Source organism: Flavobacterium sp. SH_e (assembly GCF_025717045.1).
In the GTDB taxonomy this organism is placed as follows: Bacteria; Bacteroidota; Bacteroidia; order Flavobacteriales; family Flavobacteriaceae; genus Flavobacterium.
Genome location: NZ_JAOVZN010000006.1, coordinates 346,029 through 403,699, shown reverse-complemented (window position 1 = coordinate 403,699; position 57,671 = coordinate 346,029). Strand labels below are relative to the sequence as shown.

Annotated in this window: 51 protein-coding genes and 3 tRNA genes (2 of these 54 cut by a window edge); 12 read left to right on the top strand and 42 right to left on the bottom strand. The window is 34.1% G+C overall.

The features are described from left to right. From OD917_RS22590 to OD917_RS12650, 5 genes are all read right to left on the bottom strand, one after another. On the bottom strand, window positions 1-920 hold the 5' portion of the coding sequence (locus OD917_RS22590) for a hypothetical protein (protein ID WP_318013895.1). Its footprint begins 412 nt before the window's first position; the window shows 920 of its 1,332 coding nt (coding positions 1-920); it begins with the start codon at window positions 918-920; its stop codon lies beyond the left edge, outside the window. Window positions 921-942: 22 nt separating this feature from the next. Further along, entirely contained in the window at window positions 943-2,409 is a 1,467-nt protein-coding gene (locus OD917_RS22585; RefSeq protein ID WP_318013894.1) for a carboxypeptidase-like regulatory domain-containing protein, read from the bottom strand. Window positions 2,410-2,602: 193 nt separating this feature from the next. Further along, a complete protein-coding gene (locus tag OD917_RS12660; RefSeq protein WP_263523860.1) occupies window positions 2,603-3,823 on the bottom strand; it encodes an MFS transporter in 1,221 nt (406 codons plus the stop codon). Window positions 3,824-4,022: 199 nt separating this feature from the next. Further along, window positions 4,023-5,066 (bottom strand): Gfo/Idh/MocA family oxidoreductase, encoded by a 1,044-nt coding sequence (locus tag OD917_RS12655; RefSeq protein ID WP_263523859.1) that lies wholly within the window; start codon window positions 5,064-5,066, stop codon window positions 4,023-4,025. 80 nt (window positions 5,067-5,146) lie between these two features. Further along, the gene (locus OD917_RS12650) at window positions 5,147-6,217 is read right to left on the bottom strand and encodes an NADH:flavin oxidoreductase/NADH oxidase (protein WP_263523858.1); all 1,071 of its coding nucleotides are present in this window, start codon (window positions 6,215-6,217) and stop codon (window positions 5,147-5,149) included. Between the two features lie 201 nt (window positions 6,218-6,418). On the opposite strand from OD917_RS12650, the gene rseP reads away from it, so the two are divergent. The 3 genes from rseP to OD917_RS12635 all read left to right on the top strand — a co-directional run bounded on the left by rseP (window position 6,419) and on the right by OD917_RS12635 (window position 8,032). Continuing rightward, window positions 6,419-7,762 (top strand): RIP metalloprotease RseP, encoded by a 1,344-nt coding sequence (gene rseP, locus OD917_RS12645; RefSeq protein WP_263523857.1) that lies wholly within the window; start codon window positions 6,419-6,421, stop codon window positions 7,760-7,762. A gap of 83 nt (window positions 7,763-7,845) precedes the next feature. Beyond that, window positions 7,846-7,919, top strand: a tRNA-Asn gene (locus OD917_RS12640). Window positions 7,920-7,958: 39 nt separating this feature from the next. Then, window positions 7,959-8,032 (top strand) — tRNA-Asn (locus OD917_RS12635). 196 nt (window positions 8,033-8,228) lie between these two features. Here the strand turns inward: OD917_RS12635 and OD917_RS12630 are convergent. The 3 genes from OD917_RS12630 to OD917_RS12620 all read right to left on the bottom strand — a co-directional run bounded on the left by OD917_RS12630 (window position 8,229) and on the right by OD917_RS12620 (window position 10,251). Next, the gene (locus OD917_RS12630; RefSeq protein WP_263523856.1) at window positions 8,229-8,906 is read right to left on the bottom strand and encodes a hypothetical protein; all 678 of its coding nucleotides are present in this window, start codon (window positions 8,904-8,906) and stop codon (window positions 8,229-8,231) included. Window positions 8,907-9,174: 268 nt separating this feature from the next. Beyond that, window positions 9,175-9,852 carry a hypothetical protein gene (locus OD917_RS12625; RefSeq protein ID WP_263523855.1) on the bottom strand — a complete coding sequence of 226 codons (678 nt, stop codon included), beginning with the start codon at window positions 9,850-9,852 and terminating at the stop codon, window positions 9,175-9,177. A 120-nt stretch (window positions 9,853-9,972) separates the two neighbouring features. Then, window positions 9,973-10,251 carry a hypothetical protein gene (locus tag OD917_RS12620; protein ID WP_263523854.1) on the bottom strand — a complete coding sequence of 93 codons (279 nt, stop codon included), beginning with the start codon at window positions 10,249-10,251 and terminating at the stop codon, window positions 9,973-9,975. 177 nt (window positions 10,252-10,428) lie between these two features. On the opposite strand from OD917_RS12620, the gene OD917_RS12615 reads away from it, so the two are divergent. After that, window positions 10,429-10,824, top strand: coding sequence for a helix-turn-helix domain-containing protein (locus OD917_RS12615; protein WP_263523853.1), 396 nt, complete (start codon window positions 10,429-10,431; stop codon window positions 10,822-10,824). 77 nt (window positions 10,825-10,901) lie between these two features. On the opposite strand, the gene OD917_RS12610 is transcribed toward OD917_RS12615, so the two are convergent. From OD917_RS12610 to OD917_RS12540, 15 genes are all read right to left on the bottom strand, one after another. Continuing rightward, entirely contained in the window at window positions 10,902-12,290 is a 1,389-nt protein-coding gene (locus tag OD917_RS12610; protein ID WP_263523852.1) for a hypothetical protein, read from the bottom strand. A gap of 154 nt (window positions 12,291-12,444) precedes the next feature. Next, a complete protein-coding gene (locus tag OD917_RS12605; RefSeq protein ID WP_263523851.1) occupies window positions 12,445-13,641 on the bottom strand; it encodes an aminopeptidase C in 1,197 nt (398 codons plus the stop codon). A 221-nt stretch (window positions 13,642-13,862) separates the two neighbouring features. Then, on the bottom strand, window positions 13,863-15,023 hold the full coding sequence (locus OD917_RS12600) for a BamA/TamA family outer membrane protein (RefSeq protein ID WP_263523850.1): 1,161 nt from the start codon (window positions 15,021-15,023) through the stop codon (window positions 13,863-13,865). A gap of 77 nt (window positions 15,024-15,100) precedes the next feature. Next, entirely contained in the window at window positions 15,101-16,072 is a 972-nt protein-coding gene (locus tag OD917_RS12595; RefSeq protein ID WP_263523849.1) for a transporter, read from the bottom strand. 73 nt (window positions 16,073-16,145) lie between these two features. Continuing rightward, on the bottom strand, window positions 16,146-17,321 hold the full coding sequence (locus OD917_RS12590) for a helix-turn-helix domain-containing protein (protein ID WP_263523848.1): 1,176 nt from the start codon (window positions 17,319-17,321) through the stop codon (window positions 16,146-16,148). Between the two features lie 128 nt (window positions 17,322-17,449). Next, window positions 17,450-18,028: a DUF4136 domain-containing protein gene (locus tag OD917_RS12585; protein ID WP_263523847.1), complete on the bottom strand. Its 579-nt coding sequence runs from the start codon at window positions 18,026-18,028 to the stop codon at window positions 17,450-17,452. 291 nt (window positions 18,029-18,319) lie between these two features. After that, on the bottom strand, window positions 18,320-19,720 hold the full coding sequence (locus tag OD917_RS12580) for a DUF2252 domain-containing protein (RefSeq protein ID WP_263523846.1): 1,401 nt from the start codon (window positions 19,718-19,720) through the stop codon (window positions 18,320-18,322). Between the two features lie 44 nt (window positions 19,721-19,764). After that, window positions 19,765-20,583, bottom strand: a complete 819-nt coding sequence (locus tag OD917_RS12575) for a hypothetical protein (protein WP_263523845.1) — start codon at window positions 20,581-20,583, stop codon at window positions 19,765-19,767. 98 nt (window positions 20,584-20,681) lie between these two features. Then, complete coding sequence (locus tag OD917_RS12570; protein ID WP_263523844.1) at window positions 20,682-21,695, bottom strand: HAD family hydrolase; 1,014 nt, start codon at window positions 21,693-21,695, stop codon at window positions 20,682-20,684. A gap of 65 nt (window positions 21,696-21,760) precedes the next feature. After that, complete coding sequence (locus OD917_RS12565) at window positions 21,761-23,443, bottom strand: arylsulfatase (RefSeq protein ID WP_263523843.1); 1,683 nt, start codon at window positions 23,441-23,443, stop codon at window positions 21,761-21,763. A gap of 658 nt (window positions 23,444-24,101) precedes the next feature. Further along, window positions 24,102-25,535 (bottom strand): pyruvate kinase, encoded by a 1,434-nt coding sequence (gene pyk, locus OD917_RS12560; protein ID WP_263523842.1) that lies wholly within the window; start codon window positions 25,533-25,535, stop codon window positions 24,102-24,104. Window positions 25,536-25,540: 5 nt separating this feature from the next. Next, complete coding sequence (locus tag OD917_RS12555) at window positions 25,541-26,029, bottom strand: IPExxxVDY family protein (protein ID WP_111286408.1); 489 nt, start codon at window positions 26,027-26,029, stop codon at window positions 25,541-25,543. A gap of 125 nt (window positions 26,030-26,154) precedes the next feature. Next, entirely contained in the window at window positions 26,155-26,895 is a 741-nt protein-coding gene (gene rnc, locus OD917_RS12550) for a ribonuclease III (RefSeq protein ID WP_263523841.1), read from the bottom strand. Window positions 26,896-26,905: 10 nt separating this feature from the next. Continuing rightward, on the bottom strand, window positions 26,906-28,159 hold the full coding sequence (gene fabF, locus OD917_RS12545; RefSeq protein WP_263523840.1) for a beta-ketoacyl-ACP synthase II: 1,254 nt from the start codon (window positions 28,157-28,159) through the stop codon (window positions 26,906-26,908). Window positions 28,160-28,403: 244 nt separating this feature from the next. Beyond that, entirely contained in the window at window positions 28,404-28,640 is a 237-nt protein-coding gene (locus OD917_RS12540; protein WP_007137004.1) for an acyl carrier protein, read from the bottom strand. A gap of 175 nt (window positions 28,641-28,815) precedes the next feature. Between OD917_RS12540 and purN the strand changes: the two genes are divergently transcribed. Both purN and rnhA read left to right on the top strand, forming a co-directional pair. Continuing rightward, window positions 28,816-29,379 carry a phosphoribosylglycinamide formyltransferase gene (gene purN / locus OD917_RS12535; RefSeq protein ID WP_263523839.1) on the top strand — a complete coding sequence of 188 codons (564 nt, stop codon included), beginning with the start codon at window positions 28,816-28,818 and terminating at the stop codon, window positions 29,377-29,379. Window positions 29,380-29,446: 67 nt separating this feature from the next. Continuing rightward, window positions 29,447-29,923, top strand: coding sequence for a ribonuclease HI (gene rnhA, locus OD917_RS12530; protein ID WP_263523838.1), 477 nt, complete (start codon window positions 29,447-29,449; stop codon window positions 29,921-29,923). A gap of 54 nt (window positions 29,924-29,977) precedes the next feature. Here the strand turns inward: rnhA and OD917_RS12525 are convergent, their stop codons facing one another. Further along, window positions 29,978-30,325 carry a DUF6249 domain-containing protein gene (locus tag OD917_RS12525; protein ID WP_263523837.1) on the bottom strand — a complete coding sequence of 116 codons (348 nt, stop codon included), beginning with the start codon at window positions 30,323-30,325 and terminating at the stop codon, window positions 29,978-29,980. Window positions 30,326-30,633: 308 nt separating this feature from the next. On the opposite strand from OD917_RS12525, the gene OD917_RS12520 reads away from it, so the two are divergent. The 5 genes from OD917_RS12520 (at window position 30,634) to OD917_RS12500 (ending at window position 35,692) form a co-directional block, all read left to right on the top strand. Next, window positions 30,634-31,221, top strand: a complete 588-nt coding sequence (locus OD917_RS12520; RefSeq protein ID WP_263523836.1) for an RNA polymerase sigma factor — start codon at window positions 30,634-30,636, stop codon at window positions 31,219-31,221. Then, window positions 31,205-31,609 (top strand): hypothetical protein, encoded by a 405-nt coding sequence (locus OD917_RS12515; protein WP_263523835.1) that lies wholly within the window; start codon window positions 31,205-31,207, stop codon window positions 31,607-31,609. The genes OD917_RS12520 and OD917_RS12515 overlap by 17 nt, the downstream gene beginning before the upstream one ends. 8 nt (window positions 31,610-31,617) lie before the next feature. Next, window positions 31,618-32,490 (top strand): alpha/beta hydrolase family protein, encoded by an 873-nt coding sequence (locus OD917_RS12510; protein WP_263523834.1) that lies wholly within the window; start codon window positions 31,618-31,620, stop codon window positions 32,488-32,490. Between the two features lie 294 nt (window positions 32,491-32,784). After that, window positions 32,785-33,708 (top strand): PfkB family carbohydrate kinase, encoded by a 924-nt coding sequence (locus OD917_RS12505; protein WP_111286424.1) that lies wholly within the window; start codon window positions 32,785-32,787, stop codon window positions 33,706-33,708. 85 nt (window positions 33,709-33,793) lie between these two features. Continuing rightward, window positions 33,794-35,692 (top strand): amidophosphoribosyltransferase, encoded by a 1,899-nt coding sequence (locus OD917_RS12500; protein WP_263523833.1) that lies wholly within the window; start codon window positions 33,794-33,796, stop codon window positions 35,690-35,692. A gap of 889 nt (window positions 35,693-36,581) precedes the next feature. Here the strand turns inward: OD917_RS12500 and OD917_RS12495 are convergent. The 4 genes from OD917_RS12495 to OD917_RS12480 all read right to left on the bottom strand — a co-directional run bounded on the left by OD917_RS12495 (window position 36,582) and on the right by OD917_RS12480 (window position 40,128). Next, window positions 36,582-37,193: a superoxide dismutase gene (locus OD917_RS12495; RefSeq protein ID WP_111286430.1), complete on the bottom strand. Its 612-nt coding sequence runs from the start codon at window positions 37,191-37,193 to the stop codon at window positions 36,582-36,584. Between the two features lie 139 nt (window positions 37,194-37,332). Next, complete coding sequence (gene pth, locus OD917_RS12490) at window positions 37,333-37,962, bottom strand: aminoacyl-tRNA hydrolase (protein WP_263523832.1); 630 nt, start codon at window positions 37,960-37,962, stop codon at window positions 37,333-37,335. A gap of 538 nt (window positions 37,963-38,500) precedes the next feature. Continuing rightward, a complete protein-coding gene (locus OD917_RS12485) occupies window positions 38,501-39,112 on the bottom strand; it encodes a 50S ribosomal protein L25/general stress protein Ctc (protein ID WP_026727205.1) in 612 nt (203 codons plus the stop codon). Between the two features lie 74 nt (window positions 39,113-39,186). Further along, window positions 39,187-40,128: a ribose-phosphate pyrophosphokinase gene (locus tag OD917_RS12480; protein WP_163409204.1), complete on the bottom strand. Its 942-nt coding sequence runs from the start codon at window positions 40,126-40,128 to the stop codon at window positions 39,187-39,189. Between the two features lie 287 nt (window positions 40,129-40,415). Here OD917_RS12480 and OD917_RS12475 point away from each other — a divergent pair. After that, window positions 40,416-40,495: transfer RNA gene (locus tag OD917_RS12475), tRNA-Leu, on the top strand. Between the two features lie 37 nt (window positions 40,496-40,532). On the opposite strand, the gene OD917_RS12470 is transcribed toward OD917_RS12475, so the two are convergent. The 14 genes from OD917_RS12470 to OD917_RS12405 all read right to left on the bottom strand — a co-directional run. After that, the gene (locus tag OD917_RS12470) at window positions 40,533-41,003 is read right to left on the bottom strand and encodes an OsmC family protein (RefSeq protein ID WP_263523831.1); all 471 of its coding nucleotides are present in this window, start codon (window positions 41,001-41,003) and stop codon (window positions 40,533-40,535) included. Between the two features lie 76 nt (window positions 41,004-41,079). After that, window positions 41,080-41,958 carry an alpha/beta fold hydrolase gene (locus tag OD917_RS12465; protein WP_263523830.1) on the bottom strand — a complete coding sequence of 293 codons (879 nt, stop codon included), beginning with the start codon at window positions 41,956-41,958 and terminating at the stop codon, window positions 41,080-41,082. 149 nt (window positions 41,959-42,107) lie between these two features. Next, on the bottom strand, window positions 42,108-42,731 hold the full coding sequence (locus OD917_RS12460) for a hypothetical protein (RefSeq protein ID WP_263523829.1): 624 nt from the start codon (window positions 42,729-42,731) through the stop codon (window positions 42,108-42,110). Between the two features lie 120 nt (window positions 42,732-42,851). Next, window positions 42,852-44,036 carry an aldose epimerase family protein gene (locus tag OD917_RS12455; RefSeq protein WP_263523828.1) on the bottom strand — a complete coding sequence of 395 codons (1,185 nt, stop codon included), beginning with the start codon at window positions 44,034-44,036 and terminating at the stop codon, window positions 42,852-42,854. 141 nt (window positions 44,037-44,177) lie between these two features. Continuing rightward, complete coding sequence (araA, locus tag OD917_RS12450) at window positions 44,178-45,686, bottom strand: L-arabinose isomerase (RefSeq protein WP_263523827.1); 1,509 nt, start codon at window positions 45,684-45,686, stop codon at window positions 44,178-44,180. Between the two features lie 161 nt (window positions 45,687-45,847). Continuing rightward, window positions 45,848-46,549 carry an L-ribulose-5-phosphate 4-epimerase gene (locus tag OD917_RS12445; protein WP_095930674.1) on the bottom strand — a complete coding sequence of 234 codons (702 nt, stop codon included), beginning with the start codon at window positions 46,547-46,549 and terminating at the stop codon, window positions 45,848-45,850. Continuing rightward, the gene (locus OD917_RS12440; protein WP_263523826.1) at window positions 46,533-48,224 is read right to left on the bottom strand and encodes a ribulokinase; all 1,692 of its coding nucleotides are present in this window, start codon (window positions 48,222-48,224) and stop codon (window positions 46,533-46,535) included. The genes OD917_RS12445 and OD917_RS12440 overlap by 17 nt, the downstream gene beginning before the upstream one ends. 224 nt (window positions 48,225-48,448) lie before the next feature. Beyond that, window positions 48,449-49,564 (bottom strand): family 43 glycosylhydrolase, encoded by a 1,116-nt coding sequence (locus OD917_RS12435; RefSeq protein ID WP_263523825.1) that lies wholly within the window; start codon window positions 49,562-49,564, stop codon window positions 48,449-48,451. A gap of 41 nt (window positions 49,565-49,605) precedes the next feature. After that, window positions 49,606-51,585, bottom strand: a complete 1,980-nt coding sequence (locus OD917_RS12430; RefSeq protein ID WP_263523824.1) for a glycoside hydrolase family 127 protein — start codon at window positions 51,583-51,585, stop codon at window positions 49,606-49,608. A gap of 12 nt (window positions 51,586-51,597) precedes the next feature. Next, window positions 51,598-52,578 carry an arabinan endo-1,5-alpha-L-arabinosidase gene (locus OD917_RS12425; RefSeq protein ID WP_263523823.1) on the bottom strand — a complete coding sequence of 327 codons (981 nt, stop codon included), beginning with the start codon at window positions 52,576-52,578 and terminating at the stop codon, window positions 51,598-51,600. Window positions 52,579-52,640: 62 nt separating this feature from the next. Further along, window positions 52,641-53,585, bottom strand: a complete 945-nt coding sequence (locus tag OD917_RS12420) for a glycoside hydrolase family 43 protein (protein ID WP_263523822.1) — start codon at window positions 53,583-53,585, stop codon at window positions 52,641-52,643. A 178-nt stretch (window positions 53,586-53,763) separates the two neighbouring features. Beyond that, the gene (locus tag OD917_RS12415) at window positions 53,764-55,383 is read right to left on the bottom strand and encodes an arabinan endo-1,5-alpha-L-arabinosidase (RefSeq protein ID WP_263523821.1); all 1,620 of its coding nucleotides are present in this window, start codon (window positions 55,381-55,383) and stop codon (window positions 53,764-53,766) included. A gap of 11 nt (window positions 55,384-55,394) precedes the next feature. Then, a complete protein-coding gene (locus OD917_RS12410; protein ID WP_263523820.1) occupies window positions 55,395-56,933 on the bottom strand; it encodes an alpha-N-arabinofuranosidase in 1,539 nt (512 codons plus the stop codon). Window positions 56,934-56,987: 54 nt separating this feature from the next. Then, window positions 56,988-57,671, bottom strand: partial view of an arabinan endo-1,5-alpha-L-arabinosidase gene (locus OD917_RS12405; RefSeq protein WP_263523819.1) — the 3' portion only. The gene runs 321 nt beyond the window's last position; 684 of the gene's 1,005 nt are visible here — the last part of the coding sequence; its start codon lies beyond the right edge, outside the window — the gene reads right to left on this strand; the stop codon is at window positions 56,988-56,990.

Sequence of the window (57,671 nt, the reverse complement as noted above, 5' to 3'; positions counted from 1 at the left end):
TTAGGATCACGATATTCCAGTCCAAATGAATAGGCTTGTTGCGGCATTCCAGGCTGTTTGTAATTCTTGAGATAAGATTCTCCAAAATTAAATGTCGTCTGTGCACCATCTTTCGCCTTATTGGAATCGTTTGTAATCATCACATTTGGGTTGCTACTGTAAATGTAATTTCCAAAAGCTGCAGATAAATTAGTTTTAAATGTTGATGAAATTTGATATTCAAAACTCAATTCTGCCCCAGTATTTTTCTTGTCTAACTTGGTCAAAGTCTGACTTACAAAAGCATCAGTAGCGTCATATCCTGCACCATTATCAAAGATTCCTTCTGCGTAGAAAAAAGAAGTTTTTGATGTATTTTTAATTAAAGTATAATAAGCTGTTAAACGTAATTTGAGTTTAGAAGAACGATAAACATAATTTGCCTCTGCACTAGTAATATTTTCGCTTTCGATTCCGTCAACTATGTTATTATTTAAACGCGAATTAGAAAAAGTGTTTCTTAATGAAGGCGCACGTGTAAGGTGTGTAGCATTAAAAAACAGCAATTGTTTTCCTGAAATTTTATAAGTGAATCCACCTTTAAAACCAAAATTCTCGAAATTTACATTTTCACTTTTTCCTAAAGAAGTAGTAGGATAAAGTCCGTTTTGATACAAACCTTCTCTTCGATAATCTGAAACAGAATAAGACTGTGCCAAAAAGAATTCTGTTTTGTTATACGCAAACCTAAACTGCGTGAAAACATCCAAAGTATTAGCCAGAAAATTAAAATTATATCCATAAGTATCACCTTTTTTAACCTTTCGATTTGGATTTTGCAAATCAGATTGTGAAAGATTTCCTTTGTAAAACGGATCTATGTCCTCGAAGTATTCTCCACCAATAAGATCCAATAAATATTGAAAATTATGAGACTTCAATTTTTTAAAAGTAAAGCCTCCGTCAAAAAAAAATATTAGGAGAAAGCTGTGTGTTCAAATTTGAATTTACCGCAAAAGTTCGATCGTCTGTTCTATCTTCGTAAAGCACATAATGACTTTGAGAAGGTTCAAAACCATTTGGTCCAACTTTCTGATTAGCAAAATACATTTTGTTCCAATCTATCTGCGGATTTGCTAAAAGAGCTGTTCTGTTTTTATCTGCGTTTTCATAATCGGGAGTAAATTCGCCTGAAAATTCACCGTGATCTTTCGCATAAAGAGAACTAAAATAACTTGGCATTTTTTTATAATAAACAGGATCTGGACTTTCAGCATTTTGGTAATCTATATTGCTATTTCCTACCTTTCCAAATTGATACATTATCGCAGAATTTAAATTTGTTTTCTCATCAATTTTAAAATAATGATTCAGCATAAATAAAGGCTCTTCAACATTCTTTACTCTTGCATTTCGTTTTTCTCCATTCTGGAATCCCCAGTACGAATTGTATTTTTCATTCATTAATCCAGTTACTTCATTTGTATTAGCTGAGTTTTTTCCGCGCGAATTTGGAGTATAAAATCCCGTAAAATTGACTGAATGTTTATTGCTTAATTTCTTTTCGACACTAAGAAAAAAAGAATCTGCATTGAAATTTGTTCCTTCAAAATAACCTTCATCTGACCATCGTTTTCCTGCAGAAATTGCATAAGCCCAACCCGAAGCATTCATTCCTGAAGCGTAAGTTCCAATTCCGCGCCAAGTATAAGTTGTGTTGCTTCCTGAAAATGTGAGCGATGTTCCTTTTCGATATAAAGAAGCTCTTGTAAAAATCTGCTGTGTGCCTAAAATTCCACCAAAAGTATAATTGGAAGCAGCAGCTCCAGCTGAGAATTCTTGATTGCGAAGTACATTATTCAAACCTCCCCAATTGCTCCATTGTGGTCTACCGTCGTAAATTTTATTCATGGCCATTCCGTTGAGCATCATCGTTCCGTTCTCGCTGTCTAAACCACGAATACGGAATCGGGCTTGCCCCCAATTGAAAGCAGATGCCAACATAAAAGCATCTTTTGAAGATTGTAAAAGTCCTGAAGTCATTTCAGACGAGCTATTATCATCCGAAAAATCACTATCTGAAAGCGTAATCAATGCAGCCGGAACTTCATCTGAATAGGTATCTTCTAATTGTAAAATCCCGAGATTTATATTTTGTCCTCCATTAGACTGCACTTTTAAAAGGAAATCTTTATATCCTTGACTTCTCAATAAAAGCAATTGTTCTTTTTTGGGAAATATATAAAGTTCGAATTTTCCAGTTTTTGATGTTAGCTGCATTACAGCAGTATTTTGTATCGTTACCACTACATTTTCTAGCGGATTTTGCGTTCGAGCATCAATAACAATTCCTGTTACCGTAATTTCCTTCTGCGAAAAAGCAAAATTAAAAAACCATACAATAAAGAAGACCGCGTACTTTTTTCCCATTAAAAAAATTCAATTTACTTTCAAAATTATTTTGGATCGAAATCCTTCATTCAAAAGATAAAAATTGGCTTTGGAAAAAAAAGAGCGTTTTAAACTCAAGCAATTGCTTGGATTCAAATATAGAAAGAAATATTTAAAAACAAATAAATTCTTACAAATTTGTTTGTTTTTAATCAATATTAATCAAAAAATATTAAGCTGATGTTCTAATTTTAGAAACCATAAAGGCAATTAGAACTCCGAAAATTCCAATAAATGCAAAAGAAAACTGCAATCCGAAACTTTGTGCAATATGCCCAATTACTGGAGGTCCCATTAAGAAACCTAAGAAACTTACACTCGAAACAATTGTTAAAGCTTCGCCCGCAGGAACAGTCGGGTTTTTACCTGCAATGCTGTAAACGGTAGGAACAATCGTTGCAACGCCCAAACCTACAAACATAAAAGCAATGGTACATGGAATAATATAAGGAAGAAAAACAGCTGTAAAAAGTCCAGCCGAAATCATAACTCCGCTAATCTGCATAACGCGTTCGCGTCCAAATTTATTGATTAGTCCATCGCCAAGAAATCTTCCGCTGGCCATCATAATCATAAAAGAAGTGTAGCCTAAAACCACCAATGCTCCTGGCGCTTTTACAATATCTTTAAAATAAACACCGCTCCAGTCGAACATAACACCTTCGCTTGCCATACTGCAAAATCCGATTACACCAAGCCAAAGTAAAGCTGTATCTGGTTTTACAAATAGTTTTTTGCCTTCTTCTTTTGGTTTCTTTTTTTCTTTGGCTCTTACCAAAAATTTAAAATTAAATGCGACCATTAATAAAACTATAATCCCAACAATTATAAAATGATGTAGCGGATTTAGTTTTAAAGCTAGCATTCCTAGACCAACTAACGCGCCTGTAAATCCTGCAAAACTCCACATCCCATGAAATGATGACATGATTGTCTTTTTAAACAAAACTTCTGTATAAACGCCTTGTGTGTTTACAGCGATATTGGCAAGGTTTCCGAATAAACCAAACAAAAATAATCCGAGAGATAATTGTAATGCCGTTGTTGCTAAACCTAAATTGATAAGACAGAAAACGTACATTATTAAAGAAAAAATCAGAATACGGTGGCTTCCAAATTTTGTGACCATTTTTCCTGAAAACGGCATGATAGCCAATTGTCCAACTGGAAGCGCAAAAAGTATAGAACCTAAATCTCCTTCGCTTAAATTTAAAGCCGTTTTAATATCTGGAATTCTGCTCGCCCATGTAGCAAAACTTAAACCCATTCCGAAATAAAACATTCCAACGGCAAAACGAATACGGTTTAAATAAGAGGCTTTTGCTTCTCTAAATACTTTCTTGATTTTTCCTTTGGTCTGAAAAAGCGCTAACGGATTAAAATTTATCAGCATATTAAATTTTTATTGGATATTGTCAAAAATACTAAAAACACTTGTCAAAGTGCATTAAGCTTGATGCTGTAAACAATTTACAACGTTATTGTTTATAAATTGACACGTTTTCAATTGAATTCATCTTATTAAAATTACAACTTTTCGGGATTATTTTTAAAATTGAAACCAAAAAAAAACGCACTATTGTGCGTCTTGATTATTGTACAATTATTACTTTCTGCTGTGCATTACTCGCAATTGCAGCTTCTATAATCTGCATCACTTTTACGCCTTCATCTGCGGTAACAGGCTCTTTTTTATCGTTTGCAATCGAATCGTAAACACCGTCGAAGAAACTGAAATAATTGCCTTGAAGCGTTGGGATTTTTTCTCTCACAATTTTACCATCAATTTCAGTGTGTAAAAGTCCTTGCAAACTTTCTTCTTCTGTTCCCCAAGATTCTAAGTTTGGTTTTTTTCCAACTTTCAAATCGTCTTCCTGAACATCTCCGCGAGGTTTTAAGAAAGATCCTTTTTTTCCGTGAATGGTGTATGCAGGATTGGCTTCTCTCACAAAAAAACCAGCTTTTAAGCGAACTCTGAAATTAGAATAAAACAAAGTCAAATCGATCCAATCATCTACAACTGAGTTTTCTCTTGTTACACGAATGTCTCCAAAAACGGCTTTTGGACAGCCAAACAAACTTACAGCTTGATCAATAATATGCGGACCCAAATCTTTCAAAACTCCAGCTCCGTCATTTGCTGTTTCTTTATGCGCTTTTGGACTCAATAACGGATTATATCTGTCAAAATGAAATTCTGCTTCTACCAAATCTCCTAAAATGCCGTCGTCAATTACTTTTTTTACGGTTTTAAAATCGCTGTCCCATCTTCTGTTCTGGAAAACAGCCAATTTCAAACCTTTTTCTTTTGCAATTTTGGCTAACTCTTTTGCCTCTGCAACTGTTGTTGTAAAAGCTTTTTCTACGACTGCATGTTTTCCTGCTAAAAGAACTTTTTTAGCAAATTCGTAATGCGTTCCAACTGGAGTGTTTACAATTACCAAATCGACATCATCGCTTAATAATTCGTCTAGGGTAGCATAACTTTTTACGTATGGATAATCTTCCTGAATTAATTTTTTGCTTCTTTCCCAAGAACCTAATAATTCAAATCCTTCGTGAATATCTAGAAACGGAGCATGGAAAACTTTCCCCGACATTCCGTATGATAATAATGCTGTCTTTATCTTTTGCATTGGTTTTGTTTTAGTTTATTCGCCACGAATTCACGAATTACAAAAAAATAAATTCGTGAATTTGTGGCGGAAAAAAAATTTTAAAGTTTAGCTCTTTCGTATTGTTTTGGCCATTGAATCTCGTCGTTTAATGCCTTGGCGAAATCTAAAGGAAAATTTGGGTTTCTCAAAGATTCTCTGGCGAATAAAATTAAATCGGCTTGATCCATATTTAGAATTTCTTCTGCTTGTCTGGCTTCTGTAATTAGTCCGACTGCGCCTGTTGCAATGTTGGCTTCTTGTTTTACTTTTTCCGCAAAAGGAACCTGATAACCTGATCCTAATGTTATTTTTTGATGCGATACCAATCCGCCTGACGAAACATCAATTAAATCTACTCCTTTTTCTTTTAATATTTTAGAAAGCTGTACAGATTCTTCTGGATTCCAACCATTTTCTGCCCAGTCTGTTGCCGAAATTCGAACAAACAAAGGCAAATCTAAAGGCCATTCTGACTGAACCGCTTCTACAACTTCTAAAGTAAAACGGATTCTGTTTTCGAAACTTCCGCCATATTCATCTGTTCTTACATTCGTTAAAGGAGACAAAAACTGGTGCAGTAAATAACCATGAGCCGCATGAACTTCTAAAACCTGATATCCTGCTTCCACCACTCTTTTCGTTGCTGTTTTAAAATCAGAAATCACTTTTTTAATTCCGTTTTTATCTAAAGCTTCTGGAAGAAATGGTTCGTCATCGTGATACGGAATAGCACTTGGCGCAACAGTCTGCCATCCGCCTTGAGCGAAATCTAATTTTTTATTTCCAAGCCAAGGAGCCGAAACACTTGCTTTTCTTCCCGCATGTGCTAACTGGATTCCCGGAATTGAATTTTGAGAAACAATAAATGCATTGATTTGTTTTAATTTTTCGATATGTTCATCTTTCCAGATTCCAAGATCTGAAGGAGAAATTCTGGCTTCTGGAGAAACTGCTGTTGCTTCCTGAATAATAAGACCAGCTCCGCCAGTTGCACGGCTTCCTAAATGAACGAGATGCCAATCATTTGCAAATCCATCAATTGCAGAATATTGGCACATTGGCGAGATTGTAATTCTATTTTTTAAAATAATTTTTTTTATAGTGAGCGGAGAAAATAATTTCGTTGCCATAGACTTGTAACTTTTAATGATTTTTTACTACCAATTGAGTAAGGCAGTGTTCAAAAAGTAAAGTTACAGTATCTTGTTAAAACGAGAAATCGAAATGTTTATTAATTAACAAACATTTAAAATCTTAAACACTATCTTGCACACTTATATTAAAATAGAAAACGCTACTTTTGTGCGTTAAATACGAATTAAAAATAAAAAATGGATATAGTTATCAAACTCTCTCAATTTCTATTGAGTTTATCTTTACTTATTATTCTTCATGAATTAGGGCATTTTATCCCTGCTAAATTGTTTAAAACCAGAGTCGAAAAATTTTATTTGTTTTTTGATGTTAAATATTCACTTTTCAAAAAGAAAATAGGAGAAACAGAATACGGTATCGGATGGCTGCCGCTGGGTGGTTATGTGAAAATTTCTGGAATGATTGATGAAAGTATGGACAAAGAGCAAATGGCTCTGCCTCCACAGCCTTGGGAATTTCGCACTAAACCAGCTTGGCAACGTTTAATTATTATGCTTGGTGGTGTAACGGTAAACTTCATCTTGGCTTTTATTATATATATAGGTATGGCATTTGCCTACGGAGATACTTATATTGCAAATGCTGATTTGAAAGATGGTGTTGCAATTGAAAATCCTGCTATGCTTAAAGCTGGTTTTAAAACCGGTGATAAAATTATTTCTATTGATGGTAAAGCTGTAGAAAATTTTGACAGTGACATGAACATGAATGTAATCATGGCAAAACACGTTTTGATTGAAAGAAACGGACAACAGCAAACGATTACTATGCCAACAGATTTTGTTGATCAGCTTTCTAAAACAGAAAAGGGCTTATTAGTTGGCATTAGAATGCCATTTGTTGTGGGCAAAATTTCTGAAGAATCTGAGAATACTGCTTTAAAACCAAAAGATTTAGTGGTAAGTCTGAACGGACAGAAAATTAAATATTTTGATGAAGCTAAAGCTATTTTAGAAAGCAATAAAGGAAAATCTATTCCTGCTGTTGTTTTACGTGATTTAAAAGAAACTCCTATTACAGTAAAAGTATCTAATGCAGGAAAACTTGGAGTTGCTGTTGGCGGTTTAGGAATGGACTCTTTAGAAAAATTAGGTTATTATAAAGTAAGTAAAAAAGAATACGGTTTCTTCGAATCTATTCCAGTTGGTCTTCAAAAAGGAAAAGATCAATTAGTAGGTTACGGAAAACAATTAAAGATGATTTTTAATCCAGAAACTAAAGCTTACAAACAAGTGGGTGGTTTTGCTGCGATTTACAACATTTTCCCTAGTTCTTGGAGCTGGGAAGTTTTCTGGTCAATCACGGCTTTATTGTCAATTATGCTTGGAGTTATGAATTTATTGCCAATTCCGGCTCTTGATGGTGGACACGTGATGTTTTTATTGTATGAAATAATTAGCGGCAAAAAACCAAGCGATAAATTCCTAGAGAATGCGCAAATGGTTGGTTTTGTTTTACTTATTTCACTACTACTATTTGCTAATGGTAACGACATTTACAAGGCAATTGTAGGCAAGTAAAAAAAAGTCAAAAAAAGAGTGAAAATGTTTTTGAGAAACTAAAAATAGTTTTATATTTGCACTCGCTAAAAAGAGCAACAACTTCCTCCTTAGCTCAGTTGGTTAGAGCATCTGACTGTTAATCAGAGGGTCCTTGGTTCGAGCCCAAGAGGGGGAGCAACTTTTTTTAGCAAACATATTAACCTTTTAAGGTGATTCCTCCTTAGCTCAGTTGGTTAGAGCATCTGACTGTTAATCAGAGGGTCCTTGGTTCGAGCCCAAGAGGGGGAGCTTAAAAAAAAGACGATCAAATTTGATCGTCTTTTTTTTTGTCCAAATTCCAATAATTAGGATTGTTTATTTAACCGCAAAGAGCTCAAGGTTTTTACGCAAAGGTCGCAAAGCTTAAATTGTTTAAAGCTTTTCGACCTTTGCACCTTCTTAGCGCCTTTGCGGTTAAAAAAACTTCGCAGTTAAAGAAAAAAAACTACTTCACAACCAAAGTTTCACTTTTAAACCTTTTCATCAAAGCATTTGCTTTTTCTAATTGATTGATTGCTTTTAAGGATTGAGCATATCTGTAGTAGTAAATAACATCGGGGTCTTTGACCAAATTAAGCAACTGTTCGTAATAACTCGCTGCGGTATTAAAATTGCCTTCAAAATAAAGTCGGTCGGCTACTTTTTGGAGCATTTCTGGAGTTCGATAGCCTTTCTCTAGTACTTTTGCGTATGTACCTGTAACATCTACGCTGGTGTATTTGGTTTCTTTGGCAGGAGCCGAAATAGCAACCTCAACTGGTTTGAGTGAAGTTAACAAATGCTCTTCTTTGACTTTTGGAGATTCAATTGGAGCGATTGCTTTGTCTTTTCTTTTTACATATCTCGGAATCACCGTTCTGGTGTTATTCGGACCTAAATCGTAAGTGTCAACCATTTCAAGTTTGGAAACTTCGTAGGTTATAATTCTTCCACCAAAAAGTTTATTGATTCTTTCTTCGACGTAATAGGATTTTATAACCAAATTTTCATCTGACTGTTTGTCTGTCAATAATATCGTCTGCCCTTTTGCTATAGAAACTGTTGCGTTTTCTTTTTGCTGAGCGAAACAATTGAGGTAAATTATTAATAAAAATGCGCTGAAAAACACTCTGGACTTTTTCATAAACAGTTCAATAAAATTAATGGTCTGGCTAAAAATTTTATTAAATATATATGATTCAGCGTGTTACATTTTAACAATCTCTGTAACTAACTTGAAAAAACGTTAAAATACCTTTTTTCGACGAAGCCTTCCTGATTACGGAAAAAGCTTCCTTATGTTGTTATTTTTTAACCGCAAAGGCGCTAAGAAAGCGCAAAGTTCGCAAAGTTTACAATAATTAAACTTTGCGAACTTTGCGTAAAACCTTGCGTCTTTGCGGTAAAAAAAACTATTTAACAGCCAGCGTTTCGCTTTTGAATCTTTTCATTAAAGCATCAGCTTTTTCTGTTTCGTTAATGGCTTTTAGAGATTGAGCATATCTGTAAAAATATATTACTTCTAAATCTGAAGTTAGCTCAAATAACTGCGTATAATAACCAGCCGCTTCGGTTAGATTTCCATCAAAATAAAGTCGGTCAGCAACTTTTCTTAGCATTTCGACTGTTTTATAACCTTTGTCGATTACTTTTCCATAAGTATTTATTACATCAATATTAATAGATTTTGATTTTGGAACAGAAGCTGTAAGTGCCGTTTGAGCGGGTGCTAATGTTACTTTTACATTTTCTAAAGGAGCTTTTGCCGGTATAGCATTAGGAACTATGAGATGTTTTGGCTTTGCATATATCGGGATTACAGTTCTGGTGTTGTTTGGACCTAAATCGTAAGTGTCGACCATATCCAGTTTTGAAACTTCATAGGTTATAATTCTTCCCCCAAAAAGCTTATTAATTCTTTCTTCTACATAATAGGATTTTATTACAAGATCACTACCTGCAAGATTATCCGTCAATAATATCGTGTTTCCTTTTGCTGATGAAGCGGAGGCAGTGTTGGTGCGCTGGGCAGGACAGTGAAGAGAAAATACGAATGCAAGTGTACTTAAAACTGCTCCATACTTTTTCATGATTAATCATTAAAATTAAATGCCAGGACTTAAAACATACATAAAGTTACGCAATATCTCTTCTCGATGTCCTAATCGCCTTTTAAAAGCCCTAAAAAACGTTTAAATGCCTATTTCTTCTTAATAGTTCCTATTTTCCGTACAAGCTTTTTGGATTTGTTCGTCTGTAAATGGTTCTAAGGCTTTTACGAGCATCTTACTCATTCTAATGCAACTCAACATTTTAATTCGTAAAGGAAGGCTGTTTCCTGGCTCTGTTTCAAGAAGGTGTTCGAAAATTTCGTTTAAGTATTCAGGATGATTTCTAAAATCTCCATCAAAACAAATATCTGATACGAATTTGGACAAAGATGCTATTACCTTATTCTCGCTTGCATTGTTTTCGTTTTCTCTCGTCATGGCGTTTATATTTACTCTTTTGGTTTTGAATAATTATTGTACGAAAAATTGTATTTTTGTTTCAGCGAATTAAACAATAGAAAACAATCTAACAAAACATTAGGTTTGGTAATTCACCAAAAAAGATAGTGTTTTACTATTATCTTAATTTTTAAGGATTTTTAATATCTTTGAAGTATGAGCACAGCAACAAAACCAAAACATATCGGGAGAAACATAAGCCGCATTCGTGAGCTTAGAGGAATGAAACAAGAAGCACTTGCCATTGCTATTGGCATGAGCCAACAGACGATTTCTAATATTGAAGGAAGCGAAACCGTTGATGATGAAAAACTAAACGTTATTGCAGAAGCTTTGGGTGTTTCGGCTGATGCTATTAAAAATTATAGCGATGAAGTTGTGTTAAACAATATTCAAAACAACCACGAAGGATCTGTTATTCATAGCGGACCAACTGTAAATCATAACTGTACTTTCAATCCTCTTGATAAAATTGTAGAGCTTTATGAGCGTTTGGTTCAGGCTGAAAAGGATAAAGTGGAGTATTTGGAGAAGTTGATGAAGGGGAAGTAGGGATTTTTATTTTCTAAAATATATTACAAAAAGAGGCTTTGCTGAAAGCCTCTTTTTGTTTTAAGTGATAAAGAATATCAGCTTTTTCCATACTTTCTAAATGCAGAAATTGTTTGATAAATCCCATATCCAATAAAAATTTTAGCTGCAATAAATATCAAATATAAAAAACCATTGCTCTGTATTTCTTTATTATCAAATCCAAGAGAGAAAATAAACTTTAAAAACTCCGTAAGTATTTGAGAGTATGAAGCAATTTCTCCTTTAAAATTAAGGGAAAGTGGATATTTAGAAATCACGAAATTATTTACAATCAAAAGCAATAAAAAAAACTGAACTCCTCTTTTAATTGTGAACTTTATTCCAAGAATCCAATTGTTTCCAAAATCATTTGATTGTTTATTTAAGTTAAGTAATATTCTGTCATTTATATTTAATTTTGAACTTCTCAAAAGATTATTATGCTCAATTGCACTGTATTTTAAATAATCGATTTTATTTTCAACTTTAAGCAAGTGATTTTTTATCAATCTAATTGTTTTTAAATCGCAATTATCTGGATTTCTGATATGCAAATCGTTAAAAAAGGCAACTTTATCAAAATGAGTTCTGTTAAGTTTTATTTTATCACAATTTAAGTTTTGAAATGAAACAATTTCTTTAAAAAAAACTGTATCAAAACTTATTTCATAAATATCAGATTTATCAAAATATATATATTTATCAAAATTACATTTAGAAAACTTAAACAAAGTTCTTCTATTTTGTATTCTTTCAAAATTACAATTTCCTAAAAATTTTGTGTCATTAAAATTCATTGATTGCCCATAATTAGAATGATCACCTTTTAGTTCATTAAATGAGCAATTTTTAATAAAAGATTCTGAAATTAATTGATTCCTCCAAAAATTAAAACTTTCCTCAAAAATAGAACCCGAAATGTTAATTTTATCAATTATGTTAGCATTAATAGTAACCTCTCTAAAGATGCAATTATTAATAAAAATCATCCCCTCAAATTCATTTAATCTTATATCTATAGATGTTTTTTTAAACGATAAACCATTCAATGTTAAGCAAAATATTTTATTATACCTTCCTGGACTTCCTACAATACTTATTCTACTTATATCAGATGAAGATATAGAAAAGTTATTTGAAAGAATATGCACATTTTTAAATTCAAGACTATACAGACAACAATTTTTAATGTATAAATCATTTCCAAAAATACAATCAACAAATGACAAACTACAAAATTGATCTTTAATATCATCATTCCTAACAAAATCATAGAAATCGATTCTACCTCCCTTAAAAAAACAATTATTAAATTCAATTGAATCAATATTCAAATTAATATCTAAATGATCTTCAATATCAATTTCAAAATCATTTACTTTAATCCGATTTTCAGTTGCATTATTCATTAATTGCAATAAATCCTTTGAATTTAAAATTTTCATTTATTAATTTTTTAGAATTTCAATTTAGAGATATTTTTTAATATTCGAGAATATTAAAAAGAAAAATCTTGGTAAAATTTTTATTTATAGAAATAAAAAAGCGCCACAATTTTCATTGTAGCGCTTTTCTATTTTCTTTAAAACTCTAGGTTAATTAAACCCCTAATTTCTTAGCAATTTCAGCAGGAATTCCTCCTTTGTTTACTAGAAGTGCAGTAGTTTTATATTTTACGAAGTTCTTAGTTACAAACAAGAAACCTTTGTAGTCATTTGTTTCTCCCCAAGAATTTTTTACGATATAGTATTCTTTTCCAGTTTGATCTTTTGCAAGACCAATAATGTGCATTCCGTGGTCGTCTGTTGTTGTGTAGTTATCAAACGCAGCCTGACGCATTTCTGGAGTAATTTCTGGTTCTGCTTTTGGCCCGTTAAACATGTCTGCTTTTTCTTCAGCCGTCATGTCGTCGAATTTTTTAGACGCTACATAAGCTACACCGTTTTTCCAGCTAAAGCTTTTCTCGCTAACATCTGTTGCCCAAGCTACAGTATATCCTTTTTTAAGTGCGTTGTCGATAACATCTGTCATATCGTTCAATTTTACGTTGTAAACTTGATCCAATGACCAGTTGTCTGGCACCATCATAGTTGTTTTTTGGTAGTATGGAGCATTTGTAAAAGATGACATTTCTACATACTCATCTGGGTTAATTCCTACTACTTCTTTAGCAAAAGATTGCGGAGTATAGTTTTTCCCTTTGTAGTTAAAGTTATCTGGCACTTTTCCTAAGTAAGAATCAATAACTGCTGCGTACGCTTTTTGCCAGTTTGGAGTTAATTCTCCGTTCGGGTTTTTAACCACCGCTGTAAGAACACCTTCGATAAGAGCGCCCATTTCAGCAAATTTGTTTTTGTCTGTTCCGTAGTTTAATCCTGTATAGACTTCTCTTGGCACAGTTCCGTATTTTTTATACATATTAATTACATCGTGAAGAGCTCCACCGTCTCCAAGAGTAATTGCTCCGTGCATACGAACATAGTTTACGCCTTTTTCAACATACACGTTTCTTGCAGAATAAATTTGAGATAACTCAACTGGCTGTTTTCCTAAACGAATCATTTCTGACTCTAAGAATGAGTTTGTTGAGTAGCTCCAGCAAGTTCCAGATGATCCTTGAGATTTTACTGATGTTGTTCCTAGATTAATTACTTCTGTAAATTTGAAGTTCTCTTTACTTTTGTCGCTCGCGTTTAGTTTAAGTGAATTCACTAATACGTCTTGCGCAAAACAGCCTGCTGTTCCAGCTAAAAATACTGAAGCTGCAAACACTGATTTGAATGAAAATGTATTCATAATTTATGTTTAAGATTTAACAAAATTAGTCTCCAATGTTTCTAATTTGTTACAAAACAATTAAATATTATACAATTTGTGTGATGTTTAATTGTTAATATTTTCTTAACGGATAGAATTATTAAGGTATTTAATACAAAAAACCTCAATAATGGCTTATTAAGGTTTTTTGGAGTTATTATTTTATAAATTAACTTCTTACAAGTTTTTTGCATCTTTATTTATCGCATCCAATTGCTTCCAAAAACGATATAATATGCCCATTCTTCTGGTCCTTTTGCAACATCTATTCCCATGCGAAGTTTAAATTTTCTGGCTAAGAGGTATCTAAAACCGCTTCCGTAACTGTAAACAACGGGTTTTGCAAAAGCTTTGTCCCAATCGTCAAACGCACTGGCGAGACCTCCAAACCCCATAACGCTCCATCGTTTGTAAACATCCCATCGTAACTCGCCTTCGGTAACAATACTGGTGTTTCCCATATATCGCGCGGCGGGAATTCCTCGTAAATTGATTCCTGGTTTTAAATAAAAAGGCGGACTTCCCAACGCCTGCTCCCCTTCAATCCTTAGTCCGCCAATTAGTTTTTTAGCCAATGGATAATAGCCTATCGTAGATAAATTAATACGCCACGATTGGTAATCGCTTCCAATTGCTTTGTCCGACCAGAAAAAATCGGCCTGAACCCTTATTCCTTTATCTGGTGTAAATATATTGTCGCGTCCGTCAAACTGCACTGCGCCTCCAAGCTGACTTATGGTACTTTTAATATCTTTTGGATCTACAAATGGCGGCGGAAGATTAAAATCGGGCAGGTTTATTTTTGAGTTTAAAAACAGATATTGTGGGCCTGCGCTCCATTTTGCGTTCTTAAATTGTTTGAGCCATTGTGTATAAAAAATGGTCGATTTAAAATTGAGTTTAAATTCCTGATCTGCCTGATTGGGCAAATTATTGGCATAAAATGATAAATTCATGTCGCCATAAGCCGCAAAAACTCGATATAATATTTTAGGTTTTACAAGTGTTGCAGAGCGAAAAGCTCCTCCCAACCAGCTTTTATTTGCCGTGTACATTCCAATTCCTCCTGTAATGTCTGGATTTACAAAACGTTTTGTTCCGTCTTCTTCAATAACAGGAGCTCTCTTTTTAAGGAAAATTGGCGCGACCGCACCTCCAAAACCTCCAACAGCTGGTTCTGTAATAATGGTTGGAACTACTATAAATCCGTTGGCATAGATAAGAAAATCACTCAAATCGAAAGCACCATCTAGAGAATCTTTAAAAACTACTTGGTGTTTTTGTGCGCTTAAAGAACTAAATAAAAATAACATACAAAGCGAAAAGAGTATTATTTTTGATGTTGGCTTTTTGTTTTTCATATAAGAATTTTATCGTTTTATATTTAAAAATTTACCCCATCGCAAAAACCTGAAATCTCTTAGAATAAACTCAGAAATTATTTTTTATCGAAATTGAAAACATGTGCCAGTGTTATAAAAAAAGTATTTCCTTGAAATCTATTTACGGCGCTCACTTCTCCAATCCATCTAATACCTGCTGACGTCATACAGCCAATGTGCAAATAATTCACTTCAACTCCAAGTCCGCCAATTCTATCTTTGTCTGGTTCGAGCACAATTGCGCTTCCAACAGGAATTTTATCGTCTGATACTTTATATTGCAAGTAATAAATCAAACCCGCATTAAGTATTCCTTTTGGTGCAGTTTTTTCAGCATTCATACAATAAAATGTTTTTCCTAAACCTCCTTCTATGCTTAATATATCGCCTGTTTTTATATCGGTGCCTTTCTTTTTACTATTGATTTCATACGCAGCCAATACTGAAAAATGAAATGTTTTTTTCTCATTAAAAAACAAGGTCGTTCCTGCAGAAAACTCATTCATAAACATTCCTAGACCGCTATTATTACTGCCACCAAGCTCATATTTCCCTGTTGGGAGATACATTTGGTAACTGAATACAAAATCTGCTCTTTTATTGTGCCAGCCTAACTGAACAGGCTGTAAAAGCATATCTGTAAAAGCAAAATCGCTTTTTGAATCTACATAGCTTCCTTGTATTGTGTTGGATGCAAATGCGACTAAAATTGTTGCCCCGTAATTGGCACCCAAAATCTTAAAATCGCTTACATAATTGGCTCCAACTCCAGTTAAAAACATATTTAAATCAGGGTTTGAAAGTGTTTTATTTCCGTCTGAATCTCTTAAAGTACTAGCTCCATAAAAATATCCTGGCACATATAAACTTAATTTATTGGCAGGAGCCTGTGTGCCTGCCTGCAATCCAGAAGAACCAAGAATATGCCCTCCTTTTAACTGGGCATTGCTATAAAATGAAATCAACATAAACATTGCTACCCAAAGTAGCCGTACTGTTTTTTTCGAATTAATCTTTTTTTCTTTCATGCCGAAATGTTTTAAAGTGAATTAAGACTTTTACAACCGCTGCTGAGAACTTGCTTTTTTGAAAGATATAATTTTACTTAAAGTAATATGCGCTTGTGCGATCAGGATTTATTCTAATGGTTTTAAAGTATTCCGAAGGAGATTTTCCAGTATGTTTTATAAAGGCTCTAAAACAGGTTGTGCGAGATTTAAAACCAGAACCCCACGCCATTCCTTCCAGCGATAGATCTTTCCATTCTGGATCATTTATTTTTTCTTTAAAATATTCAATCCTTTTCAAATTAACATAATCCTGAAAATGAAGTCCGAATTCAGAATTAATTAAATTGGACAAATGGTGCACAGATATTCCCGTTTCATCAGATAGATCTCTGATTACGAAATCTTTCTTTAGAAAAAGATTTTTCGAGTTTAAAACATAGTCTAATTTAAGGAGGTATTCTTCTCTTTTTTCAAGCGTTAATTCATTCGCAATCGGAATTACCGTTTTGGTTTCTTTTGTTTTTACCAATACTGTATTATCTACAACAAAGTCGAATGTTTCCTCTTCGTCATGAAAAATCTGTGGTTTGAAATACAGCCATCCAACAGTAAAAAATAAAACAGAAGAAATGAGTACATAACAAGAAAGATCTGTAGCTTCAACTTTTATCAATAAAAAATGATGAACAAAAAGCGCCGAAAATAAAAACAAAATCATAAGATTATAAACTCTAATCCAGTTAATCACTTTAATTCGATGAAATTGATTTCCTTTAAATTTTTTCAGATCATAGTTTAAAATCAACATGGTTTGAAAAAACACATAGAAAAGCCAAATCGTCAATGTTAAAACAGAAAATGGATTTTTGATTAATTGTGAAATATAATCAACAGCTTTTATATCAGTGTAACTTCCAACATAAACAACCAGCGTTAAAACGAAATAAATTATAAAAGGCACAAAATGCAGCCAATCGTATTTTCTAAAACTTTTATTAAGTGATAAAATATTTCTAACATATAAAAAAGAACATGGCGCGGTTAAAAATATAAACGCTTTTGTAATGGTAAATAGATCTGGAAAATTTTTAAATAAGTTGGCCGAGAGATAAAAATTGTAGATACTTACTACCGCCAAACTCAATAAAAACATTCCCAAAAAGAAACTTTTAGAATAGTTTTTTCTGGAAAAAAGAACCATAATTGATGTAGCTAGACCCGCAATTGTGGCTATGAAAAAGAAAAGTGAAAGTAATATATCGATCATTTTTTTAAGTTTAACTGAGTAAATATTTTTCTTAAAATCTTAAAAATAGAGTGCGAGAAGGGGCGTATAACCATATAGAATTGTACTTGCCGAAGACTGGCAAGTACAACTTTCCTTTATATCTTAAATTATTTTTTATCTGCTCCCGGAGGGAAACCTGTAAGTATTTTTTTGATTGCACCGTTAATAAATTCTTCCGGATTATCTGGTTTACTGTCAATTTCGGCATTTCCAATTCCTTGCCAAACTAACTTATCCGTTTTTGTAGACACAATATCAATTACTAATGAACCATCAACATAGTCATAAGTATCAAATGTCGTATTGGCGCCACCCATCATAGCACCACCGCCCCAATATCCATAAGGGCGATACATTCCGCCATATCCATAAAAGTTAGTGTTGGCACTAACAGAAGTTTTATTTTTTAAGATAGAAACGGCATTAACTTTTAAATCTGGATTAGAAGATTCTGTAAATCCTTTAGCAAGCATTTCGTTTCGGATAGCTTTTGCTACACGATCAACATTTAACTGATTTACCTGACCTTCCTGCGCTCTTAGATCATAAACAGCAAATGTTTTGTATTCGCTAAAATTAACAGCATGATCATAATCGGTCGTAACTTTTACAGTTGGGGAGCAGCTGTAAATTAAACCCAAAAATAAAATTGGGATAAGGCGAAGATTTGTTCTTTTAATATTCATGTTTGGTATTTATTAAATTAATAATTAAATCAGTTTAACTCGAATGTATTAAAATCATAAAAATCTTGAACGAGGGGGCAAAGCGTGCATTAATAATCGCCTATTCGATACAACAATCTACTAAACAATTACTTAGCTCACTCTCAAAGATAAATCATTTTATTTAATTAACAGTATTAAATAAATAAAATCTTACTTTGTTATTTTATAGTATATTTCGTTCCATTTTTTAAAGTTAAATTTACTTTGCACAACTACATACTGGTTCTATTTTCTTTTGATTACAGAGAATTAGATTTCATCTGAAATAGGCAATTTTCCATGTTTTATTGCCTCCAGCATTTTATTATAATCCGATTCATTTTGATTGGCGTATAAAACCGAAAATTCTGTAATGGCATCAGCAAATTCATCTGTGTCTCCAATATAACCTGAAATCATCGAAGGATCTCCGGAGCGAGCATGAGCTCTTGCGAGCGCCCATCCACAGGCTTTGGCGTATTCTGCCATATTTTTAGCTTTCATCACTTCAAGAACTGGTTTTATTTTGGCATCTCTAAGCTGGCGAATGTAGAAAAACCTGTTTTTACTGTCGTCTGTCCAACCCAGAAACATATCAGAAGCAGACTGCATTAGTTTTTGTCCCATTACAATTCTTTCTCCCTGATGGTTGTATTTCCCTTTTGTTTTTACATTTCCTTCCAAAACACTTTTTCGAGCTTCTTTAAACTGTAAAAAAATAGGTTCTCCAGTTGCCGACATCAGCAGACTAATGCCGCATAATGTTCCAACGCTGCCTACACCCACTACTTTTATAACAATATCTTGAAGCATGTATCGGCTTAATAAAATCTGCTTTTCTTCTGAAAGCGATTCTAAATATCTATTATGGATAATTTCTCCCTCTTTAGCTACTTGTTTTTCAAGTTCTCCACTCGGATGGAATATCAATGGCGGATCATCTTTTATGCGAGCTCTGGCGCCATCAAAATAAGTCATCTTTGCAAATTCTTTTTCATGAGCCGTATACTCTGATGCTTTTTTAATTCTTTTCTGGTCAAATTCTTTAAATTCTTTATCTCGACCTAATTCGATCAATTCTGCCAGATCAATATCAGCATACCATATTTGAAGTGCTGATAATTTACTGTAATCCAGCATATGCCTTTTATAACTATCTGCAACATTCCAAGCAAATTCTTTACAATTTTTATTGGAAAATTTTCTCCATCGTCCAGCAATCACAAAACTGGCTGCGAGTCTTTTTATATCCCATTCCCAAGGTCCTGGAAAAGTTTCATCAAAATCATTAATATCAAAAACCAATTTACGTTCTGGAGTTGCAAATCCGCCAAAATTCATCAAGTGGCAATCACCGCAAAGCTGTAGATTTATTCCACTTACCGGAGTATGAGCCAAATCGTTAGCCATAATAGCAGCGGCACCTCTATAAAATGCAAAAGGAGATTCCATCATTCTTCTGTACCGAATGGGCAACAGACTTTCAACTCTTCCTTCGCTGGTCTGAATTAAAATATCTACTGGATCTTTGCGGTTTTTTAAAGAATTCCATTCCTGATGTTTTGCCAAAGGTATCTTCTTTCTAACCGAAGCTCCTTTTTCATAACGTTCTGCCTTTGATGCTATCGGATTAAATGGCGTTTCGGCTGTATGTTTTGAATCTTCTTCCATAATTCCAATAAATAAAAGTCAAGAGACACATTAAAATTCATTTATTATTGTGGGAATATAAACGCTACCACCGCTCTTAATCCCCAATCCGGTCTTATGTTTGAATGACCTACAACCGGAATTAAAGGCATAACAGCAAATTGCATGGTCTGACCTCCCAATTTTGTAATTGCCCCTACATTTGGACTCACGGTAATTAGGGTTGTATTTCCTTGCCAGTTTTGAGTAATTTCTGAAGTGATCCCTAAACTTGCACCGCTTTTATAACTATGCGTTAAAAATATCTGTGTGTAAAACTGATTGAAATCTGTTCTATCTGCATTTCCTGCAACAGACCAGATTTGATTGGCTAAAAAACCTATCGAAAGTCCCTTTCCCTGATGCATTACTAAAACGCTCGGTCCAATTCCAAATTTTTCTGTTCCTAACAATTTTTCTGTAGCCGTTGGCACTAAAAAAGCAGGGCCGACACCTAAAATAATTCCTTTTGTTTTAGGGGCAAAAAATGCCGTTACCGTTGCATCACTTAAACCAAACTCATGTGTATTTTCTCCTGTAACATCCTGCTGATCTACAACTGGAAGAATATAACGTGTAATTAAGTTTAAATTTTCACTCAGCTTAAAAGGAACAACAGGCTGTATATTGATCTGATATTTTATCCCGTTATAAGGACCAATTCCATAAGTAAGATTATTTTGCAGAGGCACACTAATTAAACTTGCTACAGGATTTGCCATTTTATCAGCGAGCTCCTGTGCACTGTTTCCTGCTTTCTGCTCTTCTTCCTGAGCATAAGAATTAAAATTTAAGATCAAACAGAATGCAAATAAAAGTGATCTGATAACTTTATGAGACCTCATAGTTTTTTCCATTTTAAAATTTATAAATGCTCTTTTTAAAATCAAAATGAAACAACTAAACAATAAAGTTGTTTCACTTTAATTCTAACTAACTCAATCTAATTATCGGAAAAAACTTTTTTCCAGTCTTTTTGCATATCAACAACATGCCATTTGTTTTTAGCAGCAGCATTTAGAGAAGCATTATCCTTTTCTTGATATTTATACTCTCTTATTGAATCATTATGATTTACCAGTAATTGAAACGATGGATACTTATTACCTTGAGAATATTGCAACATTGGGATATCTCCAGCTCCGCCCTCGTTACCGCAGGCAAAAACAGGTCGCTGCCCAATATGTAATTGAATGCCAACAGGTTTTCCTTCTTTATCATTAAAATGATCTAGAGCCGCTTCACGTTGTACAACATTTTTAGTCCCATCATATTTATATTTGAAAGAAGTGCCCACAACCTGATCTTTCGGAATTCCATAAAACTCTTGAGATATTCCCCTTACAACTTCTATTGTTCCTCCAGTTACGATATAGGTTTTAAATCCGTTGGCACGGAGATAATTCAGCAGTTCTAATTGTGGCTGATAGCGTATTTGCTTTACCGGAACATTTTTACCCGGATACTGTGCACTTTTAAAAAAATCATTAACTGAAGTTTCAAATTCATCTTCGTTCATTCCGGTATGGGTTGCAGCAACAAGTTCTATAAGGGCTTTGTCGCCTCCTTTTTCAAAGAATGTTTTATCTTTTTCAATTACTGCCTTAAAAGGCTGTTTTTGTGCTAATTCTGGTTTAGCTTCTACCATTTTTTTTACTCTATAAAAAGCAAAAAGTTCTTGAACATATGGTTTTTCTGCCCATAAAGTTCCGTCATTGTCAAAAGTGGCAATTCTATATTCTTCTGGAATAAAATCTGGGCTTCCTTTTTTTGTTACTTTTTCAACATAGGCAATAATATCACTTTTTAGAGCCCCATCATTCCAGCTTGGCAATGGATCACTAGTTGCAGCGGTTGCTGCACCTTCTTTTGATTTAGCATCTGTGCTTTCTTCTGATTTTTTACACGAAACAAATAAAAGAAGAAGCATCGGAATTAGTATTATCTTTTTATGCATAACAAATACTATTAAGTGAAAGAAACAGGACGTAAAAAGTCCTGTTTCCTGTAATTATCCATGATTTATTTTTTCTTTTTTGAAGCTGCCTCTTCGTCTTCTTTTAATTTAGGAAGAACGTTTTTCTCTATATATTTTTGCGCCTTAATATCTCTCATTGCTTCTTCCATAATTGTATAAGCAGAGAAGCTTGGCGGAATTGATCTTGGCGGATATTCTTTAAATGTTTCTGCAAATACTCCGACATCATAAAGAGCTCCATAAACTGCCGGTACGTGATTCATTACCCAATCCCAATAAGTATTTGATGTAAAATCGGCTCTTTCGAAAGGATCTTGATAAAGATTAAAGATTTTTTGTAAACGCAGTTTGGTAAACGGTTCTGCCCAAACTCCCATTGTACCAGCAAGACGTTGTTCTGCAAAAACATATTTATAATCTCCTTCTCTCAAACCAACTAAAAGTCCGTCGTCATCTGTATAAAAGAATTTATCTCTGGCACTTTTTGGTGTTTTACCTTCTAAAAATTTGCTTTGGTCATAACCATCCAAATGCACTTTATAAGTTTTACCATTTGCATTGTAGCCTTTTAACAGTTTATTTACAATATCTGGTTCTCCTGCAATAGAGGCCAAAGTTGGAATCCAGTCATTATGACTCATTAATTCAGTAGTTACAGTTCCTGGTTTAATATGTCCTGGCCAACGAACAATACAAGGTACGCGGAAAGCTCCCTCCCAATTTGTATTTTTCTCAGAACGGAATGGAGTCATTGCTCCATCTGGCCATGTGTTCATGTGAGGACCATTATCTGTCGAATAAATAACAATCGTATTGTCAGCAATTCCTAAGTCGTCTAATGCTTTTAAGATGCTTCCAATAGTTTCATCGTGTTCGATCATACCGTCAATGTATTCGCTGTCTCCATGAGTATATCTTCCTCTATGTTCTGCTCTTACATGTGTTCGCAAGTGCATACGAGTAGCATTGAACCAGCAGAAAAATGGTTTTCCAGCAGCATTTTGTCTTTTGATATAATCAATAGCTGCCGCAGAAGTTTCATCGTCGATAGTTTCCATTCTTTTTTTAGTAAGTGCTCCAGTATCTTCGATTTTTTGTTTTCCGACTTTTCCAAAACGAGGATCTGTAGTAGCATCATCCACATTTGTTGCGGTACATTTTAAAACTCCTCTAGGGCCAAATCTTTTTATATATTCAGGATCTTTTGGATAATCTGGCAATTCTGGCTCTTCTTCTGCATTTAAGTGATACAGGTTTCCAAAAAACTCATCAAATCCATTCACCGTTGGCAAGTTTTCATTACGATCTCCAACGTGGTTTTTACCAAACTGGCCCGTTGCATAACCAAGACTTTTCATAATTCCTCCAATTGAAGGGTCTAACTGACTCATTCCCATTGGTGCCCCAGGATAACCCACTTTTGTAAGACCTGTACGAAGACCATGTTGTCCTGTTAAAAAAGCGGCACGCCCTGCAGTACAGCTTTGTTCACCATAATAATGTAAAAATCTTAACCCTTCATTAGCTAAACGATCAATATTGGGTGTAGTATATCCCATAAGTCCATCGCTGTAGGCACTTATATTAGTTGTTCCAATATCATCACCCCAAAGGACCAAAATGTTTGGTTTTTTGTTTTGAGCTGTAACAGAAACTCCAGAAAAAAACAGTAACGCTAATACCCTAAAGGTATTTGTAACTCCGCATTTTAATTTGATTTGTTTCATGATAAAAAAATTCGTTAGTAAATTCTCGCTATTTATATGAGTTTGAAAATCCAAAAAAATAAATGGAAACATTGCAAGCTTTCAAAAAACTCTTAAGTGGAGGTTGCATCTTTTTGATGTGTTTCAAATTCATTTTATTTTAAAATCTGAAACAAAATATTTTTAACTTTTTCTTAAGTCTCTCAAAATTAACTAATAAAAGAGCGAACAATTGTATTTATAAGGCAAGAGCTTGTTTCATTTTATAAAATGAAACAACAAAATTTGAGAATTTGCACCAAAATGTTTCATTTTATAAAATGAAACACATGAAAACATCAGAAAATTAAGCAGTTACAATTTTATATTAAGAAGGAAGAAAAAAGAGGAAATAATGGCTGAAAAGATTTTTTGGGGTAACTATTTTTGAAAAAATTAGTCAAATGAAACAAAAATATCATCTTTTTCAATCAAAATTTTACCATATTATCAGAAAATTAACTAGCGAAATATCCTCTACAAGACGAAATGTCAAATTAAGGGAGAATAAATTTAGATTTTAAAAAAAAACGTCTCGTCTTAAAAATAAGTCGATTTAGTCTCAACTTATTTTAGGACGGGATAAAACAAAAAAAAGCCACTTAAAAAGTGGCTTTATGTATTTAGATAAAGAAGATTGCTAGTCGATTTGAGAAACTCTCATCGTGTTAACCATTCCTTTTTCTTTAATTGGCATTGCAGCAAGATTAATCAAATAATCTCCTGTTTGTGCATATCCTTTTTCAACAGCAATTTTATTTACATCTGTTACAGTATCATCTGTACTTTCTTCATTATCATAATAGAAAGATTTAACTCCCCATAATAAATTCAATTGTGTTAAAATTCTTTTGTTTGAAGTAAATACTAAAATATGAGAAGTTGAAGGTCTCCAAGCTGAAATTTGGAAAGCTGTATAACCACTGTTTGTTAAAGTACAAATAGCTTTAGCTTCGATTTCATTAGCTAATAAAGCTGCTTGGTGGCAAACTGTTTTAGTTACAAAACGGTTTGTTTTAATTTGTGGAGTGTTTTGAGGAACTTGGATAAGTGGTGAATCCTCTACAGCCTCACAAATTTGAGCCATTCTTTGGATTACTTGCACTGGATAATTTCCTGTAGCAGTTTCTCCAGACAACATTACAGCATCTGCACCATCCATTACTGAGTTAGCAACGTCGTTTACCTCTGCTCTTGTTGGAGTTAAACTTGTAATCATTGTTTCCATCATTTGTGTAGCAACGATAACAGGAATTCTAGCAGTTTTAGCTCTACGGATCAAATCTTTTTGAACTAATGGAACTTCGTGAGCTGGAAGCTCAACACCAAGGTCTCCACGAGCAACCATTAAACCATCACAATATGCAACAATTTTGTCCATATTCTCAAGAGCTTCTGGCATTTCAATTTTAGCAATGATAGGAATTTTGTATTCTGAATGCTTAGCGATTAATTCTTGTAAATCTTGTAAATCGCGTGGCGTTTTCACGAATGAAAGTGCGATCCAGTCTACTTTTTGCTCGATTGCAAAAATCGCATCAGCAATATCTTTTTCTGTTAAAGCTGGTAAAGAAATTTTTGTGTTTGGAAGATTAACTCCTTTTTTAGATTTTAATTCTCCACCTTGAATAACTTTAGCAACAACCTCTGTTTTTTTATCTGTAGAAACAATTTCAAAAATAAGTTTACCATCATCAAGCAAGATACGCTCTCCTGGGTTAACATCATTAGGGAAATTTTGATATTTCATGAACACTCTTTTAGATGTTCCAAGAATATCTTCAGCAGTTGTAAAAGTGATTTCATCTCCGTCGTTTACAACAGTTCCTTCTTCCATTACACCAACTCTAAGTTTAGGTCCTTGCAAATCTCCTAAGATTGCTGTAGTGTAACCAAACTCTTCATTTAGGCCTCTAATAATGTTAATTTTTTCCTTTACTCCTTCGTAATCTGCATGCGAAAAATTGATTCTAAACACATTAACCCCTGCATCGATCATATCTTTAATGATCTCTCTTGTACTACAAGCGGGCCCAAGTGTAGCAACAATTTTGGTTTTCTTGTTTGTTAGCATTTTTTTTAAAAAATTAGATTGTTTTTTGATTTTATCTTATCTGTATCCACAGCATAAATAGCCGCAATACTTTCTATTGTGTTTAGTTTTTGTTGAATTTCTGAAAAATTAAGCGCCTCTTCGCTATTATCAATTTTCAGGAAAAAATCGACTTTTTTAAATTCAGGAAGTAAATGAATTGTTGTCGAAACCTCACTTGTTTCATTAGAAAACAAATTCTGAAAATCATTTGTACTCACAGAAATGATTTCATTTTTATTCTGAATTAAATTCCAGGAAACAGCTTTTTCTTCATCATAGTAATAGAATCTAGAAAAATTTGCTTCACCTTCCTTAGTTTGAGCATGGATCTCGTTTTTGCTCTTACTTAAGTTTATCGGAAGGGTTTTATTAATAAAATAGGCCAGTCTATAATCTTCTAATGAAGTATGAATTGCCATTAAATAATAATCAACTTCGTCAAATTCGTCTAAATCCAATCTATGAATAGCCATCCCTTGAAAAATCAAGTTGTAAATATACTATTTCTAAACGGAGCGTCAACAGTTATGACATGGTTGTTTTGTTAAATTATAAACGAAAACGTTATAGCATTGTGATAGTTACAACATTTTTGCAGCTATTTCTTGTCAATTTTTTCTTGAAAAGCAAAATAAGCTCTCTGCGATGCTTTTTCTTCTGCTTTCTTTTTTGAAGTTGCTCTCGCTCTCGCAACGACTTTATCATCAATACTAAGCTTGACACCAAATAAACGCTGACCGTCTATTCCATTATCTTCGAAAATGTCATAATGAAAAACTCTTTTTTCTTTCTGACACCATTCGATCACAAGGCTTTTATAACTTATAACTTTTCCTTCTAATCGAGCAATGTCGACATAAGGAGTAACTACTCGTTTTTGAATAAATCTTTCGCAAAAAGAATAGCCTTTATCTAAATAAATAGCACCTATTAAAGATTCAAAAATATTACCATGAATGTTTTCTCCAAAGTGCTGAATTGGCACTTTACTTTCTACAAACTGTACTAAATTTAAATCTTTACCTAATTCGTTCAAATGTTCACGACTCACAATTTTTGAACGCATTTTAGTCAAGTAACCTTCGTCACCATTTGGAGCTTTATTAAATAAATGTGCCGCAATAACAGCACTTAACATGGCATCTCCTAAAAATTCTAAACGCTCATAATTAATAGGATGTCCATTCTGATCTAATTTATTTGAAGAGCGATGTGTGAATGCTCTCCTATAAAAATCAACATTTGTAGGCGGAAAACCAAGAATTTTCTGAATAGTGTCAAAAAAAATCCCGTCTTCTAGAGAACGGGATTTAGAAAATATTTTTTTGATAATATTCATATACAGAAAATTAATCAGCTAGTTTTTTAAACAATACACAAGCATTGTGTCCACCAAAACCAAATGTATTACTCATTGCAACATTTACCTCTCTTTTTTGAGGTTTGTTTAAAGTAAGGTTCAAAGATGGATCAATATTTTCGTCAACAACTGTATGGTTAATCGTTGGAGGAACAATTCCGTGTTGCATTGCCAAGATCGAAGCAATTGCTTCAATAGCTCCAGCCGCACCCAATAAGTGTCCTGTCATTGATTTTGTAGAGTTGATATTGATGTTTTTAGCATGATCTCCAAAAACTTTGCTAATTGCTTTTAATTCAGCAACGTCTCCTAATGGAGTAGAAGTTCCGTGAGTATTGATATGATCAACTTGATCAGGCGTCATTCCAGCATCTCTCAATGTATTTTCCATTACAGCAATAACTCCAATTCCTTCAGGATGTGGTGCTGTTAAATGATAAGCGTCAGAAGACATACCTCCACCACCAACTTCGCAGTAGATTTTTGCTCCTCTAGCTTTCGCATGTTCGTAATCTTCAAGAACTAAAGCTCCCGCTCCTTCCCCTAAAACGAAACCATCTCTAGTCGCGTCGAAAGGTCTTGATGCTGTTTCTGGGCTTTCATTTCTTGTAGATAATGCGTGCATTGAACTAAATCCTCCCATACCAGCAATTGTTACAGCAGCCTCAGAACCACCAGAAACAATAACATCACACATTCCTAAACGAATGTAGTTGAAAGCATCGATTAATGCATTTGCAGAAGATGCACAAGCAGAAACCGTAGTATAATTTGGTCCCATATAGCCATTACGCATAGAAATATGCGCAGGAGCGATATCAGCAATCATTTTAGGAATAAAGAAAGGATTGAACTTTGGAGTTCCGTCTCCTTTTGCATAATACAATACTTCTTCTTGGAAAGTCTCTAAACCTCCAATTCCTGCTCCCCAGATAACACCAACTCTTTGTTTGTTTACGTTATCATTTGTAATTCCAGCATCTTTAATAGCTTCATCACTGGCAGCAACTGCATATTGTGCAAACTTATCTAATCTACGAGATTCCTTGCGATCCATGTAATCTTCAATATTGAAGTTTTTTACTTCGCAGGCAAATTTCGTTTTGTGCTTTTCGGTATCATAATATGTGATCGGAGCGGCTCCGCTAACCCCATTCACAAGTGCATTCCAATATTCCTGAATATTGTTTCCAATAGGAGTAAGTGCACCTAATCCTGTTACAACAACTCGCCTTAATGCCATAAATATGTGTTTTGTACTTTAAACAAATAAAACCCACGCTTTCTTAACTTATTGTTACTTAAGAGCCATGGGAATTACAATATAAATATATCTTTATTGATTGAAAATCAATCGAAATTTAAATTTCAAAAAAATAATAACACCCGACTTTTAAAAATTTTCAAATTTCCAAAAAAACAAATTCCAAAATCTTGGAGTTTGGAATTTTTAAAATTGGGATTTTTAAAAATCGGGTGTGGTATTATTATTTTTTAGCTTCCTCGATATAAGAAATAGCTTGACCAACAGTAGCAATGTTTTCTGCTTGATCGTCTGGAATTTGAATATCAAATTCTTTTTCGAATTCCATAATAAGCTCAACAGTGTCTAATGAGTCAGCTCCTAAATCATTAGTGAAGCTTGCTTCTGTTACAACTTCGTTTTCGTCAACACCTAATTTGTCTACGATAATCGCTTTTACTCTTGATGCAATGTCTGACATAATCTTTAATTTTAGAATTTAATTTGTTGGCAAAAATAAAAAACTTTATTTTAAAACAACTATTTAGTTTATAAATGTGACACTAATTTATAAAATTAATTTCAAGAAAGGTCTTTTAAAGCTATTTATTTTCGATTTTTATTCCGTTTTTTGCAGTCTAAAAAATAATTTCATTATGAAAAAAATTATTGTTTTTGCCTCAGGATCAGGTACTAACGCAGAAAACATTATAAAATATTTCGAAAAAACTGAAATTGCAAAGGTCGTTTCGGTCTTTACAAATAATGCTTCGGCAAAAGTGATTGAAAGAGCAAAAAATCATCAAATTCCCGTCGAAATCTTCTCAAAAACCGAACTTTTAGAAAGAAACGTACTACAAAAAGTACAAGAAATCGACCCGGATTTGATAGTTTTGGCTGGCTTTTTATTGAAGTTTCCCGAAAGCATCATCGAACAATATCCAAACAAAATAATAAACATACATCCGGCTCTTTTACCTAATTATGGCGGAAAAGGAATGTACGGAATGCATATACACAGAGCGATAGTGAATAATAAGGAAAAAGAAACTGGAATCTCAATTCATTATGTTAATGAACATTATGATGAAGGCGGAATTATTTTCCAAGCAAATGTTGCGCTTACAGATGAAGACACACCAGAAACGGTTGCTGAGAAGATTCATGAATTGGAACAAAAACATTTTCCAGAGATTATTCATAGATTATTAGGAGAATAAATTCAAAAATCAATTACAATTACAAAATCAATTTTAGATCAATCTAAAATCTAAAATCTAAAATTAAATGAATCACGAAGTACATATATATACAGATGGCGCGGCAAAAGGAAATCCCGGCAATGGCGGTTACGGCGTGGTAATGGAATTGGTTGGAACTCCACATAAAAAAGAATTCTACGAAGGCTTTCGTCTTACTACTAATAATAGGATGGAACTTTTGGCTGTTATTGTTGGTCTTGAAAAACTAAAAAAAGAAAACATGAAAGTTCTGGTGATTTCAGATTCTAAATACGTCGTAGATTCTGTTGAAAAAAAATGGATTTTAGGCTGGGAAAAAAAGAAGTTTGTTGGAAGAAAAAATCCGGATTTATGGAAACGTTTTTTAATTGCTTACCGAAAACATCAAGTCGATTTTAAATGGATAAAAGGACATAACAATCATCCGCAAAATGAACGTTGCGATCAATTGGCCGTGATGGCATCTATGCAACCCAAACTTTCGGTTGACGAATATTACGAAAAAATCGGCTCTAAAGAATAAAAAAACGCATCAATTACTTGATGCGTTTTTTGTACTAACTTAAATTCTTACTGATTATTCTTTGTCTAGATCTTTCGCTGTTTTAAATCCAGTCAAAAGTCCGATTCCTGCCATGATGAAAATAATTGAAGGATAAACTGCTCCGTCATTCAACGAAGTATAAGTTGTAATTAATAAAGCAACAAATATACCTACACCGCTTCCTATTAATAAGAATGCTAGATTTACTACAAAGACTTTCCAAGCGGGAACTCCGTTTCCTTTTCCTTGAATAAAAATACTTGCATCTACTCCTTTTTCTATAAGAGCCAGACGCTCTCTGTTTCTTGTTGAATAAATAAGGTAAACAATTCCGAAGATCATTAAGAAAAAGCTAATTGGGATTAAAATTTTGTCGTCCATGATAATTTACGTTTTTAATTGATTGATATATCCCATATGACGAGGTTTTTTAAAATGAGGTTACAACATTTTCGAAAATTTTTCAAAAAACAAATCAAAAACCCAAAAACTGTCTGATAATCAACTAATTTTAACTTTAAAAAACTTTATAAAAGTTGAAACTTTGACAAAACTTATACTATTATATAATATGTATAATTTGAATTTTAACTCTGATAGTTAATTGGATTGGAATTTGGGATTTGTTTCTTGGAATATATTTTCAATTTTTTTGTAACCTAAATTAGTAATCTGTCGTCCTATATAATATGAGTACATTAAATGATCAATATTATATCGATAAAATAATGCAAGGCGAAGCAAATGCTTTTGCTGTTCTTGTTGATCGTTATAAAGACATGATCTTTACTTTGGCTCTAAAAATGGTTAAGAACCGGGAAGAAGCTGAAGAAGTTGCACAAGACACTTTTATAAAGATTTATAATTCGCTGACCAAATTTAAAGGAGAATCTAAATTTTCGACATGGATTTATAAAATCGCCTACAATACTTGTCTGGATCGTTTAAAGAAAAATAAAAAAGACGATTTGAATATTTCTATTGATGATTTTTCTTCTCATTTAATCAAAACCATGGACAATGCTTTGAGCGCTTTAGAAGAAAAAGAACGAAAGCAAACCATTCAAAAATGTTTAAATTTATTACCTAGTGATGAAAACTTCCTTTTAACCTTATTTTATTTTGACGATCAGAATTTGGAAGAAATTGGAAAAATCATGAATATTTCGGCCAATAATGCGAAAGTAAAATTATTTAGAAGCCGACAGAAATTAGCCGTAATTTTGAGACAGCAGTTAGAACCAGAAATAATAGAATGTTATGAGAGAGAGCGATAAAAATATAGAACAACTTATTGAGAAAATGATGGCTGAAGAAAAACTGCAGTCACCATCAATAGATTTTACTTCTAAAATTATGGCGAATGTTCAAATTTTAGAAGAGAAAAAACTGAAAGCTTACAAGCCTTTAATTTCTAAGCCAATCTGGATTTCAATTGGAATCGCTTTGGCTTTATTGGTGATTTATGTTTCGCTTTTTTCAGTTTCTGAAAGCAATATTGAAATCGAACAAGTTGGAAAATTATATTCTGATAAAATCTCAAAATCATTTTCAGGAATTCATTTTTCTAAAAATATATTCTATGCGATTTTGATTTTGCCAATTATGATTTTGGTTCAGGTTGGCGTTTTGAAGAATTATTTTGACAAGAAGTATCAATTATAAATTTTAAAATGAAAAATAAAACGGCCTTATATTCGCTCTTAGTGTTATTGTTGTTTGTTACTAATTATGCATCAGCAATTCCATCAAATTTTACTACTAAAGAAATAAAATTTGTTAGCGAAGGAATTTCTCTCGCCGGAACTGTTTTTACGCCTAGTAACATTCAAGCTGCTGTTGTGATTGTTCATGGATCTGGACAAGAAAAAAGAATGATAGACTTTGCTACAACTCTAGCCAACAATGGAATTGCAGTTTTAACTTATGACAAACGAGGAGTCGGAGAATCAGGCGGCGTGTATGCAGGACCTGAAGTAGGAACGAACAATGTTGATTTCGCCAACCTAAATCTTTTGTCTTTAGATGCGAGTGCCGCCGTAAATACTTTATCTAAATATTTATCAAATAATAAAATACCAATCGGTTTAATAGGTGGTAGCCAAGCTGGATGGATAATTCCATTGGCTGCAGAGAAAAATAAGAAAGTTAAATTTATGACAATATTTAGCGGAGCTCTTATCACGGTTAAAGAACAATTGAGATTCCAGTTTTATACAAATGGAAATCAACAATTCTGGGATACACACTCCGAAGAAGAGGCTAGAAAACATGTATTCAATGATCCAGACAAATATGAATTCATCGATACAAACCCTAACGATATTCTTTCTAAATTGTCAATCCCAGGATTCTGGATTTTTGGAGGTAAGGATATTCAAGTTCCTGCGAAACTGTCCATCGAATATCTAGACAAATTAAAATCTACAGGAAAACATTATGAATATAAATTGTTTCCAAATTTGGGTCATAATACAGCATTTTCAAAATCTGACGAACCTATGAAAGATGCTATCAATTGGATTAAAAATGTAAAGGCAAATTAAAGAATCATGCATAAAGAATTCTTCATGTTTTTAATCCGAAAAGAAAATCATCTTCATTTAAAAAACTTAATAAAAGTATTAGCTGTAAATTATTCGCAATTATTTTCAAAAAAGTTGCATCTTAAATTCAAAAAACCTATTATAAACACTGCAAAAAATCAATTTTAACCCATTCATTTACAGGATTTTTACTCCGAAATCGTTGCCTTTTTTTTAAGAAAATTTTGAGACTCTAAACCGTTGCAAGATTGTAACTTATGAAGTATCTTTGCACCCTAATTCGAAATTCATAAAATGAATAAACTATTGATTGTTGGAACAGTTGCTTTCGACGCGATTGAAACTCCTTTCGGAAAAACAGATAAAATACTAGGTGGTGCTGCAACCTACATCGGATTATCAGCTTCATTTTTTAACTTGCAATCGGCCATTGTTTCTGTAGTTGGCGACGATTTTCCTCAAGAACATTTAGATTTATTGACTTCAAAAAATATTGATATCTCTGGTATCGAAATTGTAAAAGGCGGAAAAACCTTTTTCTGGAGCGGTTTATACCACAACGACCTAAATTCTAGAGACACTTTAGTTACTGAATTGAACGTTTTAGCTGATTTTCAGCCAAAAGTTCCTCAAAACTTCAAAGATGCTGATGTTGTAATGTTAGGAAACTTACATCCATTAGTACAAAGCAGTGTTTTAGACCAAATGGAGAAAAAACCAAAATTAGTAGTTTTAGACACTATGAACTTTTGGATGGACTGTGCTCTTCCTGAATTATTAGACGTTATTAAACGTGTAGATGTTATTACAATCAATGACGAAGAAGCAAGACAATTATCAGGTGAATATTCATTAGTAAAAGCTGCTGCTAAAATCCAAGAATTGGGACCAAAATATGTGGTGATCAAAAAAGGAGAACACGGAGCACTTTTATTCCATAATAGAGAAGTATTCTTTGCACCAGCTTTACCATTAGAAGATGTTTTCGATCCAACAGGAGCTGGAGACACTTTTGCAGGTGGTTTCTCTGGATTTATTGCGCAAAGCGAAAACATTTCGTTTGGAAATATGAAGAATGCAATTATTTACGGTTCAAATTTAGCTTCGTTCTGCGTAGAGAAATTTGGAACTGAAAGGATGGAAACATTAAGCAAAGCAGAAGTAGCGATTCGATTACAGCAATTTAAGTCGTTAACTCAGTTTGACATAGAAATATAATGCCTAAGAGCCTCGGATAAAACGGGGCTTTTTTTTATTACGTTAATACACACAACTTACAACAACACACAAATAACAAAAAACAATGAGCGACGCTTTAAAACACGAATGTGGTATAGCCTTAGTTAGACTACTAAAACCGCTTGAATATTATAAAGAAAAATACGGAACTGCTTTTTACGGAATTCAGAAAATGTATTTAATGATGGAAAAACAGCACAACCGCGGTCAAGACGGAGCTGGTTTTGCAAGCATTAAATTGGATGTTGATCCTGGACAACGCTACATCAGCAGAGTTCGTTCGAACCACGCACAACCAATACAAGATGTTTTCAAACAAATCAACGAACGTATCAGCGAGGAGTTAAAAGCACATCCTGAATTGGGAGACAACATGAAAGAACTAAAAGCAAATATTCCTTATGTAGGCGAATTGTTTTTAGGTCACGTTCGTTACGGAACTTTTGGAAAAAACAGCATCGAAAGTGTTCACCCATTTTTACGTCAAAGTAACTGGATGCACCGTAACTTGATTTTGGCAGGAAACTTTAATATGACGAATGTTAAAGAGCTTTTCGAAAATCTAGTTGAACTTGGTCAGCATCCAAAAGAAATGGCAGATACCGTTACTGTGATGGAAAAAATTGGCCACTTCTTAGATAAGGAAGTAATGCAATTGTACCAAGACTGTAAAGCTGAAGGTTATTCTAAAAGAGAAGCTTCTCCAGTGATTGCAGAACGTTTGGATATTGCTAAAATATTAGCTCGTTCGGCTAAAAACTTAGACGGAGGTTATGCTATGGCAGGTTTATTAGGTCATGGTGATGCATTTGTTTTTAGAGATCCAGCAGGAATTCGTCCAGCTTACTTTTACCAAGATGACGAAGTAGTAGTTGTAGCTTCTGAAAGACCAGTTATCCAAACTGTATTTAATGTTCCTTTTGAAAGTGTTCAAGAAATTGATCCAGGAAATGCTTTGATTATCAAAAAGAACGGAAATGTTTCGATGAAACAAATCTTGGAACCAACAATCAAAAAAGCTTGTTCGTTTGAAAGAATTTATTTCTCAAGAGGAAGTGACGCCGAAATTTACCAAGAACGTAAAGATTTAGGAAAATTAATTTTACCTGCCGTTCTTAAAGCAATTGACAGCGATACAGACAATACTGTTTTCTCTTATATTCCTAATACTGCTGAAACTTCATTCTATGGTTTAGTAGAAGCAGCTCAAGATTTCTTAAATCAGAGAAAAAACAATTATATTTTAGAAAACCGAAATACATTAACTGCTGAAACGCTTCAGGAACTTTTAGCTGTAAAAATACGCACAGAAAAAGTTGCCATTAAAGATGCTAAACTTAGAACCTTTATTACTGAAGACAGCAGTCGTGATGATTTGGTAGCTCACGTTTACGATGTTACTTATGGTGTAATTAAACCTGAAGATAACTTGGTAATTATTGACGACAGTATTGTTCGTGGTACTACATTAAAAATGAGCATCATTAAAATGATGGATCGTTTAAAACCAAAACGCATTGTAATCGTTTCATCTGCACCTCAAATTCGTTACCCAGATTGTTACGGAATTGATATGGCAAAGCTAGAAGGTTTAGTTGCTTTTAGAGCAGCACTTGCTTTATTAAAAGAAAGAAACCTTTACCATATTGTAGATGAAGTATATGCAAAATGTAAAGCACAAGAGAATTTCGAAGATAAAGATGTGATCAATTATGTTACAGCAATATATGATCAATTTACTAACGAAGAAATCTCAGATAAGATTGCAGAAATGTTAAGCTCACCAGAAATAAATGCCGAAGTAAAAATCATCTTCCAAACTGTAGACGATTTACATAAAGCATGTCCTAAAAATCTAGGCGACTGGTACTTTACAGGAGACTATCCTACCCCAGGTGGAAATCGAGTTGTAAATCGTGCTTTTATGAATTTTTACGAAGGAAAAGACGCCAGAGCGTATTAATAAAATACTAACAAAAGGTTAAATTGTGCATTTCATCGGTTTTTTTTGCCGTTCATCCTATTTCTTTGGTGAAATTGAAAAGCTATGATACTTTTGAGATACCATAACATTAGTAGGTTAAGTTTATGGTAGATTTGGGGCAAAAAGGGTGGTAGAAATACCACCTTTTTTATTTAGGAATATTCTCAAACATTTCTAAGACAAGCAATTATATTTCTCTTAATCGGATATACTTACCTTTCATCTGAATTTTTTTCTTTAAATAAATATCTATTATACATTTACTGCTCCATAACATTAGTAGGTAAATTTATGGTAGATTTGGGGCAAAAAAGGTAGAAGAGATTCTACCTTTTTTATTTTGTCCCTTTCAGAGAATAGGATAAGAAAACAAATACATGATTATTTTCTAAATAAATGAACCACAATCCTTTAATCGGATATACTTGCTTTTCGTCTGATAAGTTTCTTTCTAAAAAATATCTGTAATATCTTTACTAGACCATAACATTAGTAGGTTAAGTTTATGGTAGATTTGGGGCAAAAAAGGCGGAAGAGATTCCGCCTTTTTTATTTCTCTTTTTTTAGAAAATAAAAGGAAGAGAATTTTCGCTAAAGCAATGATTATAAGTCTTTAATCGGATATACTTGCTTTTAATCTGATAAGTTTCTTTTTAAAATACATCTGCCATACCTTTACTGAACCATAACATTAGTAGGTTAAGTTTATGGTAGATTTGGGGCAAAAAAGGTGGAAGAGATTCCACCTTTTTTATTTTCTTTTTTTAGAGAAAAGATAATAGATTATAGAAGATAGATGAAGTAAATATATAAAAAAAGACGAGCATCTTTAGGCTCGTCTTTTTTCTTTATTCTTTACTCTATTCTCTTACTTGTCTAAAGCAAATCTTCTAGCAACTTCTGTCCAGTTAATTACACTGAAGAAAGCCTCAATATAATCAGGTCTTCTGTTTTGGTAGTTTAAGTAGTAAGCGTGCTCCCAAACATCCATTCCTAAGATTGGAGTTCCACCATGACCAGCAACTTCTGGCATTAATGGATTGTCTTGATTTGGAGTTCCTACAACTTCTAATTTTCCGCCTTTTTGAACAACTAACCAAGCCCATCCTGAACCGAATTGTGTAGCTCCAGCTTTAGCAAATTTTGCTTTAAATTCTTCGAAAGTTCCGAAAGAAGCCTCAATTGCAGCCAATAAATCACCTGTCGGCAATCCTCCACCGTTTGGAGACATTACAGTCCAGAATAAATTGTGGTTGTAAAAACCTCCACCATTGTTACGAACTGCTGCGTTTGATTTATCTAAATTGATTAAGATATTTTCGATTGTTTTTCCTTCTAAATCTGTTCCTGCAATTGCTGCATTAAGATTTGTAGTATATGCATTGTGATGCTTAGTATGGTGAATTTCCATTGTACGTGCATCAATATGTGGTTCTAATGCATCGTATGCATAAGGTAATTGTGGTAATTCAAAAGCCATGGTAAAATGATTTTTATGGTTTATAATAATTTATTCCAAATTTAGACATTTAACTTTGGAATTGAAAATACTATTTCGTTATAATTGAATTTAATTAACTGATAATTTACATTTTTATCACATAAACATCTGAAAATCTTTATTTTCCATTAAAAGTGGTCATTGTATTTTCTAAACCTGCTGTTCCAAAAGTTTTGATAATTTCTGAAGAAACCTCTAAACGTTCTTGAAGTTTTGCTTCTTCTTCGGCATTCCATTCACCTAAAACATAATCTACCTGCTGCCCTTTTTTAAATTGATCGCTGATACCAAATCTGTAACGGGTATAATTTTGAGTATTTAGAACTAGATTTATGTTTTTAAGTCCGTTGTGACCTCCATCGCTTCCTTTTGGTTTGATTCTAATGGTTCCGAATGACAGGTTTAAATCGTCTGTAATGACCAAAATATTCTCTAATGGAATGTTTTCCTTATCCATCCAATACTTTACCGCTTTACCGCTTAAATTCATGTAAGTGTTTGGCTTTAAAAGAAAAAAGGTTCTTCCTTTAAATTTGTATTCAGCCATCGAACCTAATTTTACAGTTTCGAACGAAAGCCCTTCTTTTTTGACTAAAAAATCTAATACTTTAAATCCGATATTGTGTCGTGTGTTTACGTATTCAGCGCCGATGTTTCCTAATCCTACGATTAAATATTTCTTCATATTGTCTTCTATGTTCTCTTCTTTTGGTATTGATGAAAACAGTTTTGTTATCCATTTTATCATGATTACAAAAGTAAGATTAATTAGAGAATGTGGCAATTGGATAATTAGATAATTACTTATTGGTCGAAATTTAACCGCAAAGTTCACGAAGGTTTTGCGCAAAGGTCGCTAAGAAAATTGAAGCATCCCCTATTAACTGAAGCTTTAAAAGAGTTCGAAAAGGCACCATTGAAAGAAGACTTGTTAAAATCTTATGAAAAAGATATTTTCTCGCTAGCCCTGACAGAAGCGACATCCTTTTTCTGGCTTCTTTAGCCAGGAAAAGATATAGCGGATGGCAGGAATGTCACGTCTTATGAAAAGGACAGTTACTGCTTCTAAAAAAATAATTAGAAAATTTGAGAATGTGACAATTAGATGATTTCTTAAAAGAGCTTCGACTTAGCTCAGCTAGACACGCTTCATTTGTCAGACTGAGCTAAGTCGAAGTCCTTTCAAAATAAAAAACCTTGGCATCTCAACAACTTAGTAACTTAGAAGCTAAAAAAAAGCCCCAATCGTAAGATTGAGGCTTTTTGTATAGAGTTTTGAAAAAAAATTATTTTTTCTTTCCTTTTGCAGGAGCTTTTGCAGCTTTTGCAGCCTCTTGAGCAGCTTTCATAGCAGCACGAGAGATTCTCACTTGACAAACAACTGTGTTGTCTGGGTGCATAATTTTGTACTCTGGTTTTCCAACTTTAGTAACATATAATTTGTTACCCATTTCAAGTGGAGTGATGTCAGCTTCAACGAAATCTGGAAGATTTGCTGGTAAAGCTTTAACTTTTAATTTACGTTGGTTAAGACGTAAAACACCTCCCGCAAGAACACCTTTAGATGTACCAACGATTTTCACAGGAACTTCCATTGTGATTTCTTTATCATCAAATAATTGGAAGAAGTCAATGTGTAAAATTTTGTCAGTTACTGGGTGAACTTGGATATCTTGCAAAATTGCATTGAATGATTTTCCTTTTCCAAGCTCAATCACAACTGTGTGTGCATTTGGAGTGTAAACCAAGTTTTTGAACGCTGCAGCGTCTGCTGAGAAGTGTACTGCTTGATTTCCTCCGTATAACACGCAAGGAACCGCTCCAGCATTACGTAAGGCTTTAGTTGACACTTTGCCCACGCTTTCTCTTTCTGATCCTTTAATTGTAATCGATTTCATTTTAAAAAAATATAGTTATTAATATAAATATTCTAATTCTTAGTGTAGTGAGATTGCTTCGTTCCTCGCAATGACTACATTATAAATTTTCCACTGATGGAATTGTTGTGGTGAACCATCTGCATAACCTCTGCAAATAAAGGCGCACAGCTTACCACTTTTATTTTATTTGATTCTCTCTTTAACGGAATTGAATCTGTTACGATTAATTCTGTTAGTTTTGAGTTTTCAATTTTCTCATACGCACCGCCAGATAAAATAGCGTGTGTACAAATTGCTCTTACACTTAGCGCTCCTTTTTCGATCATTAGGTCTGCCGCTTTCGCTAAAGTTCCTCCTGTATCGATCATGTCGTCTACTAAGATTACGTTACGTCCTTTTACTTCACCAATTAGTTCCATAGTGTCGATAACGTTGGCTGCTTTCCTTTGTTTGTAACAGATTACTACATCTGATTCTAAAAACTTAGAGTAAGCATATGCTCTTTTTGAACCTCCCATATCTGGAGATGCAATTGTTAGATTTTCTAAATTTAAACTTTCTACGTATGGTAAAAAGATTGTAGATGCAAATAAATGGTCTACTGGTTTTTCGAAGAATCCTTGAATTTGATCTGCATGAAGATCCATTGTCATGATTCTTGTTGCTCCTGCAGCTGTTAATAGGTTTGCCACTAACTTAGCTCCAATTGGAACTCTTGGTTTGTCTTTTCTATCTTGTCTTGCCCAACCAAAATAAGGCATAACAGCTGTAATATGTCTTGCTGATGCGCGTTTTGCTGCATCAATCATTAACAACAATTCCATCAGATTATCTGCACTTGGAAAAGTTGAACATACGATAAATACTCGTAAACCTCTTATTGATTCTTCGTAAGATGGCTGAAATTCTCCATCACTATACGTTGACATCGTTACTTTTCCTAACGGAATCCCGTAGTCTTTTGCAATTTTTTCTGCAAGATAAACACTTTGTGAACAAGCAAAAATTTTAGCTTCTGGTTCTAGGTGCGACATTGTAATTTGTTGTTTTATTCCGTTACTTTTAAAAAATCTTGCATTATCTTTTGAATAAAGCAGAAGCATATAAATGTCTCGGATGTAGTTAGTTGTGTGTGCTTCGTTTTAACGAGCTGCAAATTTATAAAATTTATTGAACACTGAAAGCAAATATTTAAGTATTTTTATTAGAATTTTTAATTTTATTTTTTACATTTGCACCGTGTTAAAGGAATGACATCATTTATGACTTCATTCTATTGCGTTAAAATAACTGGTTTATCATTTATTTTTTCGTCTGCTACGCCCGGATGGCGGAATTGGTAGACGCGCTGGTCTCAAACACCTGTGGGAAACCGTGCCGGTTCGACTCCGGCTCCGGGTACGAAAAACCTCTTCTTAACGGAAGAGGTTTTTTCTTTTTATATCACTTCACAACTCGCCTCATGCACAACACTAAAATTGCAAGAATTAGCAATAAAACACAATTGATTTGCTTTTTGATGCAGCTCTAATGCTAATTCAATTTGATCTGAATTTGAAATTTTCACTTTCGGATATAATCTTGCCTCAACAAAACGACCGCTTCCATCTTGATTTACTTCTAAAGTTGCTTCTGCGTTGTCCGAATATTCGAGAACTTCTATTCCGTTTTGAGAACAAACATACAAATAAGACATCATGTGGCAGGAAACTAAACTGCTCAACAGTAAATCTTCGGGGTTATATAATGATGGATCGCCTTTAAAAGCTTTTGCTGCTGAAACGTCTAAAACTGGTTTTCCTTCAATTTGAATTTTATGGCTTTTGCTGTAGAATCTTTTAGAAGGATTTGCCGGAGTTTGCTTTGAAGTCCAATTTGCTTCTGCTTTAAATAAATGTTTGAAAATCATTTTTATGTTTTTTTATCCACGAATTAAATGAAGTTGAAATTCATGGCTAAAATAACACAATTCTGTCGATTCAATTTTATTTACCCCATTTAGTCCAATCTGAATCCGGTCTTTTAAAAGATTCTGATAAAAACTTATTCGCTAATGCATTAAACAATTCTGGATTTGAAGCTGGTGTAAAATGGGTCTCTCCGGGCATAATGCATAATTGCGCTTTAGGTATATTTTCGAAAATCTCAACCGAATGTTCGTTTTTAATAATGTCTTTATCTCCAGCTATTACAAGCACTTTCGCTTTAATTTTCGATAAATCTTTCGCTGCAATATTAGGCTGATCTACTAAAAGTCCGGCAAGTTGTTTTTGCAGATTCCAATTCTCGCTCGTGTCTTTTTCTTTAATTTTAGAAATAATCATTTTTCTCATGTTCTGAACATCTTTTGTCGCCCAAGAGTTAACAGCTGTAGAATCAGGTCTTAAATTGGCGCCCATTGCTACAATCTTTTTTATTTTTGACTTTCCTGAAATTCCCATTTGCAACGCGACAATTCCTCCGTCACTCCATCCAATAATATTTAACGAATCTAATCTCAAGTGCTTAACTAATTCTTCTATATCTTTTGTGATTTGAACATAAGTCAGAGAGTCCGTTTTCAACTCTGATTTTCCTTGTCCTCTATTATCAGAAACAATAACTCTGTACTTACTTTTAAAATAATCAATTTGATTTCCCATTGATTCAATACTTCCTCCGTTTCCGTGAATCAACAACAAAGGTTCTCCTTTTCCGTATTCTTCATAATAAATTTTAGCCCCATTGAGTTCAACAAACTTTCCAACAGCAGAGTTTTTACCATAAGGTGTGTCGAATTTAAAATTCATCGGAACCTGAGCGTTTGCTATTACACATACAGAATAGGTCAATACCAAGATTAGTAGTTTAATCGGTTTCTTCATAAGTAAGTTTTTTTAGGATAGTTGTTTTTCAAATGTAAGAAAGATTTGAATAAATCAATAAAGTACTTATTGAAAGAAATGCGTTTTGATATTTACAAACAAAAAAACCTCGAAAGTAATGCTTTCGAGGTTTTTTTAAAATTACTAAATTAATTAACAGATTCTATTTTATCAATAAACCATTTTCGATCTATATTCTTCAAAGAATATTTATAGTTGATTCCGCATATTGGAAGATAAAACTTAACTTCAGAATTAAAGCTATCTTTTTGATTAACAACATATTTTATCTTTTCAATATTAGGTAAATCTTCTTCAAAAGTTTCTTGGGTAAAAAAGAAACGGTCATAATCAAATCCATAAGGCGGGCCGTCATTCTCTGGATTTTCTTTAAAATATTTGTCTCCGTCTATAAATGTTTGCTTTTCATTTTTAAGAAAGTTCTCTGTTAAAAAACCACTTTGTTTTAATGCAACAATATATTTTTCAACCTCACTGAAATTTACAAAATAATTTTTCGGTTCTTCATTTTCGGCTACACTTTCTCCTCCTCCAATAGTTTTAAACTTATACAATTTATCTAGATTTTCAATATACCATTTCATAAAATTTTTAACTAATTCTATCTGCGCTTTAGAATCAATATTAACTCCCTCTTTGTTTATGGAATCGCTTTTAATAACAGAACTGTTTTTTAATTGGTTATTATCTTTATTCTGACAGCTTTGAATAGACAAAACTAAAATAGGGATATAAATAATTATTCTTTTCACGATCACGTTTTTTATATTATGATTCAAATGTAAAGCAGAATCATTGAAATAAAAAAACCTCGAAAGCGATGGCCTTTCGAGGTTTTAGAGAATTACTAAACTAATTAACAGATTCTAAAACTATTTTTTTACCGAGAATTTAAAAGTAGTTTTAGTTTTATAATTTTCTCCTGGGTTTAAAACCGTTGTTGGAAAATTTTTCTGGTTTGGAGAATCTGGATAATGTTCTGTTTCTAAACATAATCCTGTTCTATGTGCAAAAGTTCCTCCGTTTGGCATTGGCAACGTTCCGTCAAGGAAATTTCCAGAGTAAAACTGAATTCCAGGCTCATCTGTTGTCATTTCCATAACTCTTCCGCTTGCTGCGTGATATACTTTTGCAATGATTGTTTTTCCTTTTTCAGGATTGTTCAAAACCCAGCAGTGGTCGTAGCCTTTTCCTTTTTCTAACTGGTCATTTTTAGCATTGATGTCTTTTCCAATTAATTTTGGTGTTCTAAAATCGAAAGGAGTTCCAGCAACATCATCTAATTTTCCTGTTGGAATTAAATCCGCATCAACTGGAACCAATTTATCTGCATTTAAAGTCAATTCATGATCTAAGATAGTTTTGGTAAAATCTCCAGATAAATTGAAATATGAATGCTGCGTTAAGTTAACAACCGTTTTTTTGTCTGTTGTTGCTTCATAAAGCACTTCTAACTGATTGTCATTTGTCAATGTATATGTTACTGCAACCTTTAAGTTTCCTGGGTAACCTTCTTCCATATCTTTACTTAAGTAAGACAATTTTAATGAAGCTGTTTCACCAGATTTAACCTCATCAGCTTTCCAAACTACATTAAAAAATCCTTGCGGACCTCCGTGTAAAGCATTTGGCGCATTGTTAATCGCTAATTGATAATCTTTTCCATCTAATGAAAATTTACCTTTTGCAATTCGGTTTCCGTATCTTCCGATCAAAGCTCCAAAAAATGGATTCTCTTTTTCGTATTGCGCTAAAGAACTGAATCCGATTACTACATTTTCAGAAACACCTGCTTTATTAGGCACTTTCAAATCTGTAATTCTTCCTCCAAAAGTGATGATGTCTACTTCCATCCCATTTTGGTTTTTCAATTTATAGCTCTCTACTTTTTCGCCTTTGGCAGTAGTTCCGTATTCTGATTTATCGATTGTAACTAATGCTTTTTCATCAGTGGCAACTTTTTCTGTATCAGCTTTTTTATCGCCTTTACACTGAACTGAAACTGCAGCCAAACTTAAAAGGCTTAGACCGAAAACACAACGTTTTAATACATTCATAAATGGTTATTTTTTTGATTTGTAAAAAGTTAAATGTTAGATGTAAAATGTTAGACGTGAAATTTAATCATTTTAAAAATGTAAAAATTACCTTTTTAAGTTTTTTCACATTTTACATCTTACAAATTACATTTTACTGCCTTACAGGCCGTGTTGAAACAAATGGAAATATGCTTCATTAGCATTGATTTTATCTTTAAACTCTCTTACAGTCGTCTTTTCATCAATTACCAATAATTCGATTCCAGCAATGTCTGCGAAATCTTCCATATATTCTGTTGTGATTGACTGGCTGTAAACTGTATGATGCGCTCCACCAGCTAAAATCCAAGCTGTTGCTGCAACTTCAAGATTTGGTTTACAATCCCAAAGAACACGTGCTACAGGAAGTTTTGGTAATTCTGCCATTGGTTTGACAGCCTCCACTTCGTTCACAATTAAACGAAAACGAGTTCCCATATCAACCAATGAAACGTTGATTGCATCTCCAGCTGGTGAATTAAATACCAAACGAGCTGGATCTTCTTTTCCTCCAATTCCTAATGGATGCACTTCGCAAGAAGGTTTTCCGTCAGCGATAGATGGGCAGATTTCCAACATGTGAGAACCTAAAACATATGATTTTTGAGGCGTGAAGTGGTACGTGTAATCTTCCATGAAAGAAGTTCCTCCTTCAAGACCAACACACATTACTTTTAATGCTCTAACCATTGCAGCCGTTTTCCAGTCTCCTTCTCCACCAAAACCATAACCATCGGCCATTAATCTTTGTGTTGCGATTCCTGGCAATTGTTTCCAAACTCCAAGGTTTTCAAATGTATCTGTGAAAGCTCCAAATCCCCCCTCTTCAAGGAAAGCTCTTAAACCTAATTCTATTTTTGCTGCTTCAACTAATGAGCTTCTTTGTGCTCCGCCTTCTTTTAAAGAATCTGTTAAGTTATAAGAAGACTCATAAACCGCTAATAAATCAGCTAATTGTTTGTCTGTTACTTTCTCGATATGTTTTGTAACGTCTGAAGAATCGTATCCATTTACAGACATTCCGAAACGAATTTGAGCTTCAACTTTATCACCTTCTGTAACGGCAACTTCACGCATATTATCTCCAATACGAGCTACTTTTAGGTTTTGAAGTTCATCCCATCCAAGAACTACTCTTGACCAGATTCCTAACTGTTTTTGAACTCTTTGATCTTCCCAATGTCCAACTACTACTTTACGTTTTTTACGTAATCTTGACATAATAAAACCGAATTCACGATCTCCGTGAGCCGATTGGTTCAAGTTCATGAAATCCATGTCGATAGATCCCCACGGAATTTCAGCATTATATTGTGTATGCAAGTGGCATAATGGCTTTTTCAAAATGTTCAAACCGCCAATCCACATTTTTGCTGGAGAGAAAGTATGCATCCACGCAATAATTCCGATACAGTTTTTAGCAGAGTTTGCTGCTAAACAAACATCTAAAATCTGCGAAGGTGATTTCACCACATCTTTATAAACCACTTTTACTGGAATTGAAGCCGAAGCATCTAATCCTTTTGCGATAATCTGTGAATGTTCTGCTACTTTTCTTAGTGTTTCTTCACCGTATAATTCTTGGCTTCCTACTACAAACCATACTTCTTTTTGAGAAATGTCAATCATTTTGTTGTTTATTTTGTTTCAAGTTTCAGGTTTCAGGTTACTGGAATCTAAAAAACTCGAATTGTTATTGTTATTTATTGTTTTATATCTGTTTGTTTAAAGGTTTAAGTTTCACGTTCCAACAACTTGAAACTTGAAACAAAGAAAACCTGAAACAAAAACTATTGTCCGTAATACGAATCTTTTCCGTGTTTACGGTTGTAATGTTTCTTTATTAATGAATCTTTTAATCTTGGTGCGTTTGGGTTTATTTGTAAAGTCAGGTAGGCCATTTCTGCCACAACTTCAAGAACTTTACTGTTGTAAACCGCTTTTGCAGCGTTTTTTCCCCATGCAAATGGGCCGTGATTTCCTATCAAAATCATTTCTACTTCTTCATAAGAAAGATTTTTTTCTTTGAAGCAATCCAAAATCTGAATTCCGGTATTGTGTTCGTAGTTTCCTTCAATTAAATGATCTGCCATCGGGGGCGCACACGGAATATCAGCTGTTAAGTGATCAGCATGTGTTGTTCCGAAAATTGGAATATCTTGCTGAGATTGTGCCCAAGCCACAGAATACGTTGCGTGTGTATGCGCAACACCTCCAATATTTGGCCAATGTTTGTACAAATAAGCATGCGTTTTTGTGTCAGATGACGGACGCATTGTGCCTTCAATTACGTTATTATCAAAATCGACAATTACGATATCTTCAGGTTTTAAATCTTCGTAAGGAACGCCACTTGGTTTAATAGCAAAAACACCATTTTTTCTATCCACAGCGCTTACATTACCGAAAGTATAAACCACCAAATTCAATGCATTTAATTGCATATTGGCTTCGTAACATTCTTGTTTTAAATCTTTATACTGAGAACTCATTTTGAGAAATTTTAATAGTTGGATCTGCAAAAACACTTAATTGTTCGTAAGCAATAAGTAGTTTATTGTAAGCTGCTACTTTATCTAATTGAGGGAAATATTCTCCATCAAAATCGCTTCCGATTTTTTGGCTTGCTTCGATTACATTTGGATAAATCCCTGCTGCAACGGCTGCATAAATTGCTGCACCTAAAGCTGGAGTTTGGTCTGAAGCTGCAACTTTAATTGGTTTGTTTAAAACGTTAGCCAAAGTCTGCATAATGAAAGGAGATTTTCTAGCCACACCACCAATGCCGATAACGCTGTCAATTTTTACACCTTCTTCTTCAAAACGATCTACAATTTTCTTCGCTCCAAAACAAATTGCGTTTACTAAAGCTTTAAAAATATGCGGAGCTTTTGTTCCTAAAGAAAGGTTTGAAATGACACTTTTTACTTCCTGATTTGCATCTGGAGTTCTACGTCCGTTAATCCAATCTAAAGCAATTGGAAGACTTTCTGAAACTGGAATTTTCTCTGCTTCTTTTGTTAATTCAACAATTAATTTATCACTGAATTCTTCTCTTAATTGTTCTTTTTGAGCATCATTTAAAGTTGATGAAGAAGCTAATAAATGTTCTGTCGGCCACATTAATAATTCTTTGTACCAAGCTAATAAATCTCCAAAAGCAGATTGCCCTGCTTCCAAACCGATAAATCCTGGAATAACTGAACCATCAACTTGTCCGCAGATGCCACGAACGGTTTTTGTTCCTACTTCATCATAAGAACCAACCAGAATATCGCAAGTTGAAGTTCCCATTACACGAACTAAAGTATTTTCACCAATCTTAGCTCCTACAGCTCCAGAATGCGCATCGAAAGTTCCAACAGCAACAACTGTTTCTGTAGAAAGTCCTAAACGATCTGCCCATTCTTTACTTAAATTTCCGGCAACTAAATCGGATGTATAAGTTTCATCGTATAAGTTTCCGCGAAGTTGCGCCAAATACGGATGTAATTTTTCCAAGAATTCAACTGGTGGCAATCCGTTCCAGTCTGTGTGCCACATTGCTTTGTGACCTGCAGCGCAACGGCTTCTTTTGAAGGTTTTTAAATCTTTATCTTCGATTAATAAATACGTCATTAAATCGCAGTGCTCCATCCAAGTATGCGCTGCATTTCGAACCGCTTCATCTTGTCTTGCAATGTGAAGGATTTTTGCCCAAAACCATTCCGAAGAATAAATTCCTCCAACGTATTTTGTAACATCTTCTCCACCCCAGCTTACTGCCAGTTCGTTGATTTCGTTTGCTTCATTAATAGAAGTATGATCTTTCCATAAAACCATCATTGCATTTGGGTTTTCTTCAAAACCTTTTGTTAATGCTAATGGCGTTCCATCTTTTGTAACTGGAACTGGAGAAGATCCTGTTGTATCAATACAGATTCCGCGAACCAATGCCGGATCTACTTTACTTTCTTTTACAACGTTTTGAATCGTAGTTTCCAATCCTTCAATATGATCCAAAGGATGCTGACGAAATTGGTTTATAGAGGCGTCACAATATTGTTTGTTTTTCCATCTTTTGTAATGAGAAACATTCGATGCCAGCTCCTGCCCATTTTCTGTATCAATTAGCACCGCGCGAACAGAATCTGTTCCGTAGTCCAATCCTATTACATAATTTTTCATTCGTATTTATTTTAAAATATTGACAAATATAATTATAAATAATTCATAAGTGTATAAAAAACACTTAATAAAATTTTGTTCCTTAATTTTTACAAAAAATGCATCAAAACAAAGATTTAAGCTCAAAACAAAAAATAAATGTCAATGTTACATTTATAATGTTGCGATTATTTCATCTTAATCTTTAAAACCGTTAAAGAGTAAGCTGGAAAATCTTAATCAACTTAGTTAAATTCGAATATTGGTGTACCGTTTTTATCAAATTTTAATTTCATCATTCTCGCATGACGATTAGGATCATATAACGGATCTGCAATAATATCCTTCAACGGTCTTTTATCTGTAGCAGGCACCACTTTTGGATCACCAACAGCTTTTTCATAATCCCTTGCATGATAAATTACCAATGGTTCTCCGTTTTCATCTACTGTAAATGAGTTATGCCCTGGCCCGTAAATATGTTTTGCTTCATTGGTTTTTAATACTGGATATCTGGATTTTTTCCAAGAATTTCTATCTAATAAATCAGCATTTTCATCTGCTTCCATCATTCCCATACTATAACAAGAACCCGTAGCACTTGCTGAAAAGGTAATGTAAATTTTCCCATTGTGTTTAAGAAATGCAGGACCTTCATTTACCCAAAAACCTACACGTTCCCAATCATAATCTGGAGTTGTTAGCATGAATTGAACTGTTTTTAGTTTTATGGGTGATTCCATTTCGGCCAAATACAAATTAGAAGATGCGAATTGTCCGCCTGTTTTTTCTGCCCAACAGAAATAGCGCTTATTTTTATGCTCAAATACAGTCCCGTCCAGAGAAAAATCGGTAAAGCTTTTTGGATCGGCGTCAGCTGCCTGCATTTGCCCCAATTCAATCCACTTATCATGTAAAGGATCCTGACCTGTACACTCCAAAACATAAGGTCTTAATTTCCAAATATCGTCTTCTTCGCTTGCTGCAAAATACACGTACCATTTTCCATCTAAATAATGAATTTCAGGAGCCCAAACATGACGGCTCATTGGTCCGTTTTTATGTTTTTCCCATACTCTAAAGGTTTCAGCATTTTGAAGTTCATCAATAGACTTTGCACGCCTCAACTCTATTGCGTCATAGGTTGGTATCGATCCTGTAAAATAGTAATACCCATCTGTATGCTTGTAGATAAAAGGATCTGCTCTTTGCAACACAATAGGTTTATTTGTTAAGGTTGTTTTTGTGGTAGTCACTTCTTCTTTCGTCAACCCTTTTTCTGCTTTTTTATCTGTACAAGAAGAAACACTTACAAAAACAACGGCTGAAAGTGCCAATTTTTTTAATAGGTTAGTTTGCATGTTATAATGGTTTGTTTGCATTTAATTTATTTATGAGGAATTCAGTCTTTAAAATCAATCCAAACTTTCATTTTTCCAACTCCTCGATTTGACCAAGAATAATATGGAATGGCTGTGAATTTTGAATTTTCGATCACATTTACACCTTGCAATAAGTTCGCTTCTTTTCTTACTTTGAAAGTATCTGAAGCTGAAACATCGATCTTATCAAAATTGTTTTTATTGTCGATTTCTTCAACCGCATATACTAAAGGACCATATTCTAAAGAGACTTTGTTTTTATTGGTTTCTACTTTAGAATTGGTTTCTACTTCCTGAACTTCCATTGGGAAATTAAGAGCTATTTTATCTCCTTTTTTCCAATTTCTAGTCACGTTGAAATAACCATTTTCAGGCTGAATTGCTAATGTTTCTCCGTTTACAGTAATAGTTGATTTTTGAGTTGAAGCTTTCTTATAGGTATATAAATCTCCTGGTAAAACTTCATTTCTTGCCCAACCTGGAACTCTAAGTTTAATTGTGAATTTGCTCTCTTTTTTAGGATTTACAGAAATGCCTACTTTTCCGTTCCAAGGATAAGAAGTCTGTTGCGAAATCTCTAAATCTGTTTTTCCTAATGTGAACGAAGCATTGTTTGAAGCATATAAATTCACATATAAATCATCGTTCGTTTTAGAATAAATCAATCCTGGAATTGACGGAATAAAACGAATTAAATTAGTCGGACAGCAAGAGCAGTCAAACCAAGCCTGACGCGTGCAAGAACCTCTGTTTGATTTGTAAACACCATCTGCTTCTAAGGCATTTGGATAGAAAAATTGTTTTCCGTCAAGCGAAATACCCGAAATTAATCCGTTGTACATCGTTCTTTCGATAACATCAAAATATTGTGATTTTCCATATAAACTATGCAATCTATGATTCCAATATACATCTCCAATTGCAGCACATGTTTCATTGTAAGCAGTTAGATTTGGCAATTCGTAGTTTGTTCCAAAAGCTTCTCCATCATGTCTTGAGCCAATTCCTCCCGTGATGTACATTTTTTTGTTTACCATATTATCCCATAAATTATTTACGGCATTTTCATATGATTTGTCTTTAGTCATGGCAGCAATATCCGTCATTCCTGCATACATATAAACGGCACGAACAGCATGTCCGACAGCTTCATTTTGCTGAATTACTGGAATATGATCCTGAGCATATTCGCCATATAATTTATGATTGTTTGGATTTCCGCGATTGTCTAAAAAGTATTTAGCCAATTTCAAGTAATCTTCTTTTCCTGTAATTTGATACAATTTAATCAAACCCGTTTCTATAATCTGATGTCCCGGAACTCCTTTTACTTGACCTGGACCATCGCCAAAAGTTTTCACAAACAAATCGGCATTTTTGATTGCTATGTCAAGGAAATTTCTTTTTCCTGTCGCCTCATAATGCACAACTGCAGCTTCAATTAAATGCCCGGCGTTGTAGCATTCATGACTGATTTGCAATGATTCCCAACGTTTTCCTTCAATAACTGGAACCCAAGTAGCAGGCGGTTTTGCCGGATTTATGGTTCTCCATGTTGTCAAATAACCATCTTCTTCCTGACCAATTTTTACAATCGCAATCAAAGAATCTAAAACTCTTTCTAGTTTTGGATTTGGAGCAGAAATTAAGGTATTTGATGCGCCTTCAATGATTTTGTAAACATCAGTATCATCAAAAGGCATTTCACCTCTAACCGTTCCTGTTTTTTGTTTTCCTGCGATTAAAAAGTTCTCAAAACGGCCTTCTTCATCACATTTTTTAATCGCATATTCTATCGTTACTTCCTGCACTCTTTTGATAATTGGAAGCCAAAAAGAATCGGTCAGTTTTACATTTTGAATGTTTACGGGTTCGATTTCGTAACCTGCTTTTAAAACTGACGTTTTATTTTGCACCACATTATTTTTGGTCTCTTTGCACGAAACCAAAACCAGAAGTGACATAAAAATCGTTAAAATTGGTAAGTTGTATTTCATCATTATTCTTGTATTCTATTTTAAAACAGGCCACAAATTAGCGTCCCATTGTATTTCTTTGACTACTAATCTTGGTGTTCCATTAGTTTTCTTTTCGTAAGCATGATAAAAGATATAATCTTTTCCGTCGAAAGTATAAGCGCTATTATGTCCTACACCAAAATAGTTTTCATCGCCTTGAACTACTAAACTTCCTCCGCCTTGATCCAGTTGTTTTCCTTCTTTATCTAAATAGGGTCCCGTTACATTTTTAGATCTTCCGACAACCACTTTGTAAGTGCTTTTTTCTCCGCGACAGCATAAATCCCAAGAAAGAAATTGATAATAATATCCATTTTTCTTAAAGATAAAAGGAGCTTCAAGTGCACCATCTCCAGGATCAGAATCTGGTAATTCGAAAGTTCTTTTACGTTTTGCGATTGTATGCCATTCTTGAGGCTGCGCAATTGATTTTAAATCGGGATTTAATTTTACCAATTTCAATCCTTCCCAAAAAGAACCGAAAGAAAGCCAAGGCGTGTTATTTTCATCAAAAACCAAATTCGGATCAATGGCGTTCCACATATCTCTGTTTGGTTGTGACTGAATGACAATTCCCTGATCGACCCATTTATAATTTTTATCTTTTGGATCTAAAGTCGTATTAGTCGCAACGCCAATCGCCGAAGTATTTTTGGCGAAAGCTGAAACAGAATAATACAAATAATAAATATTGTTATGGAATGAAATATCGGGCGCCCAAATATGATTTTTAAAATCGGCTGCAACACCATCTGCCCAAACTGGCTTTTCTGCAAAAACCTGTGGTTCCTTGTTCCATTTTTTTAAATCTTTCGAACTAAAAACACTTATTCCGTTGCCTGTACAGTATAAATAATATGTATCTTTTTGTTTGATAACAACCGGATCATGCACGACAATTTCCTGAGACATAACCACGGAAACTGTGAACATTAGAAAAGCCGAAATTGTATATTTTATGTTTTTGTAAACCATATAAGTGATTTTAGTAAGTTTAAGTTTTTGGTTGACTGAAAACTGCGACTGAATACTAAAAACTACTGTATTCCTTCAGATGTCATAACAATTCGTTTAATAGTTCCGTCTTTGTTATAAAATAATTTATCGACGCAGACAGATCTTCTAAAACTTCCTCCATCTGGTTTTGATGCTCCATTGTGATAAATGAAATAGGATTGTCCTTTAAAATCAATTATTGACTGATGATTTGTGTTACTATTTCCAGCAATTTCATTCAGAATTCCTTTAAATTCCCAAGGTCCTGTAATTGATTTACTCATGGCATAGGCAATTTTTTCAGGAAATTCATAAGCGTACGACAAATAATACCAGTCTTTGTGTTTGTGAATCCAAGGCGCTTCAGTAAAGTTAGGCAGTTTTATGTGATGAATTTCACCTTCTATTTCCGTCATATTTTCTTTTAATTTTGCATAATGACAAGCGGTATTTCCCCAAAATAGATATGCTTGTCCGTCAGTATCAATAAAAACTGTCGGATCGATATCGTCCCAAGTTATGTCGCTAAATTTGGTCATATCATTGGTAATTAAGGCCTTTCCTAATGCATCTTTAAAAGGTCCAAGCGGATTATCTGCGACAGCAACTCCAATAGATTTTCCTGGAACAGTACCGTGTTCAACCGTTACATACCAATAAAATTTTCCATTTCTTTCGATCACCTGCGAAGCCCATGCGTCACTTTTCGCCCATTTAAAATCGGTTACTTTTAACGGCACTGGATGCGATTCCCATTTTTTCATATCAGAAGAAGAATATACCAACCATTCATTCATTTTATAAAAATTAAAATCGTTTGGCGCTTCGTCATGACCAGCATACAAATACACTTTGTCTTTGTAAACCAATGCAGCAGGGTCTCCTGTATATTTATCTGTAATGGCAGGATTGTTGAATTTTACCGATTGGGCAGTTCCCACAATTGATAAAAGCAAAACAGATAGATTTGTCAATAGGTTTTTCATTGTTGTCTTATTTTTTTGCCACAGATTAAATTGATTTTTTTGTTATCTGTGGCTATCTGAAAAAAGCATTTCATTTGTTTAAATTCATCCCGAAACTTCGGGACTATGTGTTCAAATCTAGATTTGTTTTTTACTCTTTTATTGAATAAAAAATCTATGCTTCTATGTGTTTAAATTTTTAATTTATTTTTTTGCCCCAAACCGATACTCCAGCACTATTGATTCCAGCATAAGTTAACGTTACTTTTCTGGTTGATGATTCCCAATCCCAAGCGTCCACTACATTGCATTTAACTCCGTTTATGGTAGCGATTTTTTTAGCAGAATCGTACGACCAAGTTCCTGTTACATCTCCGCTTACTTTTTTGTCAGCCGTTAGATAAATTGTAACTGCTTTTTGCATGGTTTTGTATTGATAATTCAATGTAATCTGCTCCCAAATTCCAACCAGATTTCCTTCTGCAAAAGTGGTTGTTGGTACTCCAGCGTAACGTTCAGGCTCTATTACGGGCCAGCCGTCTTCTGTCCACTGAATTCCGTGAACATGTCCCATCATAACTGCATTTGAGACATTAATTCCAGCAACTCCTTCTGGCAAACGTGCCTGTGAAGCATAAAACCATTGTTTTGTTTCTGGATTTTGAAAAACAGCGCAATGCGAAAATCCAACCCATCCTGTATGATTTTTAAATTGATATGGATGTGTAACCAAAGGATAACATTCTGCTCCGTTTGTAATACTGATTCCTGTGTTTGTCACATAAGGTCCAAGAATGTTTTTGGAACGGGCTACACGTGTGTTATAAGCCACCGATAATTCGTCATAAGCCAAAAACAAATAATAATATTGCGTATCTGGATTGTAGATAATTTCTGGTCCTTCGAGTGCTTGCCAGCGATTTGTATTTACATTTCCGCGACCCGCAATTCGAACTCCGTAATCATCAATTGTTTGTAATTTATCTGGTTTACCAGTTGTAGGATTTAATTTTAAAGCTGCAATCCCAGAATGCCAAGAACCGTAAATTAAATATTGTTCTCCTTCGGGAGTTTCAATAAAACTCGGATCGATAGCGTTGAATTTAAAATAAGCATCCCAATCGTTTCCTCCATTTCTAACATAACTTTTTACGCCATCAGGTTCTGAGCAAACTACCATTCCTTTGTCAACCCAATTATTAGAAGCTAAATCTGTTGTTTCTGCCAAACCAATAAAAGCACGTTCTGTCCAAGAAGTATTTGTATCTGTTCCCGTAATTGGATTTGTTACTACGATGCTGTAATACATTCTGAAAACATTCCCTACTTTTCGAACACAAGGCGCCCAAAATCCGTAATTTGGATTTTCTATTGGAGGAAGTGCCGGACTCATTCTCGCTCTTTTATTATTCAAAGAATCTTTTACCCAAGCTGGAGCCTGAAGCATCAAAGGCCCCATAAATTCCCAGCTGATTAAATCTTTTGATCTTCTGTAGAAAAAATGTCCGTTGCCATCGTGCGCGTTTCCGTATGAGGCATCGGTTTGATACATATAATAATATTCGCCTGATTTCTCAACTGATGGATCGTGTACATTTGCCAGATTCCATTGCGATCTGCTCGCCCAACTTGCCATTGAAGTATAATTGTCTGCATAAGTTGGTCCATTAAATGTTGGAGTCACCACTGGAGGCTCAACTACAACTGGAGGCTCTGGTTCTAATGCAGGATCATCTTTTGAACAGCTTGCCATTAAAATCGCTGCTGCAAAAAATCCGATGAAAGAGAGGGTTTTTAAAATGAATTTTTGCTTTTTCATTTGGTTTTATTTTATTTTCCTTCTAAAACAACTACTGAGAAAGGAGGAATAGTGATTTCAAGTTTTCCTTTTTTGTTTTCGAAACCTTTAAAAGTTGTTGGAACAATTTTGTTTGGATTTTCGAATGAATTGTAATCTTGTAATTTCGCTGATGTTATAACAGTTCCTGTGAAGTTTTTCACACCTAGATCTTTTACATCAATTTCTATTTTGTTTTTATTTTTTGCGTCTACGTTAACTAATGAAATATGGATAGCTCCGTTTTTGTCTTTTGATGCCGATGCCGAAACCGCAGGAAGTTTTTCCCCATTAAAAGTGTATGATGGCGACTCGAAACTTACTGGCAATAATTTTGCATCTTGGTGCACGCTGTACATTTTCATTACATGGTATGTTGGCGTTACAATCATTTTAGCTTTATCAGTAAGAATTACGGCTTGTAAAACGTTAACGCATTGCGCTAAATTTGCCATACGAACACGATCTGAATGGTTGTTGAAAATGTTAAGAGTTGCTCCAGCTAAAACCGCATCACGCATAGTATTTTGCTGATATAAAAATCCTGGATTTGTTCCTTTTTCAACTTCATACCATCCTCCCCATTCGTCAACAATCATAGCTACTTTTTTCTCTGGATCGTATTTGTCCATAATAGCAGAATGTTTCGTAACCAATTCTTCCATTTTTAGAGCTGACTGCATGGTTTTGAAATAACCTTCTTCCGTAAAATTTCTGTCATCTCCTTTTTTACCCCAGTCAATTACAGCATAATGGTGAACCCCAACTCCGCCTAACATATTTAGCGGAATTCCTTTCATTAAAACTTCTGTCCAATTGTAATCTGCACTATTTGATCCAGAAGCAATTCTTGTGATTCCTCCAGTATTTTCCCAATCTGACATGAAAGTCGCATATTTACGGTATTCTCCGGCATAATATTCTGCAGTCATGTTTCCTCCACATCCCCAAGCTTCATTTCCAATTCCCCAGTATTTTACTTTCCAAGGTTCTTTTCTTCCATTTTTAGCACGTAAATCACTCATCGGACTTTTACCACTGAAGTTTGTGTACTGAACCCAGTCTGCCAATTCTTGAACCGTTCCGCTTCCAACGTTTCCAGATAAATACGGTTCTGCTCCTAAAAGTTCACACATATTCAAGAAATCGTGTGTTCCAAAACTATTATCTTCAGTAACTCCGCCCCACCATTTATTTACAATAGTTGGTCTTTGTTCTTTTGGTCCAATTCCATCTTTCCAGTGATATGTATCAGCAAAACAACCACCTGGCCATCTTAAATTTGGAATTTTTAAATCTTTTAAAGCCTTAATAATATCATTTCTTACTCCATTTGTATTTGGAATTTTCGAAGTGTCTCCCACAAAAAATCCTCCGTATATACAACGGCCTAAATGTTCTGCAAAATGACCGTAAATGTTTTTATCAATGGTTGGCGCATCAGCAGAATTTTTAATAGTTATTGTGGTCTGCGCAAAATTCAGCTGACTACAAAGCGAAATAAGAAATGTGATTAAAAGTGCTTTTTTCATAGTGGTTTTTATTGAAGAGGAAAGTCCGAAAACTTTCCTCTGAATTTTAATTTTTTAATAAGAAAGTGTTGGCCATCCTGATGACCATGTAAAATATACAATTTCGAGTTTTGGATTTCCGCTGTCTGCTCCGTCATAATAATGAACAGATCCTTTTTGCGTTCCTGTAATTCTAGATAAATGTCCTGGACCAATGTAATTTCCTTGTGTAGCCAAAACAGTTGTACCTCCTCCATTGGTTAATGCAACTCCATTTTTATCCACAAAAGGACCAAATGGACTTGTAGAACGTCCTACTACAATATAATAGGTGCTGTTTACACCATTACAGCAAGTTCCTCGGTTTACAAACATATAATAATAACTTCCTTCTTTGATTAAACAAGGAGCTTCCCATGATGCGCTGTTTCCGCCTGCAACAATAGTTCTGCTTCCAGTTGTTTTTCCTGTTGAAGGATTAATTTGGATTACTCCAATACCAGCATGCCAAGAGCCATAAGCCATATAGACATTGCTTCCATCAACCAAAATAGATGGATCGATAGCATTAACATCTGATGCTGAAGAGGAAGAAACTACAACACCTCTATCTGTCCAAGTTGTTCCTGCACTTTGCGAAATGGCTGGTGTCGTAACCAATCCGATTGCTGAAGTCGCTGATCCAAAAGTGGAACAAGAATAATACATGTTCCAACGATTGTTAAACCACGCAACATCTGGCGCCCAGAACGTTTTAAC

What these genes read in the sequence shown, in the direction of transcription:
- OD917_RS12470 (WP_263523831.1), bottom strand. Translation starts at nt 41,003, where the DNA reads ATGATTTTCAAACATTTATTTAAAGCAGAAGCAAATTGGACTTCAAAG.
- OD917_RS12630 (WP_263523856.1), bottom strand. Translation starts at nt 8,906, where the DNA reads ATGAAAAAGTCCAGAGTGTTTTTCAGCGCATTTTTATTAATAATTTAC.
- OD917_RS12465 (WP_263523830.1), bottom strand. Translation starts at nt 41,958, where the DNA reads ATGAAGAAACCGATTAAACTACTAATCTTGGTATTGACCTATTCTGTA.
- OD917_RS12600 (WP_263523850.1), bottom strand. Translation starts at nt 15,023, where the DNA reads ATGAAAAACAAAAAGCCAACATCAAAAATAATACTCTTTTCGCTTTGT.
- OD917_RS12440 (WP_263523826.1), bottom strand. Translation starts at nt 48,224, where the DNA reads ATGAAAAATTATGTAATAGGATTGGACTACGGAACAGATTCTGTTCGC.
- pyk (WP_263523842.1), bottom strand. Translation starts at nt 25,535, where the DNA reads ATGCTAACAAACAAGAAAACCAAAATTGTTGCTACACTTGGGCCCGCT.
- OD917_RS12505 (WP_111286424.1), top strand. Translation starts at nt 32,785, where the DNA reads ATGAATAAACTATTGATTGTTGGAACAGTTGCTTTCGACGCGATTGAA.
- OD917_RS22585 (WP_318013894.1), bottom strand. Translation starts at nt 2,409, where the DNA reads ATGGGAAAAAAGTACGCGGTCTTCTTTATTGTATGGTTTTTTAATTTT.
- rnc (WP_263523841.1), bottom strand. Translation starts at nt 26,895, where the DNA reads ATGAATATTATCAAAAAAATATTTTCTAAATCCCGTTCTCTAGAAGAC.
- OD917_RS12620 (WP_263523854.1), bottom strand. Translation starts at nt 10,251, where the DNA reads ATGACGAGAGAAAACGAAAACAATGCAAGCGAGAATAAGGTAATAGCA.
- OD917_RS12480 (WP_163409204.1), bottom strand. Translation starts at nt 40,128, where the DNA reads ATGTCGCACCTAGAACCAGAAGCTAAAATTTTTGCTTGTTCACAAAGT.
- OD917_RS12410 (WP_263523820.1), bottom strand. Translation starts at nt 56,933, where the DNA reads ATGAAAAAAGCACTTTTAATCACATTTCTTATTTCGCTTTGTAGTCAG.
- pth (WP_263523832.1), bottom strand. Translation starts at nt 37,962, where the DNA reads ATGATAAAATGGATAACAAAACTGTTTTCATCAATACCAAAAGAAGAG.
- OD917_RS12650 (WP_263523858.1), bottom strand. Translation starts at nt 6,217, where the DNA reads ATGGCAACGAAATTATTTTCTCCGCTCACTATAAAAAAAATTATTTTA.
- OD917_RS12565 (WP_263523843.1), bottom strand. Translation starts at nt 23,443, where the DNA reads ATGAAACAAATCAAATTAAAATGCGGAGTTACAAATACCTTTAGGGTA.
- OD917_RS12585 (WP_263523847.1), bottom strand. Translation starts at nt 18,028, where the DNA reads ATGAATATTAAAAGAACAAATCTTCGCCTTATCCCAATTTTATTTTTG.
- OD917_RS12430 (WP_263523824.1), bottom strand. Translation starts at nt 51,585, where the DNA reads ATGATGAAATACAACTTACCAATTTTAACGATTTTTATGTCACTTCTG.
- OD917_RS12660 (WP_263523860.1), bottom strand. Translation starts at nt 3,823, where the DNA reads ATGCTGATAAATTTTAATCCGTTAGCGCTTTTTCAGACCAAAGGAAAA.
- OD917_RS12485 (WP_026727205.1), bottom strand. Translation starts at nt 39,112, where the DNA reads ATGAAATCGATTACAATTAAAGGATCAGAAAGAGAAAGCGTGGGCAAA.
- OD917_RS12625 (WP_263523855.1), bottom strand. Translation starts at nt 9,852, where the DNA reads ATGAAAAAGTATGGAGCAGTTTTAAGTACACTTGCATTCGTATTTTCT.
- OD917_RS12580 (WP_263523846.1), bottom strand. Translation starts at nt 19,720, where the DNA reads ATGGAAGAAGATTCAAAACATACAGCCGAAACGCCATTTAATCCGATA.
- rnhA (WP_263523838.1), top strand. Translation starts at nt 29,447, where the DNA reads ATGAATCACGAAGTACATATATATACAGATGGCGCGGCAAAAGGAAAT.
- OD917_RS12575 (WP_263523845.1), bottom strand. Translation starts at nt 20,583, where the DNA reads ATGAGGTCTCATAAAGTTATCAGATCACTTTTATTTGCATTCTGTTTG.
- OD917_RS12435 (WP_263523825.1), bottom strand. Translation starts at nt 49,564, where the DNA reads ATGCAAACTAACCTATTAAAAAAATTGGCACTTTCAGCCGTTGTTTTT.
- OD917_RS12615 (WP_263523853.1), top strand. Translation starts at nt 10,429, where the DNA reads ATGAGCACAGCAACAAAACCAAAACATATCGGGAGAAACATAAGCCGC.
- OD917_RS12455 (WP_263523828.1), bottom strand. Translation starts at nt 44,036, where the DNA reads ATGAATGTATTAAAACGTTGTGTTTTCGGTCTAAGCCTTTTAAGTTTG.
- OD917_RS12520 (WP_263523836.1), top strand. Translation starts at nt 30,634, where the DNA reads ATGAGTACATTAAATGATCAATATTATATCGATAAAATAATGCAAGGC.
- OD917_RS12500 (WP_263523833.1), top strand. Translation starts at nt 33,794, where the DNA reads ATGAGCGACGCTTTAAAACACGAATGTGGTATAGCCTTAGTTAGACTA.
- OD917_RS12555 (WP_111286408.1), bottom strand. Translation starts at nt 26,029, where the DNA reads ATGGCTATTCATAGATTGGATTTAGACGAATTTGACGAAGTTGATTAT.
- araA (WP_263523827.1), bottom strand. Translation starts at nt 45,686, where the DNA reads ATGATTGACATTTCTCAAAAAGAAGTATGGTTTGTAGTAGGAAGCCAA.
- OD917_RS12595 (WP_263523849.1), bottom strand. Translation starts at nt 16,072, where the DNA reads ATGAAAGAAAAAAAGATTAATTCGAAAAAAACAGTACGGCTACTTTGG.
- OD917_RS12415 (WP_263523821.1), bottom strand. Translation starts at nt 55,383, where the DNA reads ATGAAAAAGCAAAAATTCATTTTAAAAACCCTCTCTTTCATCGGATTT.
- OD917_RS12525 (WP_263523837.1), bottom strand. Translation starts at nt 30,325, where the DNA reads ATGGACGACAAAATTTTAATCCCAATTAGCTTTTTCTTAATGATCTTC.
- fabF (WP_263523840.1), bottom strand. Translation starts at nt 28,159, where the DNA reads ATGGCATTAAGGCGAGTTGTTGTAACAGGATTAGGTGCACTTACTCCT.
- OD917_RS12420 (WP_263523822.1), bottom strand. Translation starts at nt 53,585, where the DNA reads ATGAAAAACCTATTGACAAATCTATCTGTTTTGCTTTTATCAATTGTG.
- OD917_RS12510 (WP_263523834.1), top strand. Translation starts at nt 31,618, where the DNA reads ATGAAAAATAAAACGGCCTTATATTCGCTCTTAGTGTTATTGTTGTTT.
- OD917_RS12605 (WP_263523851.1), bottom strand. Translation starts at nt 13,641, where the DNA reads ATGAATACATTTTCATTCAAATCAGTGTTTGCAGCTTCAGTATTTTTA.
- purN (WP_263523839.1), top strand. Translation starts at nt 28,816, where the DNA reads ATGAAAAAAATTATTGTTTTTGCCTCAGGATCAGGTACTAACGCAGAA.
- OD917_RS12515 (WP_263523835.1), top strand. Translation starts at nt 31,205, where the DNA reads ATGAGAGAGAGCGATAAAAATATAGAACAACTTATTGAGAAAATGATG.
- OD917_RS12540 (WP_007137004.1), bottom strand. Translation starts at nt 28,640, where the DNA reads ATGTCAGACATTGCATCAAGAGTAAAAGCGATTATCGTAGACAAATTA.
- OD917_RS12590 (WP_263523848.1), bottom strand. Translation starts at nt 17,321, where the DNA reads ATGATCGATATATTACTTTCACTTTTCTTTTTCATAGCCACAATTGCG.
- OD917_RS12570 (WP_263523844.1), bottom strand. Translation starts at nt 21,695, where the DNA reads ATGCATAAAAAGATAATACTAATTCCGATGCTTCTTCTTTTATTTGTT.
- rseP (WP_263523857.1), top strand. Translation starts at nt 6,419, where the DNA reads ATGGATATAGTTATCAAACTCTCTCAATTTCTATTGAGTTTATCTTTA.
- OD917_RS12610 (WP_263523852.1), bottom strand. Translation starts at nt 12,290, where the DNA reads ATGAAAATTTTAAATTCAAAGGATTTATTGCAATTAATGAATAATGCA.
- OD917_RS12495 (WP_111286430.1), bottom strand. Translation starts at nt 37,193, where the DNA reads ATGGCTTTTGAATTACCACAATTACCTTATGCATACGATGCATTAGAA.
- OD917_RS12445 (WP_095930674.1), bottom strand. Translation starts at nt 46,549, where the DNA reads ATGAGTTCTCAGTATAAAGATTTAAAACAAGAATGTTACGAAGCCAAT.
- OD917_RS12655 (WP_263523859.1), bottom strand. Translation starts at nt 5,066, where the DNA reads ATGCAAAAGATAAAGACAGCATTATTATCATACGGAATGTCGGGGAAA.
- OD917_RS12425 (WP_263523823.1), bottom strand. Translation starts at nt 52,578, where the DNA reads ATGGTTTACAAAAACATAAAATATACAATTTCGGCTTTTCTAATGTTC.